This window comes from Paenibacillus sp. FSL L8-0502 (genome assembly GCF_038593055.1).
Classification (GTDB): Bacteria; Bacillota; Bacilli; order Paenibacillales; family Paenibacillaceae; genus Paenibacillus; species Paenibacillus polymyxa_D.
On sequence record NZ_CP151958.1, the window covers coordinates 2,710,687 to 2,768,357 of the forward strand.

Sequence of the window (57,671 nt, forward strand, 5' to 3'; positions counted from 1 at the left end):
TTCAAATTTTGATCAAGTTCTGGCTATCTTTGAAGAGGTAAAGCCTGATTTGGTACTACTTGATGTAAATCTACCTCGTTTTGATGGATTTTATTGGTGCAGGCAAATAAGGACTCAGTCTACATGCCCCATCCTTTTTGTGTCTGCACGTGATGATAAAATGGATCAGGTCATTGCTCTGCAAAACGGAGCAGATGATTACATTACGAAACCATTTTATCCCGAAGTACTACTGGCCAAAGTAGAAAGTAATTTACGGCGTGCCTATGGTTCCTATGCCGTTGCTCCACCATCACGATCCTTAACGGTGTCAGGCTTGACTTTGTATCCGGACATTATGGAACTTGTATACCATGACAAGCAGGTAGAGATGAGCCATAAAGAAGCGGCCCTACTGGAGCTATTGATGACATATCCTAAGCAGGTTGTAGGGAGAGTTCATATCTTAGAGGCTTTATGGGATGATGACCAATATGTAGGGGAGAACACACTGAATGTTTATGTCACTCGTGTCCGCAAAAAACTGAGCGAGCTGGGACTAGGGGATATCATAGAGACGGTTCGAGGCGCTGGCTATCGGCTTCACTTGACTGAGGAGGAAGAACGGTGAAGCTTTTTTGGCGTGACCATTTTTCGCTGGTCATTTTTAATATCATCCAACTTTTTCTTGTGTTAAGTATCTATTGGATGGATGGTTACCGTAACTGGTCGACGGCCCTATATTCCGTCTTTTTTGGGTCCATCCTATTGGGGGTCTATTTGCTGTTCCGGTTCGTTATGTATTCTGGTTTATATCGCATATTATCCACTACAAACATTAAAGATTTAGATGAGCTTATTCAGATGAAGGTACTTAATCCGTTAGCCGCTTCTTTACAACATTTGCTTTTGCAATATTATCGATTGTATCAGTCCCGAATTCATCAGTTAGAGCATCAGCAGCGCGATCATATTACGTTTATCAATCAGTGGGTTCATCAGATGAAAACTCCTCTTTCTGTTATTCATTTAATCCTCAAAGGAAGAATAGACCCCGAATCGGATCAGATTCACGATGAGATTGATCGAATGGGAAAAGGACTGGACATGATTTTGTATATGTCACGATTGGAATCCTTTGAACCTGACTTTCATGTGGAGCCTGTTGTATTACGAAAGCTGGTTAGTGATGTGATTTATGATAACAAAAGATTATTGATCCGCAACGAAATTTATCCTTCCAATGAAGTGGACGAGCAGTTGAGTGTGATTACCGATGCCAAATGGCTAAGATTTATCATTAATCAATTGGTGACTAATGCGATAAAGTACTCTTCAGGTCATGCTCACAGTCTGAAGCTGATGTCTGACGTAAGAGAGCATGTCATTGTGTTGGAAGTAAAGGATGAGGGGATTGGTATCCCTAAAAAAGACATAGAACGGGTATTTGAGGCTTATTACACAGGTGAAAATGGGCGGAAGTATCGTGAATCAACCGGGATGGGACTCTATTTGGTGTCTGAAATCTGCAAAAGACTGAATCATGATATTCAATTGAAATCGACGGTTGGTAAAGGGACGACGGTTCAAATCCTGTTTTCCATTGGCAAATGAGAAACCTTACAACACATTTAAGGTTTTTGTAATGTTAATCGGTCGCTTCACTTATCTGGATGGATTATGATCATAGCATAGGAAAAGAAAGGAATGAACGATGGAGATTGTACGAATGGATCAAGTTACCAAAATATACTATGGCAAGGTTCCCTACCGAGCTCTTAACAATATCCATTTAACGATCAAACAAGGCGAGTTTGTTGGTATTATGGGGCCGTCTGGTAGTGGGAAGACTACATTATTAAATATGATTTCGACCATTGATATGCCGACTTCTGGCGAGGTTAGCATTAAAGGAGAAAATCCACATCTGCTCAAGAAGGATAAGCTGGCTTTATTTCGCCGCAAAGAACTGGGCCTTGTATTTCAAGATTATAATTTGCTGGAAACCCTCACTTTGGGAGAAAACATACTGTTTCCTCTGATGCTGAATAAAAAAGGGTTAAAGGAAATGGAGCACAAACTGGAAGAGGTAGCGAAAAAACTGGATATTACAGATGTTTTGGACAAACGGCCTTATGAGGTATCGGGGGGACAAAAACAACGTGCAGCCATAGGCAGGGCTATGATTCATTCTCCTTCGCTCCTGCTTGCAGATGAACCAACCGGAAATCTCGATTCCAAGTCTTCGCGTGTTGTAATGGAAATGCTGAGCCTTGTCCACCGTGTAGACTATTCTACAATTGTGCTGGTAACACACGGCGCCTTGGAAGCCAGCTATTGCGACCGGGTAATTTTTATTAAAGATGGTGAGTTATATAATGAAATCCGTCGTAATCATAGTCAGCAAATATTTTTTCAGGAAATCATAGATATGCTCTCCTTTTTGGGGGGAAGTAGACATGCACATGAGCTTTCGTCTGTTAGCATGGAATAATCTCAAACGCAATGCGCGTGCTTACGTTCCTTATTATTTAAGCAGCTCCTTGATGATTACAATTTTTTTCGTATATGCGGTATTTATTTTTCACCCGGATGTCTCGAATGTAATCACAGCAACTAATGTAAAAAAGGGATTACAGGTTGCGGATCTGTTGATTTTTGTATTTTCCTTTTTTTTCGTATTATACACAAATAATATCTTTGTTGCTGCACGTAAGAAAGAATTGGGTATACTCACCATTTTAGGAGCAAGTCATAGGCAAATTTATTTTTTGATAGCTATTGAAAATCTAATTATAGGCTTTTTATCATTGGTTACTGGTATGATTGGGGGATTTGTTTCAGCGAAGTTTTTTCTGCTTTTGGGCTCCAAAATCACAGGAATATATTTAAGATTTTATTTTCCCTGGAAGGCACTGGCTTTTACAGGAATCGGCTTTATGTTTTTGTTTATATTGATCTCACTTGTGTCTGTTTTCTTTATCCGGCGTTTTAAACTACAGCAGCTTTTTAGCAAGGCTCCTCAGCTCAACAAAGAACCTAAAGCTTTTTGGAGTCTGTCCATTCTTGCCATAGTATTCATAGGAGCAGCTGTATGTTTAATGAAGCTTGATTTTTCACCCTACATTTATCTGGCACCGTATCGTTTAGGGACCCTTTCTTTTTATATATTGCACTATTCGGTCGGAGACACCTTTAAATATACAATTATAATGGGATCTCTGGGTATTTACTTAGTTTATAATCAATCATGTGTACTATTCATTCAATTGCTTAGAGCTAACAGGAAATGGTCTTGGAGCGGATCGCGTTTGTTATGGTTATCTGAGATCACATATAAAATGCGAAATAATGCCGGGCTTTTTTCATTGATTACCCTCATTTCTATCATTTCCTGTGTAGGAGCAGCGTCAACCTTTGACTCCATGCAGCAGCAAAAAAGATTTCTTAGGGAGCAGTCTTATTCATTTGCATTTACTTCTGATGTTGTAAGTTCTAACGAGCTTGAAAAAGAGATTGACCAAAATCTGTATACGGCTGGGGTAGATTATGGGAAAGGTGAAGTGTTAGTCTTCCCCTTTCGGGAACAGGTCGCGCCAGTGATGAAACAATCCAACTATGAAGCACTTGCTTCCAAGTTTAAGAAGCTGAAACAGGTACCTACGCTTCGGGAGAATCAAGGTTTTTTCCTTTTCGATCCAAACGGGATGTCTTTCGAAGAAAAGAAAACCTTTTTTGAAAAAAAGCTAACTTACAAGCAAGGGAAATCTCATATGATGAATCTTCAGATTATGGATACTAAGATAATAGATCATAACCTGAAGTTTGATGGAAATATCGTTTCTGAACTAGGAAGCTTACTTGTTGTTTCTGATCGAACTTACGACTATTTAATTGAACATCGGTATTTCAATGATCCGTTGGCATATAAATCTACTTATTATTTTGTGCCCAAATGGAAGAATGGCCGGCTTTCCTTAGAAACTTCTGAAACTCAACAAGAGGTATGGTTGTATTCTGTGTTGGCCAACAAGGTGAATAAAGGAGTGCTTAACTCTAGGGCCGTAGACTATTTGACATCGGAAATGGATCTGGTTATTAGTGAATTTATTGGTGGATTTATCGCCATTATTATGTTGGCGAGCACGGTAAGCCTGCTATATTTCAGATTGTATGTAGATCTTCAGCGGGATGAGGAAATATACCGAGCTTTATCGAAAATTGGACTAAACTCAAGGGAAATGAGACAAGCTGCCTCCAGACAAATTGCATTTCTGTTTCTTCTGCCATTAGTCGTATCATCTATAGGAATAGTGCTTTGTTTAGTGATGTCAGAACCGTCTGGAATATATGGATTACCCGTTCATCTTACGCTGATTCAGATTATGCTGTGCTTCTGGGCCATCCAATTCCTTTCCTTTCTTATTGTACGTTCCCTGTATCTTCGTCAATTAGATTTAAAGATACTGTAAGGAAGGATAAGTTGTGTGTAAAAAGTTGCAGAAGGGTAGGATGAAGTTCCTCCTTTCTGGAATTTTGTACTGAAAAGAAGATAAGGTCTCAAGTGGGATACAGAAGAAAACACATAATTCGTATAACAACGTAATTATAAACTATATTTAAATCGATACCATATCTTTAAAGTGGGGATATCTATGAAAAAACGTATGTTCATTTTATTGCTGCTCGCCTTGTCGGCCAGTTCTTTATCAGAGTCCTTTGTTCAAGCAGAGGAGGCGCAGCAGCAGGTTACCAAAGCAAGTGTGAAATTAACATTGAGTCAAGCCCAGCAGTGGGCACGATCCCATAGTTTTAGCTTGAAGGAAGCCCAGCAAACGATAGATCGCAACCGGATTATGCTAAAAAATGCAGGCAAGAATCTGGATTTCATTCCGGCAGGTCAAGGCAACGGTGAAGAAGATGCGGCTAGTAGTTCAGCATGGAAGGGGTATGCTTCATCGACAGTTTCTTATTTGGAATCCAAAAAGCAAATCGAACTTGCCCAAGATCAGACAGATTACACTGCAATGAAGAATTACTATGACGTACTTCTGGCTGATAACAAAGTAAAGAGTAGTGAGAATGCACTTTCGCTCGCGCTATTGGAGGAAAAAGCTGCTGAAGCGAAGGCCAACCGTGGAAAAATTTCTCCAGGTGATCGAAGTACGATTATTCAGACTCGTATAGAGGCTCAAAAGAATGTAGACATTGCTAAAGCTGCACTGCAAAAAGCGCAGGATTCGCTTAATACACAAATGGGACAGTCACAAGGAAATTTATATGAACTGGTGGACAGACCCGTTTACCGGAAAATGGATAACACGAATCTGGATACGCTAGTGTCGCGTGCCATCTCAGCGAGTCCTTCGGTATGGAGACAGGAGGAGGCAGTCAAGCTAGCAAAAATGGAAATTAAATATTACACGTGGAACTCGGGAACGGATGACTATGAAATTAAACAGATAGATGTAGATTCAGCACAAGGTGGACTCGAAAATACCAAGGATCAACTGGCAGAAACACTGAAAAGTATGTACTTTAATTTACAGCAAAATGAAGAACAATACGAACAAATGCGAAGTAATCTACAGAACCTTAGTAAAGTGTTGGACATTTCTCGCAAAAGAAAGGCACGTGGATTTGCAACAGGTACGGAGGTCGCCACGAATCAGTTGAAAGTAAAGCAAATCGAACGGAATATGGATGAACTCATTGTTCAAATGACGCTGCTGCAACATGCTTTAAACAAGCCGTGGAGTGTATAGGATTTAGCAAAAATACAATTTAAGGGGATATAACATTGTCGGAAACAGAAAAGAAAGATAAAAATTCATTACAAGTATTAAGAAAGAAAAGAAGAGTGAAAAGGAGCATAGGTATTCTGATCTTGCTCATTATAGCGGGAATTGGCGGTACGCTCTACATGAAAAGGGGCCAGGAAAAACCTGTGGAGGCTCCGGCGAATCAGGTCGTACAGGTACAGAAAGCTAACATAACCGAGTCGCTTAGCGTTACTGGAACCGTTCAGGCTTCCAAGGAAGTAAATATTAATTTTACAAATATCGAGGGTGCCAAGCTCGTCGCTGTCAATGTCAAAGCAGGAGATAGCGTCAAGGCAGGTCAGGTGCTAGCACGACTAGATGATTCAGATGCCAGGCTGCAAATTAAGGATGCCGAATCTAATGTCGCAATTGCAAGGGCCAAACTGGACGAAGCCAAGCGCGGACCCAAAACAAATGATATCGAGCTACAGAAAGCAAATGTCTTAAAGGCACAGATGGCGATTAAAACAGCCAAGAACGCGATGGAATTAGAGGAAGCTGCTGCGCAAAAGGAGGCAGCCAAGGTGACTTTGGATAAAGCCCAGAAGGATTATGATGACCAGGCTTATCTGGTTCAGAATGATGCGGCAGCAGAAAGTGACCTGGCGACAGCCAAGCAAAATCTGGATAAGGCAAAACTGGATATGAACAATGCAGAGCTGCAGTACAAGAAGGCACAGACCAAGCAAACTGAGGCGATCGAAGAGGCGGAAATGGGCTATAAAACAGCATTAATACAATTAAAGGCTGCACAGTCCCCACCTGAAGCTTCCAACATCCAATCTGCACAAGCTTCTTTATTGCAGGCTGAAACGGCATTAGAGCAGAAGAAAAGTGTTCTAAGTAAATTACAGGTTACGGCGCCGTGGGACGGGATCATTTTGAAGGTCAATGGCGATGTGGGCACTAGTCCTACTGCACCTTTTATTGTCATGAATAACTCCAACACAGGGGTTATGAAGGTTCTTGCCAAGGTGAACGAAAGTGATATTGCTAAATTAAAGACCGGACTTCAGGCGACAATGCACTCGAATTCATTCCCGGACAAACAATTTAAAGGCGAAGTACGCTTTGTTTCTCCAGAGCCGGTGACGGAAGCCAATGTGACTACATACAAAATTGAATTGTCTTTGGATAGCCAAAACATAAGGCTGCAACCGGGGATGAATATGGATGTATCTCTACTGTTAGCTGAACACAAAAATGCGCTGTCTGTGCCATTGTTTGCCTTGAGGTCTGAAGGCGGTGTGGATGGAGTATATGTGGCGAAGAACACAGCGAATCCGGCCGATTATGAGTTTAGACCCGTGAAATTGGGTGTCTATACAGCGGATCAGGCCGAAATCAAGTCCGGTGTCAAGGAAGGTGAAACCATTGTTATTCCTCCTCAGAACAGCAGTGCTGACCCGAATGGCAGTGGAGGGGGGCAGACACAATGAGTGAAACTCAATCCAATAACACCGTTATTGAAATTAAAGAGCTGAAAAAAAGGTATGAAGTAGGCGGTCAGGAGATTCAGGCTCTACGAAGTGTGAACTTATCTATTAGCGAAGGGGAGTTTGTTGCTATTATGGGGCCCTCTGGTTCAGGCAAGTCCACCATGATGAATGTTATTGGTTGCCTGGATCATCCGGATACCGGTAAATACTATCTGGATGGTTACTCCATATTGGATGCTCGTGAGAACGAACTTTCAGAGATTAGAAATCAGAAGCTAGGATTTGTGTTTCAGAAATTCTATCTCCTGCCTCGTACTACAGCTTTAGCAAATGTGGAGCTGCCTATGATGTATGCAGGTGTTCCTGCCAAGGAGCGTCGGGAAAGAGCTATAGAGGCGCTTCGGATGGTGGGTCTTGCAGAACGGATGTATAACAAGCCTAACGAGCTTTCTGGCGGTCAGCAGCAGCGGGTTTCCATCGCCCGAGCTTTGGTGAATCATCCGGTCATTCTGCTGGCAGATGAGCCTACGGGTGCACTGGACACGAAGACGAGCATCGAGATTATGGAGCTGTTCCAAGGCTTGAATGAGCAAGGAAAAACCATTGTCCTGGTTACTCATGAACTGGAAGTAGCGGAATATGCCAAACGATTGATCAGCTTTCGGGATGGTAACATTGAGCGAGATGAGCCTATTGCAAATAGACGAATTTCATCAAGGGTGGTAAGTCTATGAATCTGATGGAAACGATCCGTGTATCGATGAACAGCTTAACTACCAACAAGATGCGCTCATTTTTAACGATACTCGGTATTATTATCGGGGTGGCAGCGGTGATTGCCATTATGGCCATCGGGAATGGCTCAAAGGCCAGTATTAAGGAGGAAATCAATAAGTTAGGAAATAACGTACTTTTGGTTGCTCCCGTCATGCCAATGACTGAGGAAGAAATAAATCAGGATACCTTGCCCTCATTTACGTGGACAGATGTCGAGGCATTGGAACAAAAGAGTTCGATTGCAGCAATGATGCCCCGTATTTCAAGCAGTTCAAAAGCTGCATGGGGGCGATATAACTATAATGCAACCATTGTAGGGACATCTGCTTCATTTTACAAGGCCAAAAAGTTTTCCTTTGCCGAGGGCAGAACATTTACCAACGATGAGATGGATAAACGTAGGAATGTTGCCATTCTGGAAAGCCAAGCGGTTGTGCGTCTTTTTGGTGGAGATACCAAAGGCGTATTGGGACGAACGTTTCAAATCAAACAGATCCCTTTCAAAGTAATCGGAGTATTGAATTCTCAGCCTGTTACGAATTTAAGCTACAGTACAAATGATCAAATCTACATCCCGGCTACAACCATGATGAACCGTCTGGGTGAGAAAAACATTACTGGTCTGGAGGTATCCGCCAAGTCACCAGGCTTGATGGGTCAGGCTCAATCAGACATATTGGAAAGCTTGCGTGTGACGCATCAGCTAAAACCTTCGGAACCGGATCAATTTCAAGTAATGAGTCTGTCCGAAGCAGCAGGTGCAGCATCCGGTGTAGATAATATCATGACCAGCTTGCTGGGAGGTGTAGCTGCGATCTCACTTGTGGTAGGGGGAATCGGAATTATGAATATTATGATGGTGTCGGTTATAGAGCGCACGAAAGAAATTGGTATTCGAAAAGCTATTGGTGCCAAGCCAAGAGATATTATGATTCAATTCCTGTCCGAAGCGGTCATTTTTGGTCTGCTAGGGGGGATGCTCGGGGTTGTTACAGGCGTAGGCGCCTCCAAAATAATCGAAGCAACAGCACGCATGACCATTGAATTTACAATCTCGCCGATCCTATATTCGTTTCTTAGCTCTGCAGGTACAGGCATTCTATTTGGGGTATATCCGGCTTATAAAGCAGCAAGATTAAAACCAATAGATGCATTGAGATACGAATAATTGAATGGGCACATGGTCGCAACATAAAACGTGAACTGCTTCTAGATTTTTGGAGGAATATATACTATGGAAAAAAGCTATGTGCAAAATAGAACCAGAGCTCATCGAATGAAGAGGAAGAGAAGAAGACTACTGTTTATTATTCTCATTTGTATGGTTCTAATGATTATAAAACTCTTTGACATCTTCAGTAGTAAACCACAGCCAGTAAAAACGATTGAATATGCAGAAAAAATAGAATCAGTATCAACCGACAAACTAAATAACAAATCCAAAGGGAGCGAATCTTCTCTACAAAATGTTTCGGATGTTGAAGATGCAGCATTTGTTGAAAAGTACTTAAATCAGCAAATGCAAGGGCAGCGACCTGAGGGGATCGACGGTAAAAAAGTAGTCTATTTATCTTTTGATGATGGTCCATCGGTTACCGTAACGCCTAAAATATTAGATATTCTTAAAAAAGAAAGTGTGAAAGCAACGTTTTTTGTGGTAGGAAAAGCAGTAGAGGAAAATGAAGTGACTAAAAAAATAACAAAAAGATTGGTTAAGGAAGGACATGCGATCGGAAATCATACCTACTCACATGACTACAGTTATTTGTATCCGAATCAGACTGTGAATTCGAGCAGTTTTATGAATGATATTGAAAAAACAAATCAAGTTTTAAAGCAAATATTGGGGCAGAATTTTTCCACAAGAGCGATTCGATTTCCAGGCGGCCACATGACATGGCAGAGAAATGATCCCGATGGTATGGAAGTACTGGACAAAGCACTACAGGATAAGGATTACCATCAGATTGACTGGAATGTGTTACCTAAAGATGCAGAGGGTGCACGTAAGAATGCTGAGCAATTAATTAGTGAATTCATGAGAAATATTGGGACTAGAGAAAAAGCAGTGGTACTCATGCATGACACTTATGGGAAGGAAGAAACAGCCAAAGCCTTGCCTGAAATCATAAGATATTTAAAAAAGCAGGGATATGAATTTAAGACTATCAAGTAACGTACCGATTTCAATCAAAGCAGAAGGGATACGCAATAATATGGATGTTAAAGATCTGGAGGATCTATATTTATCTTGCAAATCAGACCTCTTTGGCTATCTATTGAGGATATTGCATAACAAACAGGATGCTGAAGATTTGTTGCATGAGTGTTTTATTCGGTTTATAAGAGCTTCGCCTGACTTGCCCCAAGATCGTATTCGGTTTTACCTTTTGAGAATTGCCAAAAATTTAGCTATAGATTTAATCAGAAAACGAAAAAAGATGGAGGAATACATTTTACGTAAGGGGCTGCTCCACTATCACTGGGATATCCTTGATTTTGAAATTCAGGAGGAGGTCAATCAAATTCTCTTGATGGCAAGTAATACCGAGCAAAGAACGGTACTTGAATTGCGATTAGTCCAAGGATACTCCATAAAGGAAACGGCTAGAATTTTAAACAAGAGTGAGAATGCAGTGAAGTCTTCGCTTCACAGAGCTTCCCAACGTATTAAATTGAGATATATTTCTTGAACTGATTGGATGAAAAGAGGAGTAGACATAGAGTCTGCTCCTCTTTTCGCTCAATACAGAGATAAAACAATAAGATCGATATTTTCCACCATAATAGATAATAAATATCCCCTTTTTTTGGATTGTTTCTATTTATAATGAAAGCGCACCCATAACAATCAAAGGAGCTGATTTGTTTTGACACGTAACAAACGCTTAAGAAGATTGTCCACCGCCATGTTAACGGTGCCTATGCTCACGATGTTCGCTTCAAGCGCAATGGCAGAGCAGGAATCGAACGGACATAAGCCTCCGGTTTCTACTGGAAGCGGCGTATTTTATGAAATTTATATCAATTCTTTTTATGATTCGAATGGAGACGGACATGGTGATTTGAAAGGAATCACACAAAAGCTTGATTACTTAAACGATGGAAAACCCCATTCGGGTAGGGATTTGCAGGTCAGCGGCCTCTGGCTTATGCCCCTAAATCCATCTCCAAGCTACCATAAATATGATGCAACTGATTACTATCAGGTGGACCCACAGTATGGGAGTCTAAATGATTTCCGCACCTTGATGAAAGCAGCGGACCGAAAGGGCGTTAAGGTGATCATGGACCTTGTTATCAATCATTCAAGCAGCGAGCATCCATGGTTCAAGGAGGCCAGTGCCAACCCGCAAAGCAAATTCCACGACTATTACGTATGGGCGGATGAGAACACAGATTTGGAAGAAAAGGGCTCGTGGGGTCAGCAGGTATGGCATAAGAATCCGAATGGCGAAGGGTATTTCTACAGTACGTTCTGGTCGGGCATGCCGGATCTGAACTTTGACAATCCCGAAGTCCGCAAAGAAATGATCAAAGTCGGCAAGTATTGGCTGCAGCAAGGTGCAGACGGGTTCCGACTTGACGCGGCGATGCATATTTTTAGAGGACAGACGAAAGATGGTGCGGATAAGAACATTGCCTGGTGGAGTGAATTTCGTTCCGAGATGGAGAAGGTAAATCCAAATGTATATCTGGCAGGAGAGGTATGGGACAAACCGGAGACCATAGCTCCTTATTACGGACAGCTCCACTCCTTGTTTAATTTTGACCTGGGCGGAACGATTTTGAAGTCCGTGAAAAACGGCCGAGATCAGGGTATCGCGGCATTCGCCGAGAAAACGCTGCAACTGTACAAATCATATAATAAGGCGGCACTCGATGCTCCGTTCCTGAGCAACCATGACCAGACTCGTGTCATGAGCGAGCTAGGCGGGGATGTGCGAAAAGCCAAGCTGGCCGCTTCCATTCTTTTAACGCTTCCGGGTCAGCCGTTCCTCTATTATGGCGAAGAAATTGGTATGAAGGGAGAGAAGCCTGATGAGTTTCTTCGTGAGCCTATGCGCTGGTACAAGGGAGAGGGCCCTGGTCAAACGACATGGGAGAAACCCAAATACAACAAAGGCGAGGTATCAGTGGAAGCGCAGCTGAGAGACGATGATTCCCTGCTGGAAAGCTATCGCACACTCATCCGTCTGAGGGAAAAACATGAAGCTTTACGCAGCGACAGTCTGCAACCTATACAAGCAGGCTCTGCCAGCGTGACCGCATTTAAACGTACTTCAGGCAAAGAAGCACTGTATGTATATCATAACCTGTCTGGAGAGCCGGTTACCTTGCAGATGAAAGATTCCGATAAGGGTAAATGGAAAGTGGTCTTCTCCACCTCAAAGGATGTGAAGGTGAAGAAAGGAACAGTTAAAATTCCGGCTTACAGTTCTCTGATTACCGAAGAAGACAGAAAGAGCTGAATATACGCAAAATTACCGTTCAGATGAAGCAGGGCATATATCGTTGAATCCAGTTTGGGGTGTTAACAGCACCCCTTTTTTCTATTGAACCGGAAACGTACGTGTTCTAACTATACCGATTTGACGTAAAGCACGCCCCTTAGAGTACACACAGGGAAGGAAAAATGACATTCTCCAGTGTATATTCCAAGGGGCATTATTTAATACCCTCAATCATAGTAAAGATCGGACGATTCCATATGATTATAAAGGGGGTATGCCTTCCGGTATGTTTCGACTCTTGCTCTTGGCAAGCAACTGCTCATCAAACGGCAAATTCTCTTTGATCGCCCACAGATCGTCATAGCTGAGAATACAGCGATCAGCTCTGGACAGATCCTGCCGGCCGGAGCCGGGGTTATGGAAGCCGATACAGTACATTCCTGCACTTTTGGCTGCCTGGACCCCGTTATGTGAATCCTCAATAACGATGCAATGGGCCGGTGCAATGCCTAGCTGCTCGGCGGCGTATAAGAAGATGTCCGGTGCCGGCTTACCCTGCAGTACCTCTTCACCGGTGATTCGAATGTCAAAGTAACGGCCAAGTCCTGTCTTTTCCATAATGAGATCAATCAGCGCCCGCGGAGAGGAAGAGGCCACCGCGACCGGAATCCCTTTCTCTTGCAGCCAGTCCAGCCACCGCTCCAGTCCATCGATCGCCGCAAGGCCCTCGTGTGCAATCATTGTCTGCATCACATTTTTTCGGTGATAGGACAAGGCCTCTTCCACCGTATTGGTGAGCTGATGCCTGTCCAGCACTTGACGCCACATGGATTCGAGTGTCACTCCGACATAGGTGTGATGCTCTTCTTCCGTCATGGGCGCACCGAAATGGGCAAAGGAGCTGCGTTCGACCTCAAAGTAGATCGGTTCGCTGTCTACTAACACCCCGTCCATGTCGAAAATGACCACTTTGACTGGAACGGACGCGGATAGGTCTCCTGTACATTCATTATTCGTCGGTGTAACATGATGGATGCTCGTCATGTCCATTCTCCCCCTTGTTAGTAGCTAAATTTAGTTGTCGGAGCCACTAGATTGCAGCACAATCTTGATCGCCTGAGACGAGGGCTGAAGTGTCCGCTCGCTGATATTGCATCCAAGCGTCTTAAAGGCTTCATGGTAGTCATCCAGCGGATACGAGTGGGTAATGATTTTTTTGGCGGGAATGATTTGCTGCTCAATCAGGTAATGCGCCGTGGAGAACGTGCCCAGAGAATCAATCGAACCGATGATTTTAAGGCTACGGTCAACTACCTCTTTCGGATTAAACGAGCTTATCCCATCTCTCAGCCCCACCAGCATCAAATACCCGCCGCTCGCAAGCTGGCTTAGTACCTCAGTGCCGACCACTCCTGTGGTGTCCACAATCATGTCCACCTGATTTTTTAACGGAGCCAGCTTATGAATGGCCGATTCCAGTGTGGCGTGCGCGGACCACCGTTCGGGGGCAATAGAATCCGCTATGGCGAGCCGTTCCTCCGAGATGTCAACAAGGCAACCAGTTACGCCTTTCGAAGCAAGAGCATAGCTGTACAGAATCCCGATCGGACCTGCGCCTATAATAACGGTTGTGAAGTTCGGCAGCAGGTTAATCTGGTTGATTCCGGTCAGCATACAGCTCAGCGGCTCGGTCAGCGTCGCTTCTTCGTAGCTGATATGGTCCTTCAACTTGTACAAAAAACGGTCCTCAGTCACATAATAATCGGTGAACGTACCGTCTGCGCTGACTCCGGTCTCTGTTACGGATTTGTGTGTGCAATGATTTTGTCTTCCTGTCCGGCACATTTCGCATTGGCCGCAGTAGTAAGTTGGATCAATCACCACTCGGTCTCCAGGCTGCAGTGAACTGACGGCTGGTCCTACAGCGATCACATCCCCCGCTGATTCGTGCCCCAAAATCGTAGAAGGCACGGCATGATATTTGCCACTGATGATACCTAGATCCGTACCGCATACGCCAGTCGCCCGAATCCGGACGAGTACATCGTTATCTTTTTTTATCTCCGGGATAGGTCTTTCCTCAAGTGCGACATCCCAAGCTGATTTATATACAAGTGCGAGCATGTATAATTCCTCCTTTTGCTTATTGAGCAGATCGTTAGTGAAGGGTAGCAAGAACGGCGTCAAGCCGTTTAACAATTTCGGCAATCTCATCTTCGGTAGCCGTGAGGGAAGGTCTGACTTTGACCACATTCCCATAACCGTAACGGGAACCTCTCAGAATTAATTGTTGTTCCTCAAATGCGCGATCGATAATCCCGTTGCTTTTCACTGCATCCGGGGCATCGTCCTCGTCTACAATTTCCAGTCCCCACATCAGTCCGACGCCACGAGCCTCACCAATGCAATCATACTTGTCGGCCATCTCCGTCAGTAGGGATCCGAGCAGGCTTCCTTTGGACCGGACGGCTTCCAGAAAACCGGGCTCGGTTACAACCTCCAATGTGGATTTGGCTGCCGTGACCGAGATCAGATTGCTGCCCGAAGTAAAGGAATGTTCGTGCTTCTCCAGGACATCGAGACGAGACTGCATCAATACCGCCGCAACCGGGACTCCAATACCACCCAGACCCTTAGCGAGAGTAATAATATCCGGTTGGATGTCAAACAGTTCACTTGCGAACATGTAACCTGTCCGCCCGATTCCGGTCTGCACTTCGTCTGCAATCAGAATCATCCCATGCTCGTCGCATAGCTGACGGAGGCGCTTGAAATATCCTGCAGGCGGGATGATATTACCTCCGTTGCCCAGAATGGGTTCAATAATCATGCAGGCCACAGACCCTGAGCTTCCATACTCAATGGCGTCCGATATAGCGTCAATACAATGATGACCACACTTGTCTGGTGAAGAATTAAAAGGACAGCGATAACAGTAGGGGGCAGGCACATGCAGAGAATTTGCTGCAACTGAGTTAGGGAAATTCTTGCGACGAAAGGCATTACCGGAAATGCCTGTTGCAAACTGGGTTTGTCCATGATGTGACAGATGCAGACTGATGATATCGGTTGCTCCGGTGTATTTTTGGGCCAGCTTCACAGCACATTCGTTCGCTGTGGAGCCGGTAATATCTCTCATCCATCCGGCGTCTATGCCGTTCGGGGCATACTGGATTAGATGATCTAGGACTTCTTCGACATAAGGCTCTGTAAAAGTAGAAGACATGTGTGCAAGATTGCCGACTTGCTCCTGTACTTTGCTTACGACATGAGGGTGGTTATAACCGAGCGACAAGTTGAAGGTGCCGGATACGCCATCCAAATACTCCTTACCCGAATCGTCAATTAGAGTAATGCCTTTACCATATCTGAAACGTTCTTTGGTCAACGTATGCACGATATTTCCCCTCCATATCAGAATATACATTCTTATTAAGTCATCTTTATAAAGTCTACCACCCTATCAGAGCATATCGAGGCTGAACTCACCTCCCCAAAATAAGAAATCCACCTTCCTTGCCCTCATGGACAAGGGAGCATAATCCGGTGCTTCTGCGATAGGCCTCACCTCCCCTAAGAACTAAAACAATATCATCCTTCCTTGCCCTGATGGGCAAGAGAGTCAACGACTCGGCTGCCCCGATCATTCCACAGATGCGTGAGAATAAGTGCCAGCAGCAAAATCAGAGTAAACCCTCCTAAAATCCAGAGGCTAGCCGCCACTGGCCATTCGCTCATGCTCCAGCCAATTACATATTGAAGCACCGAGCCGCCAATTCCGCCCGACGCAATCAGAATGCTGGTCGTCCGCTCGGTCATTCCTGGAATCAGCACGTTGGCATAGACAAGCGCGATACAGAAGAGTCCAGACATGAATAGACCTGCACCGAAAATTATAAGGTATGTAGCCCATTGGCTGGATATAAACACCATGGCAACTAGGAAACAGAAAGTACCGATTGCACTCCATAGCAGGTAAGGAATATATCCTGCTGACTCTGCAATCCTTCCTGAGAACATACGACCAATGATCATTGCAATCCAAAGCACGCTGACACCCAGCGAGGCTACGGATCCTTGAAGATGTAGCGTCTCTGTCAGAATAGAAGGTAGGAAGTTCATGAGCCCCAGTTCAAGACCCATATAAACAAAGAAGAATATAATGAAGATTCCTAGCAATACACGATGCTGTCCAGAGTAACGGGCTTGTTCAACTGAACGTTCAGTAGTTCGGATGTCTGCTTGGGTAAGGTGAGAGGAGGCGGATGTAGGCATGGTAAGCCACAACAGCGCTAAGACAAAAGTGAGAAGGGAGATGGTGTAAAAGGTTAGATTCCACATTCCAAGCCAGATATACAGGCTAACGATCGCCGGAATAAGCAGTGCACCAAGTGCAAAATAGACATCCAGCTTAGACATGGCCACGGCTTTTTGCTCCTCCGTGAACTCAATGGTAAACGCTCCGATGGACGATTCAATGATGCCTGAGCCGAAACCAACCCAGATGGCCATTGCGATGACCCAATTCCATGAGGGTAGTACACCCAAGATAATGCACGCTGCCACGATACTACCCAGGGCTATGGATAACATGGACTTGCGACCCAGATGCAGAGCCATGAAGGGGGTGAGCAGAACACCGACAAGAAATCCGAAAAACTGCAGGAACAGCAGTAATCCACCATCGCTGTACCCCCGTCCATAGTGAGATAGTAAAGTCGGCAGTAATGCCCCAAGCACCACACTGGTGACGCCGATTAACAGATAGAAAGCACAACTTAAAGCGAATAGTCTCTTCAAGGCCTGTCCCTCCAGTAGGTCATATTTTTTATATGAGTATTTTTTTTACTAGAATATACCATCACATTGGAAATGTATATATATTTTTATATAGAAAATGTAAAAAAATAATTTGACAATTTTACACGTATTTAACTTCAATTATGTTTAATCCAGTTAAGGTGAAACCTTTATCTAAAGAAACTGCAAGCGGCAGGAGGGAATAAGATCAGTCCAAATTGTTCTCGAACGCCAAACGGCTCATAATTAAGTCATAACTTTGAGTTTGCAATAATGTTAGTAAGGATACCTAGTAAAGATGCCTAACAGTTGCTTTACTTCATAGCAACTATGATTGATAGGGTAGAAAAACGAGTGTTAAACGCTTACAATTCAAAAGGGAGAGGGAATTTTATTCGCTAGTTGAGAAGGAGAAGCATGAAGAAGGGAAGAAAGGAATGCAGTGCAGCATAATTATCATTAGTCATGTGCACGGCTTTTTGAACTTTACTGCAAAAGGAGTCTACCAAAATGAATTTTTATTTAGAAATCCCGGAGCTTGACCGACATTTTCCTTTCCGGAGTTTTATTAATAAAGGCGACGTGCTTTGCTATCCTCATTGGCATAAAGAAATTGAAATTATTTATGTGACCCAGGGAACCTTGGATCTGGGAATTAACGATATTTCGATACGCATGAAACAAGGTGAAGTTCAGTTTATAAATGGGGGTGATGTTCATTATTTCCTTGCCTCTCCCGACAGCGAACGGGTGGTTATTCAATTTGATCTGAGCTTTTTTCAAGAGGTTTCCACATTAAGTGATCAGAAACGCCCTCTAAGATATATATTTACGGAGATGGAGCAATCAAGCTGGAACTGGCCAGAAGAAACAGCAGCTAAAATGCTTCCTCTGATTCAAAGCATTTATGATGAGAACGTCAACCGACACGAAGGCCATGCTTATATGATCAAAGCCAAGGTGTTTGAGATGTTGACTCTTATTATGCGTGAAGTGCCGAGAAGCATAACCCCAAGGCTTCCTGAACTCTCAGAAAGAACCTTAACACAATCCAAGGACACTCTTTATAAACTGGAACGTATTTTTGAGTATGTGGAATGTCATTATCATGAAACCATCTCGCTGAAGAATGTCGCTGATTATATGGGGTTCAGTCCTTATTATTTCGCCAGGCTGTTTAAGAAGAATACGGGGATGACCTTTGTAGCATTTTTGAATGATTACAGACTAAATAAGGCAAAATGGATCTTGTTGAATGAAAACAATCCGATTACTGAGGTCGCAGAGGCGGCAGGGTTCAGTAGTGTAAAGACGTTTCATCATCTCTTTAAGGAAGCGACAGGAACATCACCATTGAAATACCGCAGGACAATATTCGGGAATAAAACAGCAAGAAATGAGGAGGAAAGCTTTTCATGAGATTTGTATGATAGAGCTATCCGACGAAGTTAAGGGTGAGTTACGAGGACATTAAAATTTATTGACATGAGCACCCACTTGATAGGCGGTGGGCTTAAATCAGGAGTGGAGGAAGATGAAAATGGACAATCGTATATACAATGTAGTCATCATCGGTTATGGAGGCATGGGAAGCTACCATGTTCAATTGATCGAATCTAATCAGCAACTTGCCGTTGGCGGTGTATATGATATTGTCGATTACCGGATGGAACTGGCTGCGGCTGCCGGCTATAAAACCTACGCGAGCCTGGACGCCGTTCTGGCCGATGAGGCCGTCGATATTGTTTTGATAGCAACACCTAATGATGTTCATAAGGAAATCGCGATCCAGGCGCTACAAGCCGGAAAGCATGTCATTTGCGAAAAACCGGTTACGATAACGAGCGCGGATTTCTTGGATATTGTTGAGGTGGCAAAGAAAGAAAATCGTGTGTTTACGGTACATCAGAACCGTCGATGGGATGAAGACTTCCGAATTATCAAAGATATAATTGGCAATAAGACCGTGGGCGAGCTCTTCCAGCTGGAATCGCGAGTTCAGGGAGCTAATGGCATTCCAGGTGACTGGCGGCAACTAAAGGCGTATGGAGGAGGAATGCTACTGGATTGGGGAGTACATCTGTTGGACCAGCTGCTTCAGATTACGGACAGCAAAATAGAAAGCGTAGCTGCTACCCTAAGCTATATTTTGGGGACTGAAGTGGATGACGGCTTTGCCAGCTTTATTGAGTTCAAGGACGGCCTGACAGCAGTCATTGAAGTGGGTACAACCAATTACGTAAAGCTGCCACGCTGGTATATTAAAGGAACCGAAGGAACCGCAGTGATTCGAGATTGGGATTTGAGCGGAGAGATCGTCACCCGAAATCCAGATGTTGCTCACGTGGAACCCAAGCCGATTCAAGCAGGTCAAGGATTGACGAAAACGATGGCGCCGCCGTCTGAGGAATCCACCCTTAAGTTCCCGATTGAGAAAATACCTGCTGCTGCAGAAAGCTTTTATGAGAACTTTGTCTCCACCATCGAAGGAAAAGCGGAGATTGCGATCAAAAATGAAGAAGTACACCGTGTATTGGTGCTAATTGAAACGATTTTTGAGGCGGCAGCAACCAAAAGCGTGATTCGAAGAACTATTTAGATTTGCTCTATTTTTCGATCCATCATAAGAGAGATATATAGGAACCTGGAGAGAACCAAACAGATTTATTCAATGAAATTTTGGGATGCATTTAAGTAATCAGTAAACCTTTGAAATGGTGAGCAAAATAGTTTTGCCCACCATAAAACTCAAGCGGGTATCGCTCCACAACCGAATTCTATGGCTTGATCATTTTTAAGTTGCTGAGATTTCGAATAGGTTTAATTTACACGTAAAGAGAAGAAGATGTTTTTACATAAAAATTAAATCCGCTATTTCCTCCTTAAATCAACACATTTCACTCTAAATCTTCCATGAAAACATAAAATAATCCATGAAAGAGCTAGAATAATCAGTATTAAGGGAATGACATTCCTAGGAGTGTCGGTGATTTGGGGTTTTAAAAACACACTCATAAACATATGGGTGTGTTTTTTGGTGTTGAGAATGAGTCGTTCATGCATTAACAGAATTTTATCATGATTAAGTAATTCGCCAAATCACTCATCATTGATTGAAAGTAGCCCAGATAACAATATGATGTAACATTTTCCACAGCTTATTACATTAATGTAGACACCTTAACGTACTTAAGAGTATTCTTATGTGTACTTAAGAGGGACCTCATCGCAACCAAAACCAATGAATATGTAAGTATATAAAGGAGGCCCATATATATGAAGTCTCATACCTCTGAGCGTATTAAATTCCCGCCAGGATTGTGGGCAGGATTATGTCAGTTAGGGTTTGGCGCCCACGACGTAGCACGCAAAGCACGACTGCCGATCACCATTATTACTGAACCAGTAGTCACCACCGCCCAATATTTCGCGATCTGGCAGGCATATTCTGATCTCATTGGTGACACAGCCCAAGGAATCATCAGGCTTGTGACCGTCTTTGATACAGCAAAGTACCCACCGACTGTCTTAGCGACTTACCACGCTCGGGACTATCGCGACGCTCTAAACCGAATGGCTCGGTACAAACAACTGTGTCCCCCGGAAAACCTACATATCACGGAGGAGGGCGAGCACTGTACAATTGATCTGGAGTGGCTATCTCCCGAGCAGTCTGGTCCGCCGATGCTGGTTGGTAGCACGCTGGCTTGTCTTCTGGAGATTGGGCGCCGGGGCACAGGTCAACCTTTGAAAGCGCAGCTTGTTGAATTTTCGCACTACATGGGCGATATACAAGCCCTTGAAGCTTATTTCGGCTGTCGTATCCGGATTGGTGCAAAATGTAACCGATTGACGCTACATCGAAGAGACCTGGACCGCCCCTTTGTCTCGTACAACGAAGAGTTGCTGGAAATCTTGACTCCTGTTCTGGACCGATCGTTGGATGAACAGCAGCGCAGCCGTTCAATTACCGAGATGGTCAAATGGATCATGAAACGCAGCCTTACAAGAGGGCGCCCCGACATTCAGGCTGTGGCGAAGGAGCTCAGTATGAGCGATCGTACCTTGCAGCGCCGTCTTACTGACGAAAATACGAGCTTCAAGATTCTATTGACAAAAGCTAGACATGAGCAGGCACGAGAGTACTTGGCAGACCCCTCGCTCGATATTAAAGAGGTAGCATTCCTGATTGGGTACGAAGATCAAAACTCGTTTTACCGCGCCTTCCGCCAATGGGAGGGGGATACGCCTTCAAATTGGCGGACTGAACATTTAGGTACAAACTCGATATCAGGAGCACGCTAGGACTGCCTAATGAGTTTTGTCATTTGGCGTGTTAAACAAGAACTTTGGCGCAATATGCTAGTTACTGGACAATCCAGACAAGATAATATAATCACTATCCGGAGCACAATTGTTTTAAAAAAGGAGAAGTGTATTATGGATATGGGATTAAAATATAAAACAGCTTTAGTTACAGGATCAACGAAAGGCATAGGTAAAGCAATTGCCATTGAACTAGCCAAAGAAGGTGTTAATGTACTAATTAATGGACGAAATTATGAAGAGGTAGAACGAACTGTAAATGAAATTAAGTCAGATTTCCCAGCTACCTCCCCTCAAAATGCTACAGCCGATATTGTGGATATTGGACAAAGAGAAGCCTTATTTGAAAAATGCCCCGAAATTGATATTTTAGTTAACAATATGGGTATTTATGAAATTATGCAATATGTGGACGTAGACGATGAAGTATGGGAAAAATACTTCCGCACTAACGTTCTTGCTGCAAATGGATTATCAAAATTTTATTTACCTAAAATGTTGAAAAATGATTATGGTCGCCTTATTTTTATTGCGAGTGAAGAAGCAATTATGCCTTCAGGACAAATGCCTCAGTATGGTATGACAAAATCTATGTTGTTGTCATTGTCAAAAAGCTTATCTAAATTAACAATAGGAACAGAAGTTACAGTCAATACGATCATGCCGGGACCAACGCTCTCTGAGAATGTGCACCAAATAATTGAGAGTATGTATCCTCATGAAGATATGACTTTTTCAGAAAAAGAGAAAGATTTTATGGTTACAAACCTGCCTCAATCTGAAATACAGCGATTTATCAAGCCTATTGAAATAGGAAGACTAGCTACATTTGTATGTAGCCCTTATGCATCTGCATTTAAAGGTTCTCCAATCCGTATGGATGGAGGAATGGTACCGACTATTTTTTAGCGTTTGTGGAGAAACTTGCTGAAATTACGCTGACATTGCGGAACATTATGATAAGATGAAGTCAAATTTCACTCGAGGGTAGGATGAGGATCATGAACCATTTTGCTATGTATGGAAAGTTGATGGCACTTCCAGGGCAAAGGGATGCTCTTGCAGGCATCTTGCTAGAAGCGGCCGATCTGTTGAAGTCGAATACTGACTGCTATTTGTATATAGTCAATGTGTCAGACGACGACCCGAATGCGGTGTATGTGACCGAAGTGTGGAAAGATGCAGATGCTCATGCAGCCAGTCTTAAGAACGAAGAGGTACTGGCGTCGATACAACGCGGCCGACCGTTGATTGTCGGAGCGGAGCCTATTAAACTGCGTGCCCTAGGCGGAAAAGGCCTGTAGGGTTATCACTCAATAACGAGTATTCTAATCACATTAATGAAAATTATTGTTGCATATTACGCTGAAGGAGTTCAAGCAGCTAAGTTATGTTTTTAGATATTTAAAGGTCGGAGGCTACATTCGATGTGCAATCCCAGATGGTTACTTTCCGGATGAATGGTATCAAAATATAGTCAAAATCGGAGGACCTGGGAAAACGCTTTTGTAACAAGTGAAAGGTCAGCAGATAAAATTGGCCTTGGTATAATAAGGGTAATTCACTAAGGAGAGATTTTATTGTCTAGAGCTGTTCTTTACTAATCCAATTCCATAAAAAGGGGTTTTCATGTACTTACTATTTCTCTGCCCAATTTTTGTATTACGGGTGGGATTTGAAAGCTTCGGAATTAGTTAAGAACAACGGATATTACCAGATCCTTAGGGATACCTGTTATAATGAGTCCAATCCGTGTTGTTTCAGCGCGGATTTTTTTGTGGCCCAAATAGCAGTTGATATGAGGGTAGGAATGACGTATGTTCATTCCTGCCCTTTTCCAATTTTTAGCAAAGTGGGATAGAAGGGAATTACTCCAATTGGATCAAATACAACCAGATTTCTTGAATGAAAGATTCAATCTAAGTAAATAGAAAGGTGGACAATATATGAACTTCAAACGAATCGGCTCTTATTAAAAACACTTGATCTTAATTTAATCGAAGCAGCAGCCCGACGTGATATAGGTGCTATTGAAGCTTTGGGTTATAAAACCAGTGATGAATAGCCGGGGCCTGATAAAAATAATGGCACTAGAGGTTTTGATTCTTGGATCATTGTAGATAAGGATAACCAAGAAATTGTTGGAGGGATTGGTTTTTTAGGAGATCCTGACCAGAACGGTATGATTGAGATCGGTTTTGCAACGAATGAAAGCCATCGCCGCAAAGGCTATTGCTATGAAGTCGCTCAAAAAATAATAGAGTGGTCATTAAATCATGAAGAAGTCCAAATCATAACGGCAAGATGCGTACCTGACAATATCAGCTCTAAGAATTTGTTATTGAAGTTAGGATTTCAAATTTGTCACAAGGATGAAGAATTGCTTTATTGGAAATATCAAATGAAGAAAGTAGGAGGGGTTTAGCAGAAAAGAATGCGAATACTGGAGGGTGAAGTTCGCTAAAGTAATTGAGAACGATAGTTCAACGCTATTTTCTCATTAATATCATCATTTTCTTTTGAAATGCCGATATAAAATTGAGTCTAGAGAACTATTTTATACATAAATTTTACCTAAAGGAAGTGGAAAGAGATGTTGAAAAAGAAATGGCTTATCGCCCCGTTGGTTGCGACGACACTGTTTTTCGGTCAATCTGCCTTCGCGGCAAACACGTTTTCTGATGTGGAAGGAACAAAATATGAATGGGCTGCCGAATCGATTCGTTCCATGGTCGATAAGGGCATTGTCAAGGGCTATGAAGATGGGACCTTCAAGCCAAGCAAAACCATAACGAAAGCGGAATTTGTACATATGTTTCACAAGCTTTTTCTAGAAATTGATCGTTCTTCCGGCGAATCTTCCGATTTTGTGGATGCGCGTAAACACTGGGCGAATAAAGATTTTGCAGCAATATTCAACGGGGACTATGTTTGGCCGTATGCTGAAAGTGTTGGGGGGAAATATCCAAACTATCAATTCTATGTCAAGCCTGACAAACCACTGACCCGCTGGGATGTGATGATGATTGCCTCTCTTCGGACGAATTATACCAATCAGACGCTTCATCCTGAGATTGAGGAAGTGATCTCCGCAGCTGCGCAGTACAAGGATATGAAAGTTCGTCAAGCCAATTACAATGATAATTTCTCGGCCTACTATCCGGTGCTGTACATCGACAAGACTGGAGAAGAGTACTCCTATGATGGAGATTCCCAGGATCAAAAGGCAGAAGCATTCTACACCCTAACCAAGATGGGGGTCCTTACCGCTAATGAAGGATACCTTCACCCAAAAGCGCTAGTCACACGGGCTGAAGCTGTTACCATTTTACAGCGTTTGTACGAGGCCACAACGAAGTGATTTTTAGATCAATGATTATCAGATAAAAGCAAAAAAAGATTCAACAAATGACTTCATTTACACCTCAAAGGGTAGTGCTGTTAGGTTTTGATAAGCCGAATTCAGAAAATAAACAAATCTAAAAGTATGTTGATGAATATGTGGGAAAATTGAGATTTCAAACCGCTGATCTGAACTGAATATCTACCTGCAAGAGGCTTGTCATTTTCGGACAGATGTTCAGTTTGACGCTGTGTTCTCCAATGCACCTTGCACTGGATCAAGGATGCTCTTGGATGTCACATCTGCTGACAAAGAGTCCATCTACCCGCCATTGAGGCAAAGATTAAGCCAAATCTTAACCAAGGAGGTCAGTGGATGATCGACACTATCCGCTTGCTCATTGTAGTCATTAAGGAAACTACATAAGGAGATAAACGGCTTTGCAGTTTTCTACTTATTTAGCTACGTATCTATGACGATGCCTAAACGTCGATTACTGGAAGGACAATAACTATGTATATGAAGTCGCCAAATTGGCGGCTTTTTTATTTTAACGACAGATGCCAGTTATTAGCTTTCACGAAAAAAGCATCCGCAGTTTCGCGCGGAATGACTGCAACGCATTACAAGTTGGTTGCCAAGCAAGAAATATAATCACAATCTATTACTTGCGTTTATAAAATATATGTATTATATATCACTGTACTTTAATTCATTTTAATGTTTATATTAAATTAATAGCCTTAATCTATATTTTACTACACTCATCTATGATGCTGAAGTTTCTAAGTATCAAGTCTGAACTTCCAGCACACTCCAGTTTTTTTACACTTCCCAGACTACAAACACACTTTTATTTCTAACTACATCTTGAAACTCAAAAACGATTCACTTTTACAGTCGATTACTGTTTTGCTGTATCTATCTTAAATACATAGGAATGTGAACATCTGAATCCCAAAAAACATTTTTGTTTTACCGCCTTTTATGGTGAGGAAAGGGGTTAGACATGAGTAGCATGACTTTGCTTTTTTCGGGACAAGGGTCTCAGTATGTCGGGATGGGAGCGGCATGGCAAGGAGGTTTTTCAGAGGCAGATCTCATCTTTGAAGAAGCTGCTGATATTTTGGGATATGATTTGAAAACTTTATGTATGGAAGGACCCATCTCCCAATTATCAAGAACATCCTACACCCAGCCTGCACTACTCACGATCAGTGTAATCGCATTCAAACGTTACATGCACGATGTTGGGATTATTCCCGAATTTGCGGCAGGGCATAGTTTGGGTGAGTATTCTGCATTGGTAAGCAGCGGAGTCTTGTCGTTTGGCGATGCTTTGCGGGTGGTACAAGAACGGGGGCGCTTTATGGAAGAAGCCTCAGAGGCCGGAGTGGGTTGCATGATTGCTGTTCGGGGAGCTAATTTAAAGCTGCTAGAAGAGCTGTGCGATCACTATGCAGTAACCAGTCAGCCTATTACCATCGCTTGTTATAACTCTACTTATCAATACGTCGTTTCTGGTCATCATGACTCTGTTGCTACGGTGGAAGGGCAATTAGAGCAACGTGGGTTCCAAATTACCCGTTTGCAGGTAAGCGGCCCTTTTCACAGCCCGCTTATGCAGCATGCTGCTGATCGATTAGCATTGGAACTGCAAAAATATACGTTTCATGAACCGCTGTGGCCTGTCATTTCTAATGTTACAGCAATGCCATATACGGATGCCAACAGCATTCGTCAAGGTTTGCATTTGCAAATGATCCATCCAGTGCGTTGGATACAAACGATGCAGTATATGGAGAAACATGGGGTGAAGCAGGGAATTGAATTAGGACCGCGAACGGTGCTGAGAAACTTGGCGAAGGAAACCAACATCGCTTTTGAAGTTCTTTCCTTGGACAGAGACTTGGATCGGATTGAACTGGAACGTCGTTTTTCGCTCCGTGATTGGTTGGTCAAACCACTGGCGGTGGCGGTGTCTACACCCAATGCCAATTGGAATGAGGATGAGTATCATAATGGGGTTATTTTACCTATTCGCAGGTTGGAGGAGTTACTCAAAAGCATAGAATCGGGCAGATCTTCTTCTGCTTATAAACTAAGACGCGAAGCGCTGGAGTGTATTCGCCTGATATTGCAAACCAAACAAGTATCTGCAGGAGAGCAGGAGCAAGTTTTAGACCTTTTAAGGAGGGATCAGAATGGAGCAGTTTCAAACATTAATTGAAATCATTCAGGACCGAGCCAGTAGAGCTGAAAACGGGATTATTTTCATTTCGGGTGATACACAGGAGGAATATGTAAGCTACAGTCAACTTCTGGAGCAAGCACTGCAGGTGCTTTATCAATTGCAGGAAAAAGGAGTACAGCCTGGAGATAAGCTGATTATGCAAATTGAAGAAAATCACACCTTTGTGAATGTGTTTTGGGGCTGTCTGCTCGGAGGAATCGTCCCCGTACCTGTAAGTATCGGGAATAATGATGAACATAAAATGAAGCTGTTTAAAATCTGGAGTACCCTTACTTCCCCTTACATGATTGCGGATCATAAGGTATTAGAGCAGCTAGAAAAGTATTCTCACCAGCATGAGATGCTGGATTTCTTTGATTCTGTAAAAAAAGCGACCTTTTCTAGCCATGATTTTGATTATTCCGATCAGAACAAAGGGATCATTCATGATTCCAGACCGGAAGATTTGGCGTTTATTCAATTTTCCTCTGGTTCGACAGGTGATCCCAAGGGAGTCATGCTAACGCATGAGAATCTCGTATACAATATTCGGGATATCGCCAGTCAAACGGGAATGACTTCAAGTGACGCGTATCTAGGCTGGATGCCGCTCACACATGATTTGGGATTGATCGCTTTCCATTTAACCTGTGTCATTGCTCATGCTAAGCAGCTTATTATGCCGACAGCACTTTTTATAAGACGCCCGTCTTTATGGCTAAAAAAGGTGTCGGAACATAAGGTGACTCAAATCTGCTCTCCTAACTTTGGCTTTAAATTTTTCCTGGATCAATATAAATCTAAAACGGCGGATAACTGGGATTTGTCAAGTGTTCGCATGATTTTAAATGGGGCTGAGCCCATATCGGTGGAGCTTTGCCATGTGTTTATGGAAGCCATGAGTGCACATGGATTAAAAAAAAATATCATGTATCCTGTATACGGCTTGGCAGAGGCAAGCGTAGGTGTTTCTACTCCACCTTTGGATAAAGATAATTTTGTTACTATTCATTTAAATCGGCAGCAACTGCATGTAGGTGAACCTATAGAAGAAGTAGATTCATCCGATAAACGTTGTCTTACATTTGCGGATTTGGGCTACCCCATGGCCAGCACCTCTGTTCGTATTTGTGATGAGCAAAATCAGGTGCTAAAGGATGATGTAATCGGATACACCCAAATTAGCGGCAAAAATGTGACTGCCGGGTACTATAACAATCCCGAGGCTACCGCAAAGGTCAAGACAGAAGATGGCTGGCTCATTACCGGAGATTTGGGTTTTATGAGAAACGGACGATTGGTGATTACAGGCAGAGCCAAGGATATTATTTTCGTGAACGGCCAGAACATTTATCCGCATGATATCGAAAGGATTGCGGAGGAACTGGACGGGGTGGATCTAGGGAAAGTAGCCGTCTGCGGTGTACATGATGCACAAACTAGACAGGATCGTATTGTTGTTTTTGTGATGCACACGAAAAAAATAGAGTTATTTTTGCCACTAGTCCAAAGGCTGAAAAGCCATTTGAATTATCGGGGAGGATGGCATATTCAAGATGTAGTTCCAATCCGCCGTATTCCCAAAACTACTAGTGGAAAGGTTCAGCGCTACAAGCTGGCTCAGAGCTACGAGCAGGGAGAATTTGATGTAGTTTTGGCATCCCTGACCGAGGCCGCTCGAAATATACAGGAAGCGAACTATGCCCCTGTGCCTCAGGGTGAAATCGAGCAAAAACTGATTGGGATTTGCCAAGCTATTTTAAATGTACAATCAATTGGGAAGGAAGACAGCTACTTTGATATCGGCGTAACTTCCTTACAACTCGTTCAGATCGTGGACCAATTAGAGGAACAACTCGGGATTCATATTGAGGTAACGGACTTCTTCTCTTATCCGACTATCGCCAAGCTATCTGGATATATATCCAGTCAGAATTTAGGTCATAAGGTGATTACAGCACCGCAACTGGAATCCAAAGAGGAGTCGGAGGACCGGGATATCGCCATCATCGGTATGTCAGGTAAGTTTCCTCAAGCGGAAACATTGGAGCAGTTTTGGACGAATGTGGCATCAGGCGTTGACAATATCGGCCCGTACAGCGACGAAAGAAGAAAAGATGCCGAAGATTTCATTTCCCGTTTGAATACGGAAGGAAGGAATATGCAAATCGCAGAAGGCGGCTATCTGGATGAAGTAGACAAGTTTGATTACTCCTTCTTTAAGTTGACTCCACGGGAAGCCTCACTCATGGATCCGAATCAACGTTTATTTCTACAAACAGCCTGGAGTACGATTGAGGATGCGGGGTATGGAGGGAAGCAGCTGGCTGGCAAAAAGGTCGGTGTGTATGTCGGTTTTTCCAAAACCAGCTTTGAATACGAGCGTTTGTTGTCCGAGGTGGAACCAGGCGCGATTCCAAACTTTGCCATCGGTAATTTATCGTCCATTATTTCCAGCCGGATTGCGTATTTGCTTGATTTAAAAGGCCCAGCACTGACCATTGATACGGCATGCTCCTCGTCACTCGTGGCGGTGCACCTGGCATGTAAGTCGATTTTAAATGGAGACTGCGAGATGGCTTTGGCCGGTGGAGTGAAGACTATTTTGCTGCCGTTGAAAGCTGGTATTGGCATGGAATCCTCCGATGACCGGGCACGAGCATTCGACGATCAGTCGGACGGCACAGGCTGGGGAGAAGGCGTTGGAGCCGTTCTCTTAAAGCCGCTTCGTCAAGCGGAAAAAGACGGAGATCACATTCTGGGTGTGATCAAAGGAAGCGCGATTAATCAGGACGGCAGTACGATTGGAATTTCTGCGCCCAATGCGCTGGCTCAATCAGAAGTCATTTCGCAGGCGTGGCGTGATGCACGGATTGATCCCGAGACAGTGAGTTATATTGAAGCTCACGGTACTGGCACCAAGCTGGGTGACCCCGTTGAGATTAAGGGCATTACCCAGGCTTTCCGCAGATTTACACAGCGCAAGCAGTTTGTGGCGATAAGCACGGTCAAAACGAATATTGGGCATTTATACGAAGCTGCTGGGATTGCGGGATTGATCAAATGTGTGCTGTCGATGAAGCATCAGCAGATTGCACCGCTCGTTCATTTTCGCACACCCAACCGGAACATCCATTTCGAAGAATCTCCGGTGTATGCCAACACTAGACTAAGGGAATGGAAGACAGACGGATTTCCGAGAAGATGCGGGGTGAGTTCCTTTGGCTTCAGCGGGACAAACTGCCACGTGGTGCTGGAAGAATATATAGCGAAAAAGGGTGCGGATCAAGAAGCCACCGACCGAAAAAATGAATCATCGCCATTGCTGCTGACACTGTCCGCGCGAAGTGAAGGAGCTTTAAGCGAGTTGATTGCACGGTACGTGGATCGCTTTGAACATGAGGAAGAATTGCAGATGGAGGATGTCTGCTATACGGCTAACACGGGCAGAAGCCACTTAACATACCGAGTGGTTGTGATAGCCGAAGGAGCGGAGGCTCTGAAAGCGAAATTACTTCAGCTTCATGAGCAGGGCAAGGCCATTGAAGGTGTATACATTGGAAAAGTAGATAGCAGTGGTGGTACAAAAACAGCCGTCGGAAGCTCGGACACTTTGCAAGCACTGGAACAAGTAGCAGTGAAGTACGTACAGGGGGCACAGATAGACTGGGACACGCTATACGCAGGTCACTCGTACAAAAGGGTTTCTTTGCCTACGTATCCGTTTGAAAAGAAAAGGTGCTGGATTCATGTGCCAGAACAGATTCGAACGGAGCAGACTGCATCCGTTTATAAAAATACAATAGTAAGGGAGTCTGAAATTATGGAGAATGAGTATTCGACGTCAGCGTCGTTTACTGAACAGCATAAATCTTCCATTCAACAAAAGTTAGCGAAAATGATCGGTAATGTATCACAACTTAGTCTTGAGGAACTGGAACCGCAAACACATTTTCTAGAACTAGGGCTGGACTCCATTAATTTGTCCCAGGTCCGCCACAGTATCAAGGATACATTCGACCTGGATATCCCAATGAATGAATTTTTTGAATCGCTGACCACGCTCGAACTGTTGACTAGCTACGTTGCAGATCAGGTGAGTATTTCCTATTCAGACGAGACAGCAGCAGTTGGTGCTGTGGAAAGACAACCGAAAATACCCCTTAATCGGGTAGATGCTACTACAGTATCAACTTGGACAGGGCAGGAATCCAGCGCAATTGGTACATCGTCTCATGGAATAGTTACGTCCGGGCAAGAGCCATCTCAAAGCACAACGGTTATAGAGACTTCTGCGAGTGTCGAGAAGATTTTGCAGCAGCAGCTGCATGTGATGTCACAGCAGCTTGATGTGCTCCGAACTCAACCGGGAAGGGCTTTACCGTCAGTAAATATAGAAAGCGCAGAGATCATTGAAACCAAACAGGAAGTCGCAACTGCATTAGCTACTGTTCCACCGGTACTAGCTGTTCCGAAGAAGGCAGTCCATGAAGCAAAACCGTTTACGCCTTATAAAAAGCTGGAGGTCAAAGCCCATGAATTGCTTTCACACCGACAAGAACAACATCTGCAAGAGCTGATTGAGCGCTATACTGCTCGGACGCGAAGCACCAAGCAATACACTCAGCAGTATCGGTCTGTCTACGCGAATAACCGTAATGTAGCTGGCTTCCGGCCTATTTTAAAGGAAATGGTCTATCAAATTGTATCTCAACGTGCAGACGGGTCCAAAATTTGGGATTTGGATGGGAATGAATATGTAGATTTGACCATGGGCTTTGGTGTTAATCTTTTTGGACACAATCCAGCCTTTATTCGTGAAAAAATTGAGGCAGAGCTAAAGAACGGCATGTGTGTCGGACCCATGTCCAACATGGCAGGACAAGTCGCCGAAAAGATTTGCAAGCTGACCGGTGTAGAACGGATCGCCTTGTACAATTCCGGCACCGAGGCGGTTATGGTTGCCCTCCGTTTGGCGCGTGCTGCCACCGGGCGAGCTAAAGTAGCCATTTTTGCTGGCTCCTATCACGGTACATTCGATGGGGTGCTTGCGTTGGGTAGCGCTGGCAACAATAAGGAGCATTCCACACCTCTTGCTCCTGGCATTTTGCAGCACATGGTTGACGATATCGTTGTACTTAACTATGGAACGGACGAATCGCTGGATTATATACGTACCCATGGGCAGGAGCTGGCTGCTGTGCTAGTGGAGCCGGTGCAAAGTCGTCGTCCTGATTTTCAGCCGAAGGCCTTTTTACAGGAGGTTCGCCAGATCACGGAGCAATCTGGTACAGCTTTTATTTTTGATGAAGTGATTACAGGCTTCCGAATTCAACCGGGAGGCGCTCAAGCGTGGTTTGGGGTACAAGCTGACCTTGTGACTTACGGTAAAGTTATTGGCGGAGGGATGCCAATCGGTATCGTAGCAGGGAAAGCCGCCTTTATGGATGGGATTGACGGAGGCTCCTGGAGCTTCGGAGACGATTCCTATCCTCAGAATGAGCATCGCCGAACCTTTGTAGCCGGTACGTTCTGTCATCATCCGCTGGCGATGGCGGCATCTTTGGCGGTGTTGGATTATTTGGAAAACCACGGGGAGCAGCTGCAAAATCGGTTGAACAGCCGTACTTCGGCGTTGGCAGCAGAGTTAAATAGTTACTTTACTGATGAGCAGATACCCATAAAAATTGTTCACTTTGGCTCACTATTTCGCTTCGTACTCAAGGGTGATCTGGAGCTTTTCTTCTATCACATGCTGGAAAAGGGTATTTACATCTGGGAAGGGCGGAACTGCTTCTTGTCGACCGCACATACGGAGGAAGATATTGCGTGGATCATACAAGCTGTCAAGGACAGTGTAGATGAACTGCGTAAAGGGGGCTTCTTGCCCGATCTGACCCCGAACGGGAAAGGCCCAGGTCCAGGTAAGCAAAGATTGCCTATATCCGACCCTTCAGAAGTATCGACAGGGGACGCGAATGAAATGGTCATCCCACTAACCCCGGATCAAAAGCAGTTCTGGTTCGCTTAATGCCAAGAAACGAAGTGACTCCCGTTCTGACACGCGAACACATTAATGTGAGACGTTAAGCAAACTGTCCAATCCCGCATTTATTTTGCTGAAAAATCGGGTAAAGTGCACCTTGGCGTCTTTACGCTCCAAGTTTGATTAAATGTCAGGTTCTATTCTTAGGACTTGGCATTTTTAGTAGTGAGGGCATCAGTTATGTAAAAGCCAATGGGAGAAAATCACAATTGGACTGTGAGGCAGCGCTGAATCGACAGGAGTCAACAAAGGTCATATTTTGTAGGTGGTTGTAATCGCTCGTAAAGGGCAGAGCAACCATATTAAAGCTTTTGAGTCTTTAATTTGAGCTTTGAATGTCGTGAATTTTAAAGTTTATGAGGATGCATGCCAGCGAGTAAAAGAAAAAAATGAGTTTTTAAGAATCAATACTGGAAAAAAACTATATCCTGCATAATAAGTTAGATAAGCGAATTTAGCCATTAATGGTTTAATAAAACAAATTAGATCCTCGCTTTATCAGATGGATAATTATATTTTATTAGTATAAGGATGGTTTCCTTATACAGTGGACCGTTCCTTTTTACCTTCTTATGAGAACTTTATCTTGTACCCATAGCTAGGTCATATCGTGTTTTTTAGGCTAGCCCATAGTTGGAAAGGATAAAATTAATTCCTTGAATACCCCATAGTAAAGGAGTCTGAAAAGATGGTGAATGAGTATTTTTCGACGGAATCTGCTTCCAATCCGCAAAAATCTACGATTACTAATAAACTGTCAAAAATAATCGAAAGTGTATCCCAACTCAGTCCAGACGAATTAGAGCCGCAAAAACATTTTTTAGAACTGGGTTTAGACTCTATTCTTCTGTCTCAGGTGAGACACAGCATTAAAAGTACGTTTGGCTTGGATATCCCGATGAACGAGTTTTTTGAATCACTGACTACGCTGGAGTTGCTGACAAACTATATTGCTGATAGGGTAGCCTCGACCTCTGAAGAATTGACCCGGAATTCGGAGGAGCTTCAGTTGACTGCGTCGTCCAGTGTCACCTCTTCGGTGCCTTCCGTCTTGCCGGGCTGGAGTCAAAAATCCACTACCCCTATAGAAGATCCCGCATCCCATGAAAGCAAGCTATCAAATGAGGATATATTTGCGGGGAGAGAACGAATTTTAGAAATGCAACTTCAACTTATGTCGCAGCAAATGGAAATACTGTGTCAATCTCGGCTTACACCAGTGGCAATGCTTGAATCGCTTTCACTACAAACTGCTGTCGAGCCTCAGACATCCGCGATGAAGGAGATAGCTGCCACAGTTACTTCTGTTTCCCCCGTACAGGCTTCCGTGTCAACTGTTTTGCCAGACGGAAAAGAATCGAAAGCATTTGTTCCCTATCAAAAAATAAATGTGCAAGCCCATAATTCACTTTCACTTAGGCAGGAAAAGCATCTGCAAAAGCTGATTGAACATTATACGATGCGCACACGAAAGACCAAAGAGTATACTCAGCAATACAGGTCTGTATACGCCAATAACCGGAATGTGGCCGGATTTAGGCCTGCTCTCAAGGAAATGGTGTATCAGATTATATCTCAGCGTGCAGAGGGTTCTAAAATTTGGGACTTGGACGGTAATGAATATATTGATTTGACGATGGGGTTTGGGGTCAATTTGTTTGGTCACAACCCATCCTTTATTCGTGAATCGATAGAAAAGGAAATACATAACGGAATGTGCCTTGGACCGATGTCCAATATGGCCGGGCAGATTGCCGAAAAGATTTGCAAGATGACAGGCATGGAACGAATGGCGCTATATAACTCGGGGACAGAGGCGATTATGGTGGCTCTTCGGTTAGCTCGGGCTGCCACCGGGCGGGATAAAGTGGTGATTTTTTCTGGTTCCTATCACGGTACTTTTGATGGAATATTGGCATTGGGGGGGACAACGGATGACAGGGAACAACATTCCACTCCCCTGGCACCTGGTGTACTACAGCACATGGTGGACGATGTCGTTGTGCTCAGTTATGGAACGGACGAGTCACTCCAATATATCCGCTCCCATGCCCATGAACTGGCTGCTGTTCTCATAGAGCCCGTGCAGAGTCGTCGCCCTGATTTCCAGCCCGCAGCTTTTCTGAAGGAAGTACGACAGATTACGGAGCAATCCGGGACCGCGTTCATTTTTGATGAGGTAATTACAGGCTTCCGTATTCAGCCGGGGGGCGCGCAGGCGTGGTACGGGATTGAAGCCGACCTTGTAACTTACGGTAAAATCATTGGGGGCGGGCTTCCCATCGGTATCGTGGCAGGGAAAGCATCGTTCATGGATGGAATTGATGGAGGAGTGTGGAGCTTCGGAGATGACTCTTATCCACCGCATGAGCAACAGCGGACGTTTGTAGCGGGAACTTTTTGCCATCACCCCCTGGCTATGGCAGCTTCCCTGGCCGTACTAGAGCAGTTGGAGAAGGACAGGGGGCAATTGCATAACGAGCTGAATAGTCGTACGAAGGCGTTCGCAGTAGAACTGAATCACTATTTTATGGAGGAACAGATACCTATAAAGGTCGTTTACTTCGGTTCCTTGTTCCGTTTCATCCTTAAAGGTGACTTGGAACTATTCTTCTATCACATGCTGGATAAAGGAATTTATATATGGGAAGGCCGGAACTGTTTTTTGTCAACGGCTCATACTACGGAAGATATAGAGCGGATTGTACAGGCAATTAAAGAGAGTGTTAATGAGCTGCGCAAAGGAGGATTTCTGCCGGATCTGTACCCTCATGAAAACCATCTAAACAAGCCTTTTATTCCTGAAACTGCAACTGCAGACCTTAAGGAATCGACGATTATGCTGACTCCGGATCAGAAGCAGTTATGGTTCGCCTCGGTCTCGGATTCAAAGGAATCGCAGTCGCTTCATGAGACTGTTTTACTGCGTTACCGGGGTCCGCTACATCTTAAGGAATTTAATGAAGCTGTCCATCGCATTGTTAAACGTCACGAAGCCTTGCGGACCTTTATGGGGGAGGACGGAGAAACGCAGATCATCGTCCCGGCAATGACGGTCAGCATTCCGCTACATGATATCAGCAGTCTTTCTGTAGAGGAGCAGAAACACGATATCCGTGCTTGGATGGAGAAGGATAGGGAGACCGTATTCCCAATAAGTGCGGGCGAACCTTTATTCCGCATCCGGCTTTTAAAAACGTCGAATGAGAAGCACATCGCTGCATTTACATTTCATCATCTCATTGCAGATGGCTGGTCCATCGGAGTGTTTTTCCATGAGTTGGAACAATTTTATTCCGCTTGTGTACAGGGGAAACACTGCACGCTTCCCGACCCTGTTCCGTTTCGAGATTTCGCAGCATGGCAGCAAAACCAGTTAGAGGTAGGTGGAGCGGCTGCCCTTGCTTTTTGGTCAGATGTACTTGCGAAGCCATTGCCCGCCCTTGACTTGCCGTCTCTCCAACGCAACATCAGCTCTCCTTCTTCGCGCGGAGCACGGCACACCATTGTGGTGGATGCACCTCTGGTGAAGCAACTGAAATCAGTCAGTATTCGGCTTGGCAACAGCATGTTTGTGACTTTATTATCTGTTTTCCAGCTTTTTTTACACAGAGTGACAGGTCAGAATCAAATCATGGTAGGTATTCCAACCGCAGGGCAATCTCATATGGGTGTGTCCCCGCTAATTGGCAACTGCGTTAACTTGCTCCCAGTGATTTGTGAGGTAGACTCTGGAGCAACGTTCACGGAATTCACACAGACGGTCAAGCGAGTAATGCATACGCTGGATGCTTATCAGAAATACAGCTTTGCCGGACTTGCCCAGATAGGATTAAGGCATTTGCCCGTCCTTAACGTGTTGTTCAATATGGATAGGCCCATTCCAGAGTTTCACTATTACGGACTGGAAACAGAATTGTTGGAGCATGAAATATTGTCCACTCAATATGAGTTGTTTCTGAATGTTACGGAGTCTGGTCAGCAGTTGCGGCTTGATTTCGACTATGCTGCGAGTCTTTTTCAACAAGACACTCTGGAAGTATGGGCGCAATACTTTTTACATCTGCTGAGCTCGGTTGTGCAGGAAGACGGAATGCGGATATCTGCGCTGTCTTTGCTTCGAAGTACGGAAAGGGAGCGGCTTTTGGAAGTGTGGGGGACATACGCGGATTCTAAAGGGAATTATCCTTGTGTCCTTGACAAATATAAACATCCGTCTCCTACGGGTACCATCGGACAAGTATATTTGGCCACATCCGCTGGTTTACTGGGAACGACGCTGGAATGGGCTTATATCGAGGTTGGAGGGAGAATTCGACATCTCGGTGCAGCCAACCGAGATGTTCTTATTCGCGGTCATCAAGTGAATCTTGAGCAGATAGAGAAACATCTTTTGCGAGCACTGGATTTGGATGCCTGTGTTTTGACGGCACGGAAAGACGGTGAGAGCAGTAACTCTTCGTATCTAGTGGCTTATATAGTGGACAATAATTCTAATTCGTGGGATATAGCGAAGCTGAAAGAGAGTGTTAGCTCAATACTTCCTGATTATGGGCAACCTCGCTTTTGGGTTCTGATGGATAGTATCCCTCTTTTGGCTGATGGGAAGCCGGATTTTCAATTATTGCCGAAACCAGAAGATATCAGGATAGAGGACTCGCAGAAGCAGGTTTCTGACAGCAATATGACTGAGGACAAACTGATATCCATATGTAAGGAAGTTTTGAATGTATCTGATATCAGATACAACGATAATTTTTTTCAAATGGGTGGAGACTCCTTAAAAGCGACTGTTCTTCTAAGCAGAATTAACAAGGAATTCGAAGTATATATTCCGCTGGTACAAATTTTACATTTGCAAACGATTGCACAACTGGCGGCACATGTAAAAGGAGGACAAAAGCGAAAGTTTGAGCCGCTTGTTCCGGCAGATTTACAGCCCTTTTATCCGGTATCTCCCGCTCAAAAAAGAATGTATGTGCTGGATCAACTGGGTGGAGGTGCAGCGTATCATGTATCGGGTCAACTGCATATAGAGGGAGAGTTACACGTTTCCAGGTTCATTGATGCAGTGAAGGAGGTTTTTTCACGGCATGAATCCTTTCGGACGTATTTTGAGATAGTAGACGGGGAAACCGTGCAGAAGGTACAGGATGTGCTTTTACTGGACATTCCTGTTACTCCAATTTCCGAAGAGGATGCTAATCACGCCCGTGAACTGTTTATTCAGCCATTTGACCTCAGTAAGGCTCCTTTAATTCGTGCTGAGCTGTTCGCAATCCATCGTGACCAATTTATGTTGCTGATCGATATGCACCATATCATTTCAGACGGCTTCTCAATGGCAGTATTAATGGATGAGATCAGTACGCGGTATCAGGGTATGCCACTTGCCCCCATTGACGTTCACTACAAAGACTATGTCGTTTGGCAAAAACAACATTATGCCGGAGACAGCCAAGCAAAGGATGAAGCATTTTGGTTAGACACGTTGGACGGCGAGCTCCCTGTATTAGACCTGCCAACTGACTTTGCTCGTCCGTCAAGTCAGAGCTTCGCAGGGGACAGCCTTACCTTCATTGTGCAATCCAAGCTGACGGATAGACTTAATCAATTGGCAAGAGACACGGGAGCAACGCTCTTTATGGTGCTTTTGGCAGCTTATAATGTGCTGTTAAGCAAATACTCCGGGCAAGAGGACTTCCTCGTAGGTACACCGGCAGCGGGTAGAGGGCATGCGGATACGGAAGCGATGATCGGCATGTTTGTGAATACTTTAGTTCTCCGTAATCGACCGCTGGCGTCTCAGCCATTCAGTGCTTTTCTGGAGGACGTAAAACATAACACTCTGCTTGCGTTGGAGCACCAGGAATATCCATTTGACCAACTGGTCGACAAACTGGATCGAGTACGCGATGTAAGCCGCAATCCCATCTTTGATACGATGTTCAGTCTGCAAAATAAGGGAACAGAGGTCATTGAACTCAGCGGACTTCGTTTGCAACCGAATGAGTTTAATGCAGGTGTATCGAAGTTCGATCTTTCATTACATGTAACGGAAACTCAAGACCAGTTAACTTTCACCTGGGAGTATGCTACCAGCCTGTTTAAGCTGGAGACAATTGAGCGATTTGCCCTCCATTATATAAAAGTGTTGGAAATCGTAACTCAAGATGTCGGAATTCGCTTGGCTGACATGGATATGCTGACAGAAGAAGATAAGCACTTATTACTATATGAGTTCAACAACACCTCCGCCTATTTTCCGCGGGATGCAACGATTCACGGAAGGTTTGAGCAGCAGGTTAGCAGGACTCCAAATGACATGGCAATCATATTTGGAGATAAGTGTATGACTTACCAAGAGTTGAATGAGCTGGCGAATCGTTTAGCGCGAACGTTGCGGGCGGAAGGAGTGGGACCGGATCAGCCGGTAGGGATTATCGCTCAGCGTTCACCTGAGATGATGATTGGCATCTATGCAATTCTAAAAGCAGGTGGAGCTTATGTACCCATTGACCCGGGATACCCACAGGAAAGAATTCAATATATGCTTGAAGATTCGAAAACACAACTGGTGCTGACACAACCACAGTTTGCAGAAGAGCTGGAGCAATATGCGGACTGCAAGGTAATGGTGTTGGATTATGCTTCCACGATCATGGCTTTGCAAGCATCCAGGTCGACGGAGCCTACGACCGACTGCATGAGTAGCTGGCATGAAGATGCCTCCAACCTTGAACCTATAGCAGAACCCAACCATGCGGCCTATATCATTTATACATCCGGTTCTACAGGGAAACCGAAAGGGGTTATTGTTGAACACCGCTCAGTCGTGAATCGGCTCTGCTGGATGCACAATAGATACGGCCTAAGCGCAGAAGATACGATTTTGCAAAAAACTGCCTTTACTTTTGACGTATCCGTATGGGAGTTGTTCTGGTGGTCGATGGTAGGCTCTAAAGTAAGCTTATTGCCAATCGGCGGAGAAAAGTCTCCCGAACAGATCTTGAACACGATTAATGAAGACAAGGTAAGCACCCTTCATTTTGTACCCGCGATGCTGCATATTTTTCTGGAATATCTGGAGCAGCAGCCAAGGGAAACAGTGCAAGCAAAATTGAAAACGTTAAAACATATATTTGCCAGCGGTGAAGCATTGCCTCCTCAGCAGGTGGCGCGTTTCTATCGAATTATGTCAGGGATTGGAAGCGCAAAACTAATTAACTTATATGGTCCAACAGAAGCTACTGTAGACGTTTCATTCTTTGAATGCGAGCCTGTGGAAGAGCACTCGGTGATCCCGATCGGTAAACCGATTGACAATATTCATTTGTATGTTGTACAGGAAGGTACGGAGCGATTGCAGCCGATTGGAGTGGCGGGAGAACTTTGTATCAGTGGTATAGGAGTAGCCCGTGGCTATCTTAATCGACCGGAATTGACCAAGGAGAAGTTCGCTACTAATCCGTTTAACAGCGGAGCGGAGGGTTATGAGCGGATGTACCGCACAGGAGATTTGGCGCGTTGGATGCCTGACGGCAACATTGAATATTTGGGGCGGATCGATCAACAGGTTAAAGTAAGAGGATATCGTATTGAACTGGGCGAGATTGAAGCGCAGTTGCTGTCTGTAGACGGAATCCAGTCAGCAGTAGTCATAGCACGGGAGAACAAAGACGGCTACAAGGATTTGTGTGCATACTTTGTGGCTTCTGAGCCATTAAGTCCGCTGAACGTGCAGAATGCGCTCAAGCAGAAGCTACCGTTTTATATGATTCCAGCATATGTGGTGCCTATGCAGCAGCTTCCCCTTACGGCCAATGGAAAAACGGACCGAAAAGCTTTACCTGAGCCGGACCGACATGACTCTTTACAGACGGATTATGTTGCTCCGAGAACAGATGTGGAAAGGGCGCTGGTCGTGGTATGGCAAGACGTTTTGGGAAGTGATCATATAGGCGTTCGAGATCATTTTTTTCTGCTTGGCGGCGATTCTATTAAGGCCGTTCAGGTTGCCTCACGTCTGCGTCAGCATGGTTATTCCCTTGACATTTCTCTCTTGATGGAGCACCCGTTCATTGAGGATCTCAGCAAGCTTGTGACAACTTTATTCCGCTACACAGACCAGAATTCAATACATGGAGAGATTCCAATAACATCGATTCAACGGCAGATGCATGAACTGGGTACATTTTACACCTTACGGACGGCAACATCCATGCTATTTGCAGGCAACCCGCATTTCGATGAGGCTCTATTACGGTCTGTGCTGCAAACATTAACTACTCATCATGAGGGATTACGACTTGGCCTGGCGTCGATCGACGAACCGTCTGCCCTTGTATACCGAGATGAAAATGAAGAATGGTTCACGCTTGATGTGTTTTCACTTGTAGATGATGACCATGAGGCTAGCAAGCAATTACAGAGCGAATGCTTCCGAATTCAAAATAGTTATGGAATGTTTGAGGGACCCCGAGTACGCGCAGGCTTATTCCGGATGTCGGGCTCCGACCAGTTCTTCCTTTCTGTAGATCCGCTAGTGGCTGATCCCACATCTTGGCGTATCCTGCTTGAGGATTTCACAACTGCCTATGAACAAGCTCTTCACGGGGAGCTGATAGTGCTTCCTGACAAAACAGATTCTTACCGCTCCTGGATGCGGTGGCTAGAAGACTATGCAGACAGCAAAAAGCTGGCCAAAGAGAAACTCTACTGGCTGGATAAAGTTAATTTCGATGGCGAATTTATACCGAAGGATCATAAGGCACCTGCACATTCAGAAGCACTTCGTCCAGTAGAGCATTGCATCATACAGCTTTCGGACGAGAAAACAAGCCAGCTGTTAACACGGGCTAACCAAACCTATAATACGGTGACCGCTGAGTTACTGCTTGCTGCATTGGGACTGACTATAGTGGAATGGTCTGGACAGTCTAAGATTGCCATTGGATTTGAGCATTATGATCGGGATCAACAAACTGTGACTTCGGACAAACCGGACCTTTCAAGAACCGTAGGTCAATTCGGTTCCATATATCCGCTTGTTCTGGATATGGAGCCTGGAGAAGACAGTTCTCTTTTGCTCAGAAACGTAAAGGAGACGGTCCGGCAAGTACCCAACCAGGGTTTAGGATATGGATTACTAAAATATGGAGCTGCATCCTCTGGCAGATCAGAATTTAATGCTCAGTATTACCCGGAAATTGGCTTCCGCTTGATTCATTCTGAACCGGTCAGTTCCTCTCACTTTCATACTTCGCCTATGGATGCTGAATTATGGTCCGGCCAGAATTGTAGCGTTTCTGATTTAGCCTATCCCCTCTATCTGGATGGGCGGCTGAAAGACGGTAAGCTTTCCATCTGCATGCTTTATAACCGTCACGCGTTTGAAGCAGATACTATCCGAATGCTTCAGTTGCGTTTTGAACATCATTTGTCGGGCATTATTCAGCATTGTCTGGACCAATCCGGACGGCAACTAACACCATCGGATGTGGGAGCACGTGGTTTGGATCTGGATGAGTTTGAAGACATGAAGCAGTTTTATGAGAATCTATAACGATTCGTACGAGGAGGATATCCATGATCGAAGGACTTGAAATTGAAAAAGTGGTCAACTTGACTCCCTTACAGGAAGGAATGCTCGTTCATGCGCTGATGGAACCAGAATCACAGGCTTATTACGAGCAATTACGTATTTCTATTCGGGGAGATCTGGATTGGAATGCCCTGCAAGAAAGCTTTCAGCTGTTGGTTCAGCGTCATGAAACACTGCGCTCGAACATTTATCATAAATCCGCTTCTCGTTCGCGGCTGATTGTCTTTAAGAAGCGAAACACGGCGATTACTTACGAAAATATGACAGAGCTGACCGGAAAGGAGCAAGCCGATGCTATTCGTAGATTTATGGATGTGGACCGTAACACCCATTACGATTTGAGCAGGGATATGCTCATCCGGATGGCTGTACTTCAAACGGATAAAGATGCTTATACGTTACTTGTAAGTTTTCACCATATTATTATGGACGGCTGGTGTCTTGGCATCATAATGGACGAGTTGTTAACGGCCTATGAGGCTTATCGTACAGGCCGTCCCGTTCAATTGCCTGAACCACGACCTTACACCGGGTATGCCGACTGGCTTGAAGAACAGGATCAGGAGGCGGCCAAGGGCTACTGGAGTTCTGAATTACAAGGTTACGAACAAACGGCTGGACTTCCGATGCTAAAAACTCCAGCTACAACTCCTGAAAAAGGCGGCTATCTGCTGCAGGAATATAGAACGACGCTGACGGAAACAGAGACCAGCACTTTGCGGGCGATTGCTGAATGCAATGGGACCACGCTCAGCAGTCTTTTTCTGGCCGCCTGGGGAATTGTACTTGGTCGTTACAACGGAAGCAAAGACGTAGTTTTTGGCACGGTGGTATCTGGCCGCCCGTCGGAATTGGATGAAGTAGAGCGAATTGTCGGATTGTTCATTAATACCATTCCATTACGAATTAGATTAAATGAAGAAAAGAGTTTTGTTGAATTATTGCGCGATGTCCAGAGAGCCTCTGTCCAAGGAAGGAGGAACGGATACTGTTCACTTGCTGAAATCCAGTCGCAATCTGCACTCAAGCAACGCTTGCTTGATCATATCGTTGTATTCGAGAACTATCCGCTGGAAAACATGATCGGGAGACGGGACTGGCAAGACAAACTCGGATTCATTATTGAGGACGCTCGGTTATTCGAAGAAATACCGTATGGCTTTAATATTGAGGTTGAAGATAAGAAGGCAATGAGTTTCATATTGTCCTATAACGGCAAGGTCTATAGCAGTGAAGCGATGAAGCATCTGGCCCATCATTTGAAGCATGTCTTCCTGCAAATTTCCAGTAATGCAGATGTTTGCCTCCGTGACGTTCGGCTGTTAACAACCGAAGAAGAGGCTAATATGACGAAATTATGGAGCGGACCCGTTGTCCAGTTTCCTGCACTTACTTTTCACGGGATATTCGAAGCGCAGACGGAGCGTACACCAGAACAAGCGGCCGTCATATATGAAGATACGATGCTCACTTACAGACAACTTAATGATAGAGCAGACGCTCTTGCCCATCTTTTGCAGAAGCGTGGAATTACACGGGAGAGTCTGGTCGCTGTCATGGTTGACAGGTCTGTTGAGATGATAGTGGCGGTGCTGGGAATTATGAAAGCAGGAGCTGCCTATGTGCCAGTAGATCCTGTATATCCAGAAGAACGTATTGAATATATGCTGCGTGACTGTGGAACGACGATTGTGCTTACGCAATCTCACCTGACGGGTTGGCTGAAAACAATGGATTTCATGGGCGAGGTAGTCGATCTCGCTACGTTACCACTCCAGCCCGAGATGGATTTGGACAAGCAGTATATCTCCACATATGAACCCGGCTCTTTGGCGTATGTCATTTATACATCGGGTACCACAGGTAAGCCCAAAGGCGTTATGGTTGAACATCAACAATATGTCAACACCGCACTCGGTTACAGACACAGCCAAGGATTTAAAGATTTCCCTGTTAAGCTACTACAAATTGCCAGCATGTCTTTTGATGTGTTTGCATGCGATTTGGCCAAGGCATTTGTCAATGGTGGTACCTTAGTCATTTGTCCTGAAAACGTGAGAAATGATCCAGCTGCCCTGGCTACACTGTTGGAGCAGCAGGAGATTACTACGTTTGAGACGCCTCCTGTGCTTTTAGCTCTGCTATTGAATTACGTTTATGAGCATGGTACAAATATCAGTTCCCTAAAGCTGCTTACTACTGGAGCGGATAGCTTGGCTGTTGCAGATTACCGTAAGATGTTGACCCGCTTTGGCAGCAAGATGCGGATTATTAATACGTATGGAGTTACCGAAGCCGCAATCGAATCTAGCTTTTATGAGGACGAGCTGGAAAAATTGCCTCTGTCCGGTATTGTCCCTATCGGCAGAGCTCTACCGAATCATAAGTTATATATTGTTGATGAGAGGATGCGTCCGGTCCCTGTCGGTGTAACGGGCGAGCTGTGTATTGGTGGAGCTTCTGTAGCGCGGGGATATCTTAACAGGCCGGAGCTTTCGGCTGAGAAATTCGTGTCTGATCCGTTCTTGCCCGGTGGACGCTTGTATCGTACGGGGGATCTAGCACGCTGGCAGCCAGATGGGAATATTGATTTTATCGGGAGAGCTGACTACCAATATAAAATTCGCGGATACCGGATTGAGCCTGGAGAAATCGAATCTATTTTGCTCGAAACGGAAGGAGTACGCCAGGCGGTTGTTGTTGATCGACTGGACACAGCGGGACAAAAGTATTTATGTGCCTATGTTGCAGGTGCAGCTGAGAAAGACATGCTGCGGGATAAACTGGCTCGGCAGTTACCAGTCTACATGGTTCCAGCCCAAATCATTGTATTGGAACAGTTGCCATTGACCCATAACGGGAAAATAGACCGATCCAATCTGCCCGAACCGGATGAAATAGCACCGTTGGATACCGTATATGAAGCACCACAGGATGAATTGGAAAAAACAATTGCTTTGATCTGGGAAGAAGTGATCGGTGTTAAACCAATTGGATTACACAACAACTTTTTCGAGCTTGGTGGGGACTCGATTAAAGCATTGCAAATTGCAATCCGCTTAAATGCCAAAGGCCTGAAAATGGAAGTAAAGGACTTATTCCGTTACCCTGAAATTCACCTGGTAGCACCGTTTATAAAAAAAATCACCCGTATCATTCCCCAAGGGATTGTAGAGGGTGAGGTAGAATTGACACCCATTCAACTCGATTTTTTTCAGCATCATCGGAGAGATCGTCACCATTATAATCAGGCGGTCATGCTGCAAAATGATGAAGGATGGAATGAATTATGGCTGAAAAACGCCATGGACAAGCTGGTAGCCCATCACGATGCATTACGGCTCATTTTTGTGGAAGAGGAAAAGGGAGCCTCCGCCTATAACAGGGGAGTGAACGAAGGTGAGTTCTTTACATTAACGAGCTATGATTTGACACAATCAAGCCAGCCTGAAGAAGAAATTCGACACATTGGTGATGAGCTGCAAAGCAGTTTGGATCTGCAACGAGGTCCTCTCATACGTTTGGCTTTATTCCATTTATCCGGTGAAGATCATCTGATGATCGTTATCCACCATCTTATTGTAGACGGTGTGTCATGGAGAATTTTACTGGAAGATTTGGGTACCGCCTATGATCAGGTAGCTCACGGTGAGATGCCGAATCTGCCTGCCAAGACTGATGCTTACAAGGAGTGGGCTTCAGGACTGACTACTTACGCCGAAAGCGTACAGGTACGCCAAGAAATCAGCTACTGGAACAATGTAGATTCACGCAGGATGCGTCGATTGCCAAGGGATCATGAAATCGCGGTTAGCCTGATACAGGATCGACGCCTAGTGGAGGTGGTACTCGGCAGGGATGAGACGGAAAAGCTGTTGAAGCATGTACATCATGCCTATCATACGGAAATGAATGATCTGTTACTTACAGCCTTGGGTCTGGCTTTTTATGATTGGAGCGGTTATAACGAAATCCCGATTTTGCTGGAGGGGCACGGTAGGGAGGAGATCATTAAAGATTTGGACATCTCTCGTACAGTCGGCTGGTTTACCTCCCTGTATCCTTTTGTAATCGAGGTCAACAGACCCGAAAATTTGGCCTATCAGATCAAAATGGTTAAAGATAAGCTGCGGCGGGTGCCTAATAAGGGCATCGGTTATGGTATTCTACGTTATTTGACCAAAGACCAGACTAAATCCGCTTCTCTAGTCGCAGCACCATTCCCGGAAATTAGCTTCAATTATTTGGGGCAATTCGACGAAGAAAACAGCGCAGACATGCTTTGGCGTATTTCCAGATTAGCAGACTTAGCCAATGGTGAGAGAAGCCCGCGTGCGGAAAAGACGAATACATTTGACATTAACGGCATGATAACGAACGGAATCCTTCGGTTTGGATTTGAATATAACGGGCTTGAATATGGTGCAGCAACGGTAGAGCGATTAACGATCGGCTTTAAAAAACATCTATTAAATCTTATCCATCATTGTTGCACTAAGGATCAGGCGGAGCGGAGCCCTACGGATTTTACATATAATCAATTGTCTATGGGGCAATTTGAACACATATCGATCCAATTATCGGATAAGCTGGGAAATCTGTTGAAATAAAGGATATCCGCAAGTTGAAATTCAAATTCTGCATGGATAAAGGAAAGGTGAATGATTTGGCACAGGTAAATATTAAAGATATCTATCCGCTGTCCCCGATGCAGGAGGGAATGTTGTTTCATTCCATCCTCGATGCAAAATCAGAAGCTTACTTTGAGCAGACCGTTATTACATTTAATGAAGTGCTGGACGTTCATCTGGTTCAGCAAAGCTTGCAGCAGCTCATGAATCGATATGATATATTCCGTACCATTTTTATGTATAAAGAAACTGAACGTCCGCTTCAAATTGTCCTGGAGGAACGTGATGCGTTGCCTGTTCATTTCGAGAATATCAGTGCTTTTCCCGCAGCTGAGAAAAGGGAGCATTTTACGGCCTTTTTAAAGGCAGAGCGCCAAGCTGGTTTCGACTTGGAAAAAGATGTTCCGATTCGGCTTGCCCTGTTTGAATGGGATGATGAGTCTTCCAGACTTGTCTGGAGTGTTCATCACATTATAATGGATGGTTGGTGCATGGGAACGGTAGCCCAGGAATTTTTTACTATGTATACTTCCCTTCGGTCTGGAGTGCCTGCGCAATTGGATACGGTATATCCGTACAGCAGTTTTATTCAGTGGCTGGAGCAACAGGACAAGGAAGAAGCGACAGCCTATTGGCAGGGGTATTTAAATGGGCTGGAAAATGAAACGATTTTACCGGGCTATAACCGTCCATTGAATCCAATCTTCGAGGCAGACCGTTACACATGCAAGCTGGGAAAAGAACTAACTCAAGGAATGGAGAGAATATCTAAACACTACCACACGACAGTCAGCACTGTATTTCAAACGGTATGGGGATTATTGCTTCAAATGTACAACAACAGCCGGGATGTTGTGTTCGGGTCTGTAGTATCCGGCAGACCAGATGAAGTTCCGGGAATTGAAAATATGGTTGGATTGTTCATTAACACAATACCAACACGCATAACCAGTTATGCGGACCAGAGTTTTTCGGATCTGCTTATATCTGTGCAGAACTCCCACATCGAGTCTGCTCAGTACTCTTATTCTTCCCTAGCAGATATTCAGAATCACACGGATTTGAAACAAAATTTAGTCCGTCATATTGTTGTTTTTGAGAACTATCCTTACTCAGAGGAGCTTATTCATGCGGAAAAAGGGCCTGATACACTTCAGGTCACCGACGTGGAGGATATTGTACAGACCAACTATGATTTTAATGTGATTGTCGTTCCTGGATCACAGTATGAAGTTACTTTTAGTTATAATCGGCTGGTTTACGATGAAAATTGGATTAAGCTAATTGCAGCTCATCTTAAACGGGGACTGGAGCAGATTGTTCAACAGCCGGATCTACTGATTTCCGATTTGGAATTTCTGACGACAGAAGAGAAAAGTCAGGTTTTATCCGAATTTAGCGGAGTACAGATCTCGTATCCTTCTAGTGATACCATCCATCTTTGTTTTGAAAAACAAGCAGAAAAGACACCGAAGACAACAGCAGTTGTCTGTGAGAACTCCAGTCTGACTTATGCTGAGCTGAATAAACGTGCTAACCGATTGGCTCGTACCCTGCGTAGTTACGGCACAACAACTGATCGGCTGGTTGGGCTCATGACTGATCGTTCTATAGATATGGTGGTCGGCATCCTCGCTATTCTTAAAGCAGGAGGGGCATATGTACCCATCGATCCGTCATATCCAGAGGAACGTATCCGTTATATATTTGACGATTCCGGTGTAGACCTGCTTTTGACGCAAAGCCATCTTGTGGAAAAGGTCAAAGAGGCCGCCTTTGGAGGAAAAGTCCTAGTATTGGATGAAGATCCAACTGTGTATCACATGGAAGGATCAAATCTGGAGGCCGTATCAGGAGCAAATGATTTAGCCTACGTCATATATACTTCAGGTACGACAGGACAGCCTAAAGGTGTAATGCTGGAGCACCATGGATTGTGTAACCTGAAAACGTATTTTGATGAAACATTGCAGATAAGTCCGTCAGATCATGCCCTACTGTTTGCGAGCTACGCATTCGATGCTGCTTGCTGGGAAATATTTCAGGCGCTATTTTGTGGCGCGACACTTTACGTGCCTACTTCGGAAATCATACTGAACTACAACCAGTTTGAACAGTATATGGCGGATCATAAAATTACGGTGGCGGCATTACCTCCTACCTATGCCGTGTATCTAAATCCAGAACGAATGCCGGATCTGCGTATTCTGTTCACCGCTGGTTCGGCTTCCTCGATGGAGCTCGTAAGCAAATGGAAGGATCAGGTCACCTATTTTAATGGCTATGGACCGACAGAAAACTCGGTAGCAACGTCCATTTGGCCAGTGTCGGAACACCCCGGAGCAATCGATACCGTTTCCATAGGACGTCCCGTGCCCAACCACCGGGTGTACATGATCGATGCTTTTGGTCATCTTTTACCTGCTGGAATAGCAGGAGAGTTATGTGTATCCGGCCCAGGATTGGCTCGCGGTTATCTGCACCGCCCGGATTTAACGGCTGAACAATTTGTGACTAATCCGTTTGCAGGCGGGGAAGCGGGCTATGAACGCATGTATCGGACAGGCGACCTGGCAAGATGGATGCCGGACGGCAACATTGAGTACCTAGGCCGGATCGACCAGCAGGTCAAAATTCGCGGTTACCGGATTGAACTGGGCGAAGTTGAGGCGGCTATGCTGAAGGCAGATCGCATGCAAGAGGTCATCGTACTGGCACATGCAAACCGCCAAAACCAATACGAGCTGGTTGCCTACTACGTGGCGGAACGCGAAGTGACGGGGAGCGAGCTTCGCAAGCAGCTGAGTGAAGAACTCCCGAATTATATGGTTCCCTCTCACTTTGTTCAGATGGAGCAAATGCCGCTCACACCCAACGGCAAAATCGACCGTAAGGCATTGCCTGCACTAGAACAGATTTCCCGTTCCACGCAGGAATATAGGGCTCCGCGGACAGCAGCGGAGCAGGCTCTGGCTAGTGTATGGGAGGCTGTGCTGGGCGGCGGTCCGGTCGGATTGACGGATCAATTTTTTGATCGGGGCGGGGACTCGATCAAGGCGATTCAGGTATCCTCACGCTTGCTGCAGGCAGGATACAAGCTGGATATCAAAGACTTGTTTAAGTACCCTGAGGTTGCTGAGCTAGCTACGCACCTGCGTGTGTCGGATACCCAATTAGCTGATCAGGAAGAGGTTAGCGGAGCTCTGCTGCTGACGCCGATTCAGCAGTGGTTTGTGGAGCAAGGACAGCCTGTGCCGGACCACTTTAATCAGGCGGTTATGCTTCACCGGGAGCAGGGATTCGAGGAAGAGCCGCTACGTCAGGCATTGACGCAGTTGGCGGTGCATCATGATGCGTTGCGGATGGTGTTCCGCAAGGCGGAGCAAGGCTGGGAAGCGTGGAACCGCAGAGCGGAGGAAGGGGCGCTGTATGATCTGGAAGTGGCCGATTTCAAAGACGTGCCGATCGGTCCCGTATTGGGTCAAGTTATAGAAGCCCGGGCCAGTACTATTCAGAGTAGCATCCGACTGGATGAAGGACCTCTGCTGAAAGTGGGCCTGTTCCACTGCGCTGATGGGGACCATCTGCTACTGGCTATTCATCATATGGTGGTAGACGGCGTATCGTGGCGGATACTACTGGAGGATTTGTCGAATGCCTATGAGCAGGCTGTACGTGGAGAAGTCATACAGCTCCCGGCCAAAACAGACTCTTTTCGGGTCTGGTCGGAACGGTTGTCAGCCTATGCCGACAGTCCTGAGATGGAAAGTGAGTACGCATACTGGGAGCAATTGAATGAATTGGAAGTATACGAGTCTTTAAGGCTTACAGAATTGCTGGATTCTAAAAAACCATTGACCATAAATAACACAGCTACTTTGAGCTTGAAATTCACGAAAGAAGAGACTGATCAACTGCTAAAGCAGGCCCATCGCGCGTACAACACAGAAGTGAACGATCTGCTGCTGACGGCACTCGGCATGACGTTAAGCACTTGGACTGGCAGTGAGCAGGTTGCAATTCTTCTGGAAGGCCATGGCCGTGAAGATATCATGAAGGATACGGATATTTCACGAACAGTTGGCTGGTTCACGAGCCAATATCCGGTACTGCTGCGGATTAACGGGAAAGATCATATATCCGGACACATCAAACGGATGAAGGAGATGTTGCGCAGCATTCCACACAAAGGAATTGGGTACGGCATCTGGAGATATCTCAGTCAGAACGTAGTATCTAGAGGGGCATACGCCGAGCCACAGATTAGCTTTAATTATTTGGGCGAATTTGATCAGACGCTGCGGCACAGCGAAACGCGCATGTCACCGTACTCCAGTGGAGCAGATGTTAACGAACAGACGAGAATGCCGTGTTCCCTGGATGTGGGGGGCATTGTAACGGATGAAATGCTTGAGTTGGATATTCGTTATAACACAAAAGTATTACAGGAAGATAATGTAATGAAACTAGCCAGGGGACTCAAGCAGAACGTGCTGGAAGTGATCCGCCACTGTATATCACGGGAGCGTTCTGAATTGACGCCGAGTGATGTGCTGCTTCCGGGTCTAAGCCTGGAAACATTAGACCGGATGGTGGAGCAGATTCAGCCTGACGGAGAGCTTGAGAATATATACCCTATGACGCCGATGCAAAAAGGCATGCTGTTTCACAACATGCTGGATTCCCAGTCGAGCGCCTATGTAGAGCAGTCCACCTTTGAACTGAAGGGAACGCTGGATCTCGCTGCATTCTCTGCCAGTCTGGACTTGCTGGTACAGCGTCATTCAGCACTGCGAACCAACTTCCGGAGCGATTTGCAGGACGAGCCGCTGCAAGTGGTGTACCGGAATAAACGCGGAGAGCTGTACGTAGAGGATATACGTGAGAAGGAGAAGGTGGCGCAGGAGCAATATATCGAGGAATTTGCGCGTCGGGATAAGCAGAAGGGGTTTGATCTGGCAAAGGATACGCTGATGCGGGTATCCATCTTGCGTACATCAGACGATGCATACCATTTTGTATGGAGCTTCCACCACATCATTATGGATGGTTGGTGCTTGTCACTGGTCACCAATGAGGTCTTTGAAGGATATACCGCCCTTACAGAAGGGAAGCCACCGCAATTACCTGTGGTAACACCATATAGCCGATACATCGAATGGCTAGAGGGGCAGAACCGTCAGGAAGCAGCGGAGTATTGGAACGGTTACCTGCAGGGCCATGAGGAGACTACAGTTTTGCCCCAGGCCAAAACAGGGAAAGCGAAGGGATATGAGGCTGAATATCTGGAATTTGATTTAGGTATAGACCTGACGGCGCAACTTCAGCAGCTGGCAAAGCAGGAACAGGTGACGATAAATACGCTGATGCAAACAGCCTGGGGTGTGTTGCTGCAAAAGTATAATCGCACAGAGGATGTTGTTTTCGGTAGTGTGGTATCGGGACGTCCAGCAGACATTGCCGGAGTAGAGCAAATGATCGGACTTTTCATTAATACCATCCCAGTCCGTGTTCAAGGTAAACCAACAACTGCATTTACTGAATTAATGAAGGAAACTCAGCGACAGGCGCTTTCTGCCAATGCCTATGACACGTTCCCGCTGTATGAAATTCAGGCACTGACCGAGCAGAAGCAGGATCTAATCAAGCACATTATGATATTCGAAAATTATCCGGTGGAGCAGCAGGTAGAGCAGCTGGGAAGTGATGGGCAGAATGCATTCACAATTTTAAACGCGGTGGTTACAGAGCAAACCAACTACGATCTGAACGTCGTCGTGATGCCGGGAAAAGGCATAAATATTCGTTTTATGTATAACGCATTGAACTTTGATCAAACCGGCATTGAGCGTCTGCATGGTCATTTTGCTCGTCTGCTGGAGCAAATTTCGTTCAACCCGCATGTTCGCGTTGAAGAACTGGAATTGGTGACAACGGCGGAAAGACAACAGATTACAGGCGAGTTTAACGACACGGCTTCTGTATATCCGCGCAATCAGACGATCCAAAAGCTGTTTGAGGAGCAGGCTGCGCGTACGCCTGATCATATTGCTGTAGCTTTGGGGCATCAATCTCTAACCTATCGGGAACTGAATGAGAAGGCTAACCGAATAGCGCATACACTACAGACTGCTGGAGTGAAGGCCAATGAGCCTGTCGGCATTCTAACGGAGCGTTCGTTGGATATGATTAGCGGAACGTTGGCTATTTTGAAGGCTGGAGGCGCGTATGTGCCGATAGATCCTCAATATCCGGAGGACCGTATCCGCTATATGCTGGAGGACTCGGGAGCCAAACTGCTGCTGACTCAACAAGATTTACTGGAACGTTGCTATTTTGATGGACAGATTGTCAATCTGAATGATGATACGCCCTACAGTCCGGATACTTCCAATTTGGGAATAGATGGATTAGGCGAACATGCTGCTTATGTCATCTATACCTCGGGATCAACAGGCAAGCCTAAGGGCGTCGTTGTTGAGCATCAAAGTGTCGTGCGCTTGGTGCGTAATACGGATTATGTGCCATTCGATGAATCGATCCGAATGTTGCAGACTTGCGCGTTTGTATTTGATGTGTCTACGTTTGAAATTTGGGGGGCGCTACTGAACGGCGGTGAGCTTGTACTCGTGCATAAGGATGATCTTTTGGACGTAGATAAGCTCAAGGAGACCATACGGGACCATCGCATTACTATGATGTGGCTGACTACACCGCTATTTAATCAGCTTTCGCAGCAGGACAGTAAATTGTTCGGAGATGTGAAGTATTTGCTGGTCGGAGGCGATGTGCTGTCTGCACCGCATATCAACCGGGTGCTGCGTGATAATCCGGACATGAATATCATTAACGGCTATGGACCAACGGAAAATACTACTTTTTCGACGACTTATCATATTAAGGAAGAACAGCTTGATTCTGTGCCGATCGGGCGTCCTATCCGCAATTCGACGGCGTATGTGGTCGATTCGGCGTTTAACCTGCAGCCGATTGGAGCATGGGGTGAGCTGGTTGTTGGCGGAGACGGAGTCGCACGCGGTTACCTGAACCGTCCTGATTTGACGGCTGAGAGATTCCTTGCCAATCCGTGGGTGGACGGAGATCGCCTGTACTGCACGGGAGACCTTGTTCGCTGGCGTGAAGACGGTACATTAGAATACGCTGGACGGATGGATCAACAAGTTAAAATTCGCGGCTACCGAATTGAGCTGGGCGAGGTCGAGTCGGCTATGCTGAAGGCAGATCGCATGCAAGAGGTCATCGTACTGGCACATGCAAACAGCCAAAACCAACACGAACTGGTTGCCTATTATGTGGCAGAACGGGAAGTGACGGGGAGTGAGCTTCGCAAGCTGCTGAGTGAAGAACTCCCGAATTATATGGTTCCCTCGTACTTTGTTCAGATGCAGCAAATGCCGCTCACACCCAACGGTAAAATTGACCGTAAGGCATTGCCGGCACCGGAGCAGATTTCCCGCTCCACGCAGGAATATAGGGCTCCGCAGACAGCAGCGGAGCAGGCTCTGGCCAGTGTATGGGAGGCTGTGCTGGGCGGCGGTCCGGTCGGACTGACGGATCAATTTTTTGATCGGGGCGGGGACTCGATCAAGGCGATTCAGGTATCCTCACGCCTACTGCAGGCAGGATACAAGTTGGATATCAAAGACTTGTTTAAGTATCCTGAGGTTGCTGAGCTAGCGACGCATCTGCGTGTGTCGGATAGCCAATTAGCTGATCAGGAAGAGGTCAGCGGAGCCGTGGTGCTGACACCGATTCAGGAGTGGTTTGTGGAGCAAGGGCAGCCTGTGCCGGACCACTTTAATCAGGCAGTTATGCTTCAGCGGGAGCAAGGATTCGAGGAAGAGTCGCTACGCCAGGCATTGACGCAGTTGGTGGTGCACCATGATGCGTTGCGGATGGTGTTCCGCCAGACGGATCAAGGCTGGAAAGCGTGGAACCGCGGAGTGAAGGAAGGGAAGCTGTATGATCTAGAAGTGGTCGAGTTCAAAGACGTGCCAATCGGTCCCACATTGGGTCAAGCTATAGAAGCCAGTGCCAACACTATTCAGAGTAGCATCCGACTGGATGAAGGACCTTTGCTGAAAGTGGGTCTGTTCCACTGCGCTGATGGGGACCATCTGCTACTGGCTATTCATCATATGGTGGTAGATGGCGTATCGTGGCGGGTACTGTTGGAAGATTTGTCGAATGCCTATGAGCAGGCTGTACGTGGAGAAGTCATACAGCTCCCGGCCAAAACAGACTCCTTCCGGGTGTGGTCGGAGCGGTTGTCAGCCTATGCCGACAGCCCTGAGATGGAAAGTGAGCACGCATACTGGAAGCAAGTGAACGAATCGGCGGCATACGATTCGTCCCAACTTCCAGCGTCCCAAGAGCATAGTGGTAGGTCTATGCAGCAAGACATGGGTATCGTAAATGTGAGGCTTACGAAGGAAGAGACTGATCAACTACTGAAGCAAGCCCACCGCGCGTACAACACAGAAGTGAATGATCTGTTGTTGACGGCACTCGGCAAGACGCTAAGCGCTTGGACTGGCAGTGAGCAGGTTGCGATTCTTCTCGAAGGCCATGGCCGGGAAGATATCATGAAGGATACGGATATATCACGAACGGTCGGCTGGTTTACAAGCCAATACCCAGTGCTACTGCGGATTAACCAGGAAGAAGATATCTCCGGGCACATTAAACGGATGAAGGAGATGCTGCGCAACATTCCACATAAAGGAATTGGATACGGCATCTGGAGATATCTCAGCCAGAATGGACCGTCCCGGGCAACATATGCCGAGCCACAGATCAGCTTTAATTATTTAGGCGAATTTGATCAGACATTGCAGCATAGCGGCATGCATTTTTCTCCATATTCCAGCGGAGCTAATACTCATGAACTGACCCAAATGTCCTGTATTATGGACGTGGGAGGACTCGTTACAGATGGCATGCTGGAACTAAGCATTCAATACAACAATAAGGCACTCCAACAAAATACTGCCGAGCAACTAGCAGAGCAATTCAAGCAGAACGTGCTGGAAGTGATTCAGCATTGTGCATCTCGGGAGCACTCCGAATTGACGCCGAGTGATGTGCTGCTTTCGGGCTTAAGCCTTGAAGAACTGAACCGGATGGTGGAGCAGCTTCAGCCTGACGGAGAGCTGGAGAATGTGTACCCCATGACGCCGATGCAAAAAGGCATGCTGTTTCACAACATGCTGGATTCCGGGTCGAGCGCCTATGTGGAGCAGTCCACCTTTAAACTGAAGGGAACGCTGGATCTCGCTGCATTCGCTGCCAGTCTGGACTTGCTGGTACAGCGTCATTCAGCACTGCGGACCAACTTCCGGAGCGATTTGCAGGACCAGCCGCTGCAAGTGGTGTACCGGAATAAACGCGGAGAACTGTACGTAGAGGATATACGTGAGAAGGAGAAGACGGCGCAAGAGCAGTATATTGAGGAGTTCACGCGTCGAGATCAGCAGAGAGGCTTTGATCTGGCAAAGGATGCACTGATGCGTGTATCTATCTTACGTACAACAGACGATTCATACCATTTTGTATGGAGTTTCCACCACATCATAATGGACGGCTGGTGCTTGTCACTGGTCACCAATGAGGTCTTTGGCGGATATGCTGCCCTTACAGAAGGGAAGCCGCCGCAATTGCCAGTGGTAACACCATACAGTCGATACATCGAATGGCTGGAGGGGCAGAACCGTCAGGAAGCAGCGGAGTATTGGAGCGGTTACCTGTGGGGCTACGAGGAAACGGCGGTCTTGCCGCAGGCCAAAATAGGGAAGACCCAGGGATATGAGGCCGAATATCTGGAATTTGATTTAGGTATAGGCCTGACAAGGGCCCTGCTGCAACTAGCAAAGCAAGAACAGGTAACGATAAATACGCTGCTGCAAACGGCCTGGGGTGTTTTATTACAAAAGTATAATCGCACAGAGGATGTTGTTTTCGGGAGCGTGGTTTCTGGACGCCCAGCGGACATTGCCGGAGTAGAGCAGATGATTGGACTATTCATTAACACGGTCCCCGTCCGTATTCAAGGCGGACAAGCAACTGCATTTACAGAGCTGATGAAGCAAACTCAGCGACAGGCGCTTGCTTCAGGAACATACGAAACGTTCCCACTCTATGAGATTCAGGCACAGGCTGAGCAAAAAGTGGAACTGATTAATCATATTATGGTATTT

Annotated in this window: 26 protein-coding genes and 1 pseudogene (2 of these 27 only partly in view); 23 read left to right on the forward strand and 4 right to left on the reverse strand. The window is 45.3% G+C overall.

Annotated elements, in window-relative coordinates; all coding sequences use genetic code 11:
• From NSQ57_RS11975 to NSQ57_RS12025, 11 genes are all read left to right on the forward strand, one after another.
• Positions 1 to 610: the 3' portion of a response regulator transcription factor gene (locus NSQ57_RS11975; protein WP_069011312.1), read on the forward strand. The gene continues 92 nt to the left of window position 1, outside the view; 610 of the gene's 702 nt are visible here — the last part of the coding sequence; its start codon lies off the left edge, out of view; it ends in the stop codon at positions 608 to 610.
• Complete coding sequence (locus NSQ57_RS11980; RefSeq protein WP_342426082.1) at positions 607 to 1,593, forward strand: sensor histidine kinase; 987 nt, start codon at positions 607 to 609, stop codon at positions 1,591 to 1,593. Before NSQ57_RS11975 ends, NSQ57_RS11980 begins: the two co-directional genes overlap by 4 nt.
• 100 nt (positions 1,594 to 1,693) lie before the next feature.
• Positions 1,694 to 2,473, forward strand: a complete 780-nt coding sequence (locus NSQ57_RS11985; RefSeq protein ID WP_342426083.1) for an ABC transporter ATP-binding protein — start codon at positions 1,694 to 1,696, stop codon at positions 2,471 to 2,473.
• Positions 2,439 to 4,451 carry an ABC transporter permease gene (locus tag NSQ57_RS11990; protein WP_342426084.1) on the forward strand — a complete coding sequence of 671 codons (2,013 nt, stop codon included), beginning with the start codon at positions 2,439 to 2,441 and terminating at the stop codon, positions 4,449 to 4,451. Before NSQ57_RS11985 ends, NSQ57_RS11990 begins: the two co-directional genes overlap by 35 nt.
• A 183-nt stretch (positions 4,452 to 4,634) precedes the next feature.
• Positions 4,635 to 5,744, forward strand: a complete 1,110-nt coding sequence (locus tag NSQ57_RS11995) for a TolC family protein (protein ID WP_342426085.1) — start codon at positions 4,635 to 4,637, stop codon at positions 5,742 to 5,744.
• Between the two features lie 35 nt (positions 5,745 to 5,779).
• Entirely contained in the window at positions 5,780 to 7,240 is a 1,461-nt protein-coding gene (locus tag NSQ57_RS12000; protein ID WP_342426086.1) for an efflux RND transporter periplasmic adaptor subunit, read from the forward strand.
• Positions 7,237 to 7,974 (forward strand): ABC transporter ATP-binding protein, encoded by a 738-nt coding sequence (locus NSQ57_RS12005; protein ID WP_029518487.1) that lies wholly within the window; start codon positions 7,237 to 7,239, stop codon positions 7,972 to 7,974. Before NSQ57_RS12000 ends, NSQ57_RS12005 begins: the two co-directional genes overlap by 4 nt.
• Positions 7,971 to 9,185, forward strand: coding sequence for an ABC transporter permease (locus tag NSQ57_RS12010; RefSeq protein ID WP_029518486.1), 1,215 nt, complete (start codon positions 7,971 to 7,973; stop codon positions 9,183 to 9,185). The genes NSQ57_RS12005 and NSQ57_RS12010 overlap by 4 nt, the downstream gene beginning before the upstream one ends.
• Before the next feature lie 66 nt (positions 9,186 to 9,251).
• The gene (locus NSQ57_RS12015) at positions 9,252 to 10,193 is read left to right on the forward strand and encodes a polysaccharide deacetylase family protein (RefSeq protein ID WP_340932180.1); all 942 of its coding nucleotides are present in this window, start codon (positions 9,252 to 9,254) and stop codon (positions 10,191 to 10,193) included.
• 40 nt (positions 10,194 to 10,233) lie between these two features.
• On the forward strand, positions 10,234 to 10,710 hold the full coding sequence (locus NSQ57_RS12020) for an RNA polymerase sigma factor (RefSeq protein ID WP_029518484.1): 477 nt from the start codon (positions 10,234 to 10,236) through the stop codon (positions 10,708 to 10,710).
• 177 nt (positions 10,711 to 10,887) lie between these two features.
• Positions 10,888 to 12,489, forward strand: coding sequence for an alpha-amylase family glycosyl hydrolase (locus tag NSQ57_RS12025; RefSeq protein WP_029518483.1), 1,602 nt, complete (start codon positions 10,888 to 10,890; stop codon positions 12,487 to 12,489).
• A 243-nt stretch (positions 12,490 to 12,732) separates the two neighbouring features.
• Here NSQ57_RS12025 and NSQ57_RS12030 read toward each other — a convergent pair whose 3' ends face one another.
• The 4 genes from NSQ57_RS12030 to NSQ57_RS12045 all read right to left on the reverse strand — a co-directional run bounded on the left by NSQ57_RS12030 (position 12,733) and on the right by NSQ57_RS12045 (position 17,271).
• Positions 12,733 to 13,515, reverse strand: a complete 783-nt coding sequence (locus NSQ57_RS12030) for an HAD family phosphatase (RefSeq protein WP_342426087.1) — start codon at positions 13,513 to 13,515, stop codon at positions 12,733 to 12,735.
• 30 nt (positions 13,516 to 13,545) lie between these two features.
• Positions 13,546 to 14,595 carry a 2-amino-2-deoxy-D-mannitol dehydrogenase GutB1 gene (gutB1, locus tag NSQ57_RS12035; protein WP_029518481.1) on the reverse strand — a complete coding sequence of 350 codons (1,050 nt, stop codon included), beginning with the start codon at positions 14,593 to 14,595 and terminating at the stop codon, positions 13,546 to 13,548.
• Positions 14,596 to 14,629: 34 nt separating this feature from the next.
• Positions 14,630 to 15,868, reverse strand: a complete 1,239-nt coding sequence (locus tag NSQ57_RS12040; RefSeq protein WP_039275000.1) for an aspartate aminotransferase family protein — start codon at positions 15,866 to 15,868, stop codon at positions 14,630 to 14,632.
• Positions 15,869 to 16,062: 194 nt separating this feature from the next.
• Entirely contained in the window at positions 16,063 to 17,271 is a 1,209-nt protein-coding gene (locus NSQ57_RS12045) for an MFS transporter (RefSeq protein ID WP_029518479.1), read from the reverse strand.
• Positions 17,272 to 17,781: 510 nt separating this feature from the next.
• Between NSQ57_RS12045 and NSQ57_RS12050 the strand changes: the two genes are divergently transcribed.
• From NSQ57_RS12050 to NSQ57_RS12105, 12 genes and pseudogenes are all read left to right on the forward strand, one after another.
• Complete coding sequence (locus NSQ57_RS12050; protein ID WP_029518478.1) at positions 17,782 to 18,690, forward strand: AraC family transcriptional regulator; 909 nt, start codon at positions 17,782 to 17,784, stop codon at positions 18,688 to 18,690.
• Positions 18,691 to 18,805: 115 nt separating this feature from the next.
• Positions 18,806 to 19,870, forward strand: coding sequence for a Gfo/Idh/MocA family oxidoreductase (locus NSQ57_RS12055; RefSeq protein ID WP_039275006.1), 1,065 nt, complete (start codon positions 18,806 to 18,808; stop codon positions 19,868 to 19,870).
• A gap of 677 nt (positions 19,871 to 20,547) precedes the next feature.
• Positions 20,548 to 21,576, forward strand: coding sequence for an AraC family transcriptional regulator (locus tag NSQ57_RS12060; protein ID WP_069011330.1), 1,029 nt, complete (start codon positions 20,548 to 20,550; stop codon positions 21,574 to 21,576).
• Positions 21,577 to 21,711: 135 nt separating this feature from the next.
• Positions 21,712 to 22,506, forward strand: coding sequence for an SDR family oxidoreductase (locus tag NSQ57_RS12065; RefSeq protein WP_069011331.1), 795 nt, complete (start codon positions 21,712 to 21,714; stop codon positions 22,504 to 22,506).
• Positions 22,507 to 22,598: 92 nt separating this feature from the next.
• A complete protein-coding gene (locus NSQ57_RS12070; RefSeq protein ID WP_029518474.1) occupies positions 22,599 to 22,901 on the forward strand; it encodes a putative quinol monooxygenase in 303 nt (100 codons plus the stop codon).
• A gap of 638 nt (positions 22,902 to 23,539) precedes the next feature.
• A pseudogene (locus tag NSQ57_RS12075) lies at positions 23,540 to 24,022 on the forward strand (GNAT family N-acetyltransferase).
• Positions 24,023 to 24,190: 168 nt separating this feature from the next.
• The gene (locus tag NSQ57_RS12080; protein ID WP_069011333.1) at positions 24,191 to 24,958 is read left to right on the forward strand and encodes an S-layer homology domain-containing protein; all 768 of its coding nucleotides are present in this window, start codon (positions 24,191 to 24,193) and stop codon (positions 24,956 to 24,958) included.
• 991 nt (positions 24,959 to 25,949) lie between these two features.
• Positions 25,950 to 27,170: an ACP S-malonyltransferase gene (gene fabD, locus NSQ57_RS12085; RefSeq protein ID WP_340957687.1), complete on the forward strand. Its 1,221-nt coding sequence runs from the start codon at positions 25,950 to 25,952 to the stop codon at positions 27,168 to 27,170.
• The gene (locus NSQ57_RS12090; protein WP_342426088.1) at positions 27,145 to 33,204 is read left to right on the forward strand and encodes an aminotransferase class III-fold pyridoxal phosphate-dependent enzyme; all 6,060 of its coding nucleotides are present in this window, start codon (positions 27,145 to 27,147) and stop codon (positions 33,202 to 33,204) included. Before fabD ends, NSQ57_RS12090 begins: the two co-directional genes overlap by 26 nt.
• Before the next feature lie 703 nt (positions 33,205 to 33,907).
• On the forward strand, positions 33,908 to 42,784 hold the full coding sequence (locus NSQ57_RS12095; RefSeq protein WP_342426089.1) for an amino acid adenylation domain-containing protein: 8,877 nt from the start codon (positions 33,908 to 33,910) through the stop codon (positions 42,782 to 42,784).
• 23 nt (positions 42,785 to 42,807) lie between these two features.
• Positions 42,808 to 47,433, forward strand: coding sequence for an amino acid adenylation domain-containing protein (locus tag NSQ57_RS12100; protein ID WP_342426090.1), 4,626 nt, complete (start codon positions 42,808 to 42,810; stop codon positions 47,431 to 47,433).
• Between the two features lie 14 nt (positions 47,434 to 47,447).
• Positions 47,448 to 57,671, forward strand: partial view of a non-ribosomal peptide synthase/polyketide synthase gene (locus tag NSQ57_RS12105; RefSeq protein WP_342426091.1) — the start only. 10,797 nt of this gene lie beyond the right edge of the window; only the first 10,224 of its 21,021 coding nucleotides appear in the window; its start codon is at positions 47,448 to 47,450; its stop codon lies off the right edge, out of view.

Coding starts and splice junctions, on each gene's coding strand:
- NSQ57_RS11985 (WP_342426083.1), top strand. CDS start 1,694: ATGGAGATTGTACGAATGGATCAAGTTACCAAAATATACTATGGCAAG.
- NSQ57_RS11990 (WP_342426084.1), top strand. CDS start 2,439: ATGCACATGAGCTTTCGTCTGTTAGCATGGAATAATCTCAAACGCAAT.
- NSQ57_RS11995 (WP_342426085.1), top strand. CDS start 4,635: ATGAAAAAACGTATGTTCATTTTATTGCTGCTCGCCTTGTCGGCCAGT.
- NSQ57_RS12005 (WP_029518487.1), top strand. CDS start 7,237: ATGAGTGAAACTCAATCCAATAACACCGTTATTGAAATTAAAGAGCTG.
- NSQ57_RS12010 (WP_029518486.1), top strand. CDS start 7,971: ATGAATCTGATGGAAACGATCCGTGTATCGATGAACAGCTTAACTACC.
- NSQ57_RS12015 (WP_340932180.1), top strand. CDS start 9,252: ATGGAAAAAAGCTATGTGCAAAATAGAACCAGAGCTCATCGAATGAAG.
- NSQ57_RS12020 (WP_029518484.1), top strand. CDS start 10,234: ATGGATGTTAAAGATCTGGAGGATCTATATTTATCTTGCAAATCAGAC.
- NSQ57_RS12030 (WP_342426087.1), bottom strand. CDS start 13,515: ATGACGAGCATCCATCATGTTACACCGACGAATAATGAATGTACAGGA.
- gutB1 (WP_029518481.1), bottom strand. CDS start 14,595: ATGCTCGCACTTGTATATAAATCAGCTTGGGATGTCGCACTTGAGGAA.
- NSQ57_RS12050 (WP_029518478.1), top strand. CDS start 17,782: ATGAATTTTTATTTAGAAATCCCGGAGCTTGACCGACATTTTCCTTTC.
- NSQ57_RS12055 (WP_039275006.1), top strand. CDS start 18,806: ATGAAAATGGACAATCGTATATACAATGTAGTCATCATCGGTTATGGA.
- NSQ57_RS12060 (WP_069011330.1), top strand. CDS start 20,548: ATGAAGTCTCATACCTCTGAGCGTATTAAATTCCCGCCAGGATTGTGG.
- NSQ57_RS12065 (WP_069011331.1), top strand. CDS start 21,712: ATGGATATGGGATTAAAATATAAAACAGCTTTAGTTACAGGATCAACG.
- NSQ57_RS12070 (WP_029518474.1), top strand. CDS start 22,599: ATGAACCATTTTGCTATGTATGGAAAGTTGATGGCACTTCCAGGGCAA.
- NSQ57_RS12080 (WP_069011333.1), top strand. CDS start 24,191: ATGTTGAAAAAGAAATGGCTTATCGCCCCGTTGGTTGCGACGACACTG.
- fabD (WP_340957687.1), top strand. CDS start 25,950: ATGAGTAGCATGACTTTGCTTTTTTCGGGACAAGGGTCTCAGTATGTC.
- NSQ57_RS12090 (WP_342426088.1), top strand. CDS start 27,145: ATGGAGCAGTTTCAAACATTAATTGAAATCATTCAGGACCGAGCCAGT.
- NSQ57_RS12095 (WP_342426089.1), top strand. CDS start 33,908: ATGGTGAATGAGTATTTTTCGACGGAATCTGCTTCCAATCCGCAAAAA.
- NSQ57_RS12100 (WP_342426090.1), top strand. CDS start 42,808: ATGATCGAAGGACTTGAAATTGAAAAAGTGGTCAACTTGACTCCCTTA.